This is a genomic window from Palleronia marisminoris, assembly GCF_900172315.1.
In the GTDB taxonomy this organism is placed as follows: Bacteria; Pseudomonadota; Alphaproteobacteria; order Rhodobacterales; family Rhodobacteraceae; genus Palleronia; species Palleronia marisminoris.
In genome coordinates this window covers 111,405-166,794 of sequence record NZ_FWFV01000004.1, presented here as the reverse complement: position 1 = coordinate 166,794, position 55,390 = coordinate 111,405, and the positions used below count along the sequence as shown (strand labels likewise).

General features: G+C 68.3%; 55 protein-coding genes (2 of these 55 only partly in view). 36 read left to right on the top strand and 19 right to left on the bottom strand.

From position 1 onward, the window contains the following. Positions 1-640 carry the end of a DNA helicase RecQ gene (gene recQ, locus PAM7066_RS08760; protein WP_090928851.1) on the top strand. It extends 1,394 nt beyond the left edge of the window, so 640 of the gene's 2,034 nt are visible here — the last part of the coding sequence; the start codon falls outside the window, past its left edge; it ends in the stop codon at positions 638-640. 51 nt (positions 641-691) lie between these two features. Further along, positions 692-1,477 (top strand): peroxide stress protein YaaA, encoded by a 786-nt coding sequence (gene yaaA, locus PAM7066_RS08755; RefSeq protein WP_085853779.1) that lies wholly within the window; start codon positions 692-694, stop codon positions 1,475-1,477. Here the strand turns inward: yaaA and PAM7066_RS08750 are convergent. Together PAM7066_RS08750 and PAM7066_RS08745 are read right to left on the bottom strand one after the other, a co-directional pair. After that, on the bottom strand, positions 1,402-3,516 hold the full coding sequence (locus PAM7066_RS08750; protein ID WP_085853778.1) for a hybrid sensor histidine kinase/response regulator: 2,115 nt from the start codon (positions 3,514-3,516) through the stop codon (positions 1,402-1,404). The two genes, yaaA and PAM7066_RS08750, sit on opposite strands and share 76 nt — an antisense overlap. Positions 3,517-3,582: 66 nt before the next feature. Continuing rightward, complete coding sequence (locus PAM7066_RS08745; RefSeq protein ID WP_085853777.1) at positions 3,583-4,761, bottom strand: acetyl-CoA C-acyltransferase family protein; 1,179 nt, start codon at positions 4,759-4,761, stop codon at positions 3,583-3,585. A gap of 187 nt (positions 4,762-4,948) precedes the next feature. Between PAM7066_RS08745 and PAM7066_RS08740 the strand changes: the two genes are divergently transcribed. Further along, positions 4,949-6,286 carry a lytic murein transglycosylase gene (locus tag PAM7066_RS08740; RefSeq protein WP_085853776.1) on the top strand — a complete coding sequence of 446 codons (1,338 nt, stop codon included), beginning with the start codon at positions 4,949-4,951 and terminating at the stop codon, positions 6,284-6,286. Here PAM7066_RS08740 and PAM7066_RS08735 read toward each other — a convergent pair. From PAM7066_RS08735 to PAM7066_RS08725, 3 genes are read right to left on the bottom strand one after another with little or no spacing between them, the layout of a single operon-like run. Further along, complete coding sequence (locus tag PAM7066_RS08735) at positions 6,283-7,143, bottom strand: nitrilase-related carbon-nitrogen hydrolase (RefSeq protein WP_175484608.1); 861 nt, start codon at positions 7,141-7,143, stop codon at positions 6,283-6,285. The two genes, PAM7066_RS08740 and PAM7066_RS08735, sit on opposite strands and share 4 nt — an antisense overlap. Next, on the bottom strand, positions 7,140-7,724 hold the full coding sequence (locus tag PAM7066_RS08730; RefSeq protein ID WP_085853774.1) for a GNAT family N-acetyltransferase: 585 nt from the start codon (positions 7,722-7,724) through the stop codon (positions 7,140-7,142). Before PAM7066_RS08730 ends, PAM7066_RS08735 begins: the two co-directional genes overlap by 4 nt. Beyond that, a complete protein-coding gene (locus tag PAM7066_RS08725) occupies positions 7,721-8,119 on the bottom strand; it encodes a ketosteroid isomerase-related protein (RefSeq protein ID WP_085853773.1) in 399 nt (132 codons plus the stop codon). The genes PAM7066_RS08730 and PAM7066_RS08725 overlap by 4 nt, the downstream gene beginning before the upstream one ends. A gap of 205 nt (positions 8,120-8,324) precedes the next feature. On the opposite strand from PAM7066_RS08725, the gene PAM7066_RS08720 reads away from it, so the two are divergent. The 14 genes from PAM7066_RS08720 (at position 8,325) to PAM7066_RS18915 (ending at position 24,495) form a co-directional block, all read left to right on the top strand. Next, positions 8,325-8,957 (top strand): response regulator, encoded by a 633-nt coding sequence (locus tag PAM7066_RS08720; RefSeq protein WP_245749636.1) that lies wholly within the window; start codon positions 8,325-8,327, stop codon positions 8,955-8,957. Between the two features lie 270 nt (positions 8,958-9,227). Further along, a complete protein-coding gene (locus PAM7066_RS08715) occupies positions 9,228-10,121 on the top strand; it encodes a TIM barrel protein (RefSeq protein ID WP_085853772.1) in 894 nt (297 codons plus the stop codon). A gap of 229 nt (positions 10,122-10,350) precedes the next feature. Next, complete coding sequence (locus PAM7066_RS19315; RefSeq protein WP_246799786.1) at positions 10,351-10,779, top strand: heme oxygenase-like domain-containing protein; 429 nt, start codon at positions 10,351-10,353, stop codon at positions 10,777-10,779. A 13-nt stretch (positions 10,780-10,792) separates the two neighbouring features. Continuing rightward, positions 10,793-13,330: an HWE histidine kinase domain-containing protein gene (locus PAM7066_RS08710; RefSeq protein WP_246799785.1), complete on the top strand. Its 2,538-nt coding sequence runs from the start codon at positions 10,793-10,795 to the stop codon at positions 13,328-13,330. Positions 13,331-13,430: 100 nt separating this feature from the next. Continuing rightward, a complete protein-coding gene (locus PAM7066_RS08705) occupies positions 13,431-14,414 on the top strand; it encodes a cytochrome c oxidase subunit II (RefSeq protein WP_085853770.1) in 984 nt (327 codons plus the stop codon). A gap of 95 nt (positions 14,415-14,509) precedes the next feature. After that, positions 14,510-17,011, top strand: a complete 2,502-nt coding sequence (locus tag PAM7066_RS08700) for a cbb3-type cytochrome c oxidase subunit I (RefSeq protein ID WP_245749644.1) — start codon at positions 14,510-14,512, stop codon at positions 17,009-17,011. Position 17,012: 1 nt separating this feature from the next. Beyond that, positions 17,013-17,396: a hypothetical protein gene (locus PAM7066_RS08695; RefSeq protein WP_085853768.1), complete on the top strand. Its 384-nt coding sequence runs from the start codon at positions 17,013-17,015 to the stop codon at positions 17,394-17,396. Further along, positions 17,387-17,944: a cytochrome c oxidase assembly protein gene (locus PAM7066_RS08690; RefSeq protein ID WP_085853767.1), complete on the top strand. Its 558-nt coding sequence runs from the start codon at positions 17,387-17,389 to the stop codon at positions 17,942-17,944. Before PAM7066_RS08695 ends, PAM7066_RS08690 begins: the two co-directional genes overlap by 10 nt. Continuing rightward, positions 17,941-19,026 (top strand): c-type cytochrome, encoded by a 1,086-nt coding sequence (locus PAM7066_RS08685; RefSeq protein WP_085853766.1) that lies wholly within the window; start codon positions 17,941-17,943, stop codon positions 19,024-19,026. The genes PAM7066_RS08690 and PAM7066_RS08685 overlap by 4 nt, the downstream gene beginning before the upstream one ends. Positions 19,027-19,128: 102 nt before the next feature. Continuing rightward, entirely contained in the window at positions 19,129-19,323 is a 195-nt protein-coding gene (locus PAM7066_RS08680; protein ID WP_085853765.1) for a twin-arginine translocation signal domain-containing protein, read from the top strand. An 11-nt stretch (positions 19,324-19,334) separates the two neighbouring features. Beyond that, on the top strand, positions 19,335-22,478 hold the full coding sequence (locus PAM7066_RS08675) for a molybdopterin-dependent oxidoreductase (RefSeq protein WP_085853764.1): 3,144 nt from the start codon (positions 19,335-19,337) through the stop codon (positions 22,476-22,478). Positions 22,479-22,488: 10 nt separating this feature from the next. Next, positions 22,489-23,082: a formate dehydrogenase FDH3 subunit beta gene (gene fdh3B, locus PAM7066_RS08670; protein ID WP_085853763.1), complete on the top strand. Its 594-nt coding sequence runs from the start codon at positions 22,489-22,491 to the stop codon at positions 23,080-23,082. A 4-nt stretch (positions 23,083-23,086) separates the two neighbouring features. Beyond that, positions 23,087-24,325, top strand: a complete 1,239-nt coding sequence (locus PAM7066_RS08665; RefSeq protein WP_085853762.1) for a formate dehydrogenase subunit gamma — start codon at positions 23,087-23,089, stop codon at positions 24,323-24,325. Next, positions 24,322-24,495 (top strand): hypothetical protein, encoded by a 174-nt coding sequence (locus PAM7066_RS18915; protein WP_175484607.1) that lies wholly within the window; start codon positions 24,322-24,324, stop codon positions 24,493-24,495. Before PAM7066_RS08665 ends, PAM7066_RS18915 begins: the two co-directional genes overlap by 4 nt. A gap of 416 nt (positions 24,496-24,911) precedes the next feature. On the opposite strand, the gene PAM7066_RS08660 is transcribed toward PAM7066_RS18915, so the two are convergent. Both PAM7066_RS08660 and PAM7066_RS08655 read right to left on the bottom strand, forming a co-directional pair. Then, positions 24,912-25,550 carry an enoyl-CoA hydratase/isomerase family protein gene (locus PAM7066_RS08660; protein WP_246799784.1) on the bottom strand — a complete coding sequence of 213 codons (639 nt, stop codon included), beginning with the start codon at positions 25,548-25,550 and terminating at the stop codon, positions 24,912-24,914. A gap of 15 nt (positions 25,551-25,565) precedes the next feature. Continuing rightward, complete coding sequence (locus PAM7066_RS08655) at positions 25,566-26,327, bottom strand: SDR family oxidoreductase (RefSeq protein ID WP_085853760.1); 762 nt, start codon at positions 26,325-26,327, stop codon at positions 25,566-25,568. A gap of 129 nt (positions 26,328-26,456) precedes the next feature. Between PAM7066_RS08655 and PAM7066_RS08650 the strand changes: the two genes are divergently transcribed. The 6 genes from PAM7066_RS08650 (at position 26,457) to lpxK (ending at position 32,411) form a co-directional block, all read left to right on the top strand. Beyond that, positions 26,457-27,803, top strand: coding sequence for a DUF2125 domain-containing protein (locus PAM7066_RS08650; protein ID WP_085853759.1), 1,347 nt, complete (start codon positions 26,457-26,459; stop codon positions 27,801-27,803). Positions 27,804-27,865: 62 nt separating this feature from the next. Next, on the top strand, positions 27,866-29,212 hold the full coding sequence (locus tag PAM7066_RS08645; RefSeq protein WP_085853758.1) for a TldD/PmbA family protein: 1,347 nt from the start codon (positions 27,866-27,868) through the stop codon (positions 29,210-29,212). Beyond that, positions 29,199-29,963, top strand: a complete 765-nt coding sequence (locus tag PAM7066_RS08640) for a 3'(2'),5'-bisphosphate nucleotidase CysQ (protein WP_085853757.1) — start codon at positions 29,199-29,201, stop codon at positions 29,961-29,963. Before PAM7066_RS08645 ends, PAM7066_RS08640 begins: the two co-directional genes overlap by 14 nt. Before the next feature lie 73 nt (positions 29,964-30,036). Beyond that, positions 30,037-30,282, top strand: coding sequence for a DUF4170 domain-containing protein (locus PAM7066_RS08635; protein WP_085853756.1), 246 nt, complete (start codon positions 30,037-30,039; stop codon positions 30,280-30,282). A gap of 9 nt (positions 30,283-30,291) precedes the next feature. Further along, the gene (locus PAM7066_RS08630) at positions 30,292-31,434 is read left to right on the top strand and encodes a glycosyltransferase N-terminal domain-containing protein (protein WP_085853755.1); all 1,143 of its coding nucleotides are present in this window, start codon (positions 30,292-30,294) and stop codon (positions 31,432-31,434) included. After that, a complete protein-coding gene (lpxK, locus tag PAM7066_RS08625) occupies positions 31,434-32,411 on the top strand; it encodes a tetraacyldisaccharide 4'-kinase (protein ID WP_085853754.1) in 978 nt (325 codons plus the stop codon). Before PAM7066_RS08630 ends, lpxK begins: the two co-directional genes overlap by 1 nt. On the opposite strand, the gene PAM7066_RS08620 is transcribed toward lpxK, so the two are convergent. Continuing rightward, the gene (locus PAM7066_RS08620) at positions 32,408-33,088 is read right to left on the bottom strand and encodes a DsbA family protein (protein WP_085853753.1); all 681 of its coding nucleotides are present in this window, start codon (positions 33,086-33,088) and stop codon (positions 32,408-32,410) included. The genes lpxK and PAM7066_RS08620 overlap by 4 nt on opposite strands. Continuing rightward, the gene (locus tag PAM7066_RS08615; protein ID WP_085853752.1) at positions 33,085-33,597 is read right to left on the bottom strand and encodes a DUF721 domain-containing protein; all 513 of its coding nucleotides are present in this window, start codon (positions 33,595-33,597) and stop codon (positions 33,085-33,087) included. Before PAM7066_RS08615 ends, PAM7066_RS08620 begins: the two co-directional genes overlap by 4 nt. A gap of 63 nt (positions 33,598-33,660) precedes the next feature. Between PAM7066_RS08615 and PAM7066_RS08610 the strand changes: the two genes are divergently transcribed. Together PAM7066_RS08610 and PAM7066_RS08605 are read left to right on the top strand one after the other, a co-directional pair. Further along, complete coding sequence (locus PAM7066_RS08610) at positions 33,661-34,704, top strand: A/G-specific adenine glycosylase (protein WP_085853751.1); 1,044 nt, start codon at positions 33,661-33,663, stop codon at positions 34,702-34,704. A gap of 27 nt (positions 34,705-34,731) precedes the next feature. Further along, positions 34,732-35,844: an alkane 1-monooxygenase gene (locus PAM7066_RS08605; RefSeq protein ID WP_085853750.1), complete on the top strand. Its 1,113-nt coding sequence runs from the start codon at positions 34,732-34,734 to the stop codon at positions 35,842-35,844. On the opposite strand, the gene PAM7066_RS19705 is transcribed toward PAM7066_RS08605, so the two are convergent. Continuing rightward, entirely contained in the window at positions 35,747-36,157 is a 411-nt protein-coding gene (locus tag PAM7066_RS19705) for a DUF6177 family protein (RefSeq protein WP_503121355.1), read from the bottom strand. The genes PAM7066_RS08605 and PAM7066_RS19705 overlap by 98 nt on opposite strands. Here PAM7066_RS19705 and PAM7066_RS08600 point away from each other — a divergent pair. Continuing rightward, complete coding sequence (locus tag PAM7066_RS08600) at positions 36,062-36,322, top strand: spike base protein, RCAP_Rcc01079 family (RefSeq protein WP_085853749.1); 261 nt, start codon at positions 36,062-36,064, stop codon at positions 36,320-36,322. The two genes, PAM7066_RS19705 and PAM7066_RS08600, sit on opposite strands and share 96 nt — an antisense overlap. Positions 36,323-36,396: 74 nt before the next feature. After that, a complete protein-coding gene (locus PAM7066_RS08595) occupies positions 36,397-38,763 on the top strand; it encodes a hypothetical protein (RefSeq protein WP_085853748.1) in 2,367 nt (788 codons plus the stop codon). Here the strand turns inward: PAM7066_RS08595 and PAM7066_RS18585 are convergent, their stop codons facing one another. Together PAM7066_RS18585 and PAM7066_RS08585 are read right to left on the bottom strand one after the other, a co-directional pair. Next, the gene (locus PAM7066_RS18585) at positions 38,764-39,249 is read right to left on the bottom strand and encodes a P-loop NTPase family protein (RefSeq protein ID WP_139214971.1); all 486 of its coding nucleotides are present in this window, start codon (positions 39,247-39,249) and stop codon (positions 38,764-38,766) included. Between the two features lie 266 nt (positions 39,250-39,515). Next, positions 39,516-40,889 (bottom strand): GumC family protein, encoded by a 1,374-nt coding sequence (locus PAM7066_RS08585; protein ID WP_085853746.1) that lies wholly within the window; start codon positions 40,887-40,889, stop codon positions 39,516-39,518. Between the two features lie 150 nt (positions 40,890-41,039). Here PAM7066_RS08585 and PAM7066_RS08580 point away from each other — a divergent pair, with 150 nt between their 5' ends. Then, positions 41,040-41,648 carry a polysaccharide biosynthesis/export family protein gene (locus PAM7066_RS08580; protein WP_085853745.1) on the top strand — a complete coding sequence of 203 codons (609 nt, stop codon included), beginning with the start codon at positions 41,040-41,042 and terminating at the stop codon, positions 41,646-41,648. A 4-nt stretch (positions 41,649-41,652) separates the two neighbouring features. Beyond that, entirely contained in the window at positions 41,653-42,777 is a 1,125-nt protein-coding gene (locus PAM7066_RS08575; protein ID WP_085853744.1) for a hypothetical protein, read from the top strand. Positions 42,778-42,783: 6 nt separating this feature from the next. On the opposite strand, the gene PAM7066_RS08570 is transcribed toward PAM7066_RS08575, so the two are convergent. Beyond that, the gene (locus PAM7066_RS08570; RefSeq protein ID WP_085853934.1) at positions 42,784-43,638 is read right to left on the bottom strand and encodes a glycosyltransferase family 2 protein; all 855 of its coding nucleotides are present in this window, start codon (positions 43,636-43,638) and stop codon (positions 42,784-42,786) included. A 106-nt stretch (positions 43,639-43,744) separates the two neighbouring features. Between PAM7066_RS08570 and PAM7066_RS08565 the strand changes: the two genes are divergently transcribed. Next, a complete protein-coding gene (locus tag PAM7066_RS08565) occupies positions 43,745-45,100 on the top strand; it encodes an oligosaccharide flippase family protein (protein WP_175484606.1) in 1,356 nt (451 codons plus the stop codon). Here PAM7066_RS08565 and PAM7066_RS08560 read toward each other — a convergent pair. From PAM7066_RS08560 to PAM7066_RS08545, 4 genes are read right to left on the bottom strand one after another with little or no spacing between them, the layout of a single operon-like run. Then, positions 45,097-45,666, bottom strand: coding sequence for an acyltransferase (locus PAM7066_RS08560; protein WP_085853742.1), 570 nt, complete (start codon positions 45,664-45,666; stop codon positions 45,097-45,099). The two genes, PAM7066_RS08565 and PAM7066_RS08560, sit on opposite strands and share 4 nt — an antisense overlap. Next, positions 45,663-46,598: a glycosyltransferase family 2 protein gene (locus PAM7066_RS08555; RefSeq protein WP_085853741.1), complete on the bottom strand. Its 936-nt coding sequence runs from the start codon at positions 46,596-46,598 to the stop codon at positions 45,663-45,665. The genes PAM7066_RS08560 and PAM7066_RS08555 overlap by 4 nt, the downstream gene beginning before the upstream one ends. Then, positions 46,585-47,805: an O-antigen ligase family protein gene (locus PAM7066_RS08550; RefSeq protein ID WP_175484605.1), complete on the bottom strand. Its 1,221-nt coding sequence runs from the start codon at positions 47,803-47,805 to the stop codon at positions 46,585-46,587. Before PAM7066_RS08550 ends, PAM7066_RS08555 begins: the two co-directional genes overlap by 14 nt. 29 nt (positions 47,806-47,834) lie before the next feature. Beyond that, on the bottom strand, positions 47,835-49,046 hold the full coding sequence (locus tag PAM7066_RS08545; protein ID WP_085853739.1) for a right-handed parallel beta-helix repeat-containing protein: 1,212 nt from the start codon (positions 49,044-49,046) through the stop codon (positions 47,835-47,837). Between the two features lie 67 nt (positions 49,047-49,113). Here PAM7066_RS08545 and PAM7066_RS19545 point away from each other — a divergent pair, with 67 nt between their 5' ends. Beyond that, positions 49,114-49,617, top strand: a complete 504-nt coding sequence (locus PAM7066_RS19545) for an acyltransferase (RefSeq protein ID WP_085853738.1) — start codon at positions 49,114-49,116, stop codon at positions 49,615-49,617. 203 nt (positions 49,618-49,820) lie between these two features. Further along, positions 49,821-50,834, top strand: coding sequence for an acyltransferase family protein (locus PAM7066_RS08535; protein WP_085853737.1), 1,014 nt, complete (start codon positions 49,821-49,823; stop codon positions 50,832-50,834). Here the strand turns inward: PAM7066_RS08535 and PAM7066_RS08530 are convergent. Beyond that, positions 50,831-51,847: an NAD(P)/FAD-dependent oxidoreductase gene (locus tag PAM7066_RS08530; RefSeq protein ID WP_085853736.1), complete on the bottom strand. Its 1,017-nt coding sequence runs from the start codon at positions 51,845-51,847 to the stop codon at positions 50,831-50,833. The genes PAM7066_RS08535 and PAM7066_RS08530 overlap by 4 nt on opposite strands. A 47-nt stretch (positions 51,848-51,894) precedes the next feature. Here PAM7066_RS08530 and mnmC2 point away from each other — a divergent pair, with 47 nt between their 5' ends. Both mnmC2 and PAM7066_RS08520 read left to right on the top strand, forming a co-directional pair. Continuing rightward, positions 51,895-52,557, top strand: a complete 663-nt coding sequence (gene mnmC2 / locus PAM7066_RS08525; RefSeq protein WP_085853735.1) for a tRNA (5-methylaminomethyl-2-thiouridine)(34)-methyltransferase MnmC2 — start codon at positions 51,895-51,897, stop codon at positions 52,555-52,557. Then, positions 52,554-53,432 (top strand): DMT family transporter, encoded by an 879-nt coding sequence (locus tag PAM7066_RS08520; protein ID WP_085853734.1) that lies wholly within the window; start codon positions 52,554-52,556, stop codon positions 53,430-53,432. Before mnmC2 ends, PAM7066_RS08520 begins: the two co-directional genes overlap by 4 nt. Here PAM7066_RS08520 and PAM7066_RS08515 read toward each other — a convergent pair. Next, complete coding sequence (locus PAM7066_RS08515) at positions 53,429-54,121, bottom strand: glutathione S-transferase family protein (RefSeq protein WP_085853733.1); 693 nt, start codon at positions 54,119-54,121, stop codon at positions 53,429-53,431. The two genes, PAM7066_RS08520 and PAM7066_RS08515, sit on opposite strands and share 4 nt — an antisense overlap. Before the next feature lie 106 nt (positions 54,122-54,227). Here PAM7066_RS08515 and PAM7066_RS18910 point away from each other — a divergent pair, with 106 nt between their 5' ends. Both PAM7066_RS18910 and ligD read left to right on the top strand, forming a co-directional pair. Beyond that, the gene (locus PAM7066_RS18910; protein WP_175484604.1) at positions 54,228-54,401 is read left to right on the top strand and encodes a hypothetical protein; all 174 of its coding nucleotides are present in this window, start codon (positions 54,228-54,230) and stop codon (positions 54,399-54,401) included. Continuing rightward, positions 54,401-55,390: the 5' portion of a DNA ligase D gene (gene ligD / locus PAM7066_RS08510; protein ID WP_085853732.1), read on the top strand. 1,503 nt of this gene lie beyond the right edge of the window; the window shows 990 of its 2,493 coding nt (coding positions 1-990); the start codon lies at positions 54,401-54,403; the stop codon falls past the right edge of the window. Before PAM7066_RS18910 ends, ligD begins: the two co-directional genes overlap by 1 nt.

Below are 55,390 nucleotides of genomic sequence, written 5' to 3'. Positions count from 1 at the left end.
GATGGGTCACGACCTCGTCCGCCCCGATGCGGAACGTCACGGTGCGCTGGTAATGACCGACGCCGCCCGCCCGATCCTGCGCGGCGAGCAGTCCATCGACCTGCGCAAGGACGTGCTGACCGAGAAGGACCGGCCCGCCGCCAAGGCGCTGGTGTCGGACGAGGACGCGCCGCTTCTGTCGGCGCTCAAGGCCAGGCGCCGGGCCTTCGCCGAGGCCCAGGGCGTGCCCGCCTACGTCATCTTCAACGACCGCACCCTGATCGAGATGGCCGAGACGAAGCCTTCGGACATGGACGCCATGGCCCGCATCGGCGGCGTGGGCGCGACGAAGCTCGAGCGGTACGGTCGCGAGTTCCTGCAGGTGATCGCCGGTGCTGTCGAAGAGTTGCACCCGGCCCGCATGAAGCTCGCCGGCCGCGCCTCGGGCGGGATCTTCGACCGCCTGATGGACGTGCAGAACGAGCTGTCGCGGGGCGAGGACGGCACCGGCAAGCCCATGTCCTGCAATGCCAGCACGATTCGCTGGATCGCCGAGCGCCGTCCCGACAGTCTCGAGCAGCTCTCCCGCGCGCCCGGCCTGACCGAACCCAAGTTCGACCGCTTCGCCGACGCCTTCCTCGCCGTCTGTCGCGAGGGTTGAGGCCGGTCGCCCATCGGCATATCCCGAGCAGCGTCGCAAGAAGGAAGCCCCATGCTCGTCGTGATCTCGCCCGCCAAGAAACTCGACTGGACCGACACCGGGACCGAAACCACGCAGCCCCGGATGCAGGATCAGGCGAACCTGCTGGCGCACCGTGCGCGTGAGCTGACGGCCGACGATCTGAAGCGGCTCATGCGCCTGTCCGACAAGCTGGCGGTGCTGAACCGCGAGCGTTTCAAGGCGATGGCCAACGTCTCGACCCTCGAAAACAGCCGCGCCGCCGCCGAGACCTTCGCCGGCGACACCTACCAGGGCCTCGACTGGGCCTCGCTGGACGGCGACGCACAGCGCCATGCGGACGGGCACCTGCGGATCCTTTCCGGCCTCTACGGCGTCCTGCGGCCCCGCGACGCGATCCAACCCTACCGGCTGGAGATGGGTACGCGGCTTGCGACCGACCGGGGCCGGTCGCTCTACGAGTTCTGGGACGACCGCATTGCAACGGCGCTGGCCCAGGATGCGGCGGCCACGGGTTCCGCCACACTTCTGAACTGCGCCAGTCAGGAGTACTTCGGCGCGGTCGATATCGCCGCACTGGGCCTGCGGGTCGTCACGCCGCGCTTCCTCGACGAGAAGAACGGCGAGGCCAAGGTGATCTCGTTCCACGCCAAGCGGGCCCGGGGCGCGATGGCGCGGTTCGTCTGCGAGCATCGGATTACCTCGGCCGTGGGACTGCGCGACTTCGATGCGGGCGGCTACGTCTACACGCCCGACCTGTCCGAGCCCGACGCACCGGCCTTCTTCCGCAGCGAGGCATCGGCTGCCAAGGCGGCCTGAGCCGGGCGGACCAGGGCGGCGGCACATTCCTCGGTCAACAGCGTGCGCTTCAGGGGCTTGGTCAACACCCGGTCGAGCCCGGCGGCGAGGATCTCTTCGATGTCCGCGGCAAGCGCGTGGGCGGTCATCGCCACGATCCGCAGGGGATGGCGGCCTGTCCTGGCTTCCCATGTGCGCAGGCGGCGCGTCATCTCGAGCCCGTCCATGTCCGGCATCGAGATGTCGGTCAGCAGAAGGTCGGGCGGGTCCCGCATCGCCTCGGCCAGGCAATCGGCGCCGCGCTCGACCACCCGCAGGTCCACGTCGAGAGGTTCGAGCAGTTTTTCCAGGACGAAGCGGTTCGTGGCATTGTCCTCGACCGCAAGGACCCGCGCCCGCCGGGTCGCTGGCCGCCGGGCCGGCTGGCCCTCGGCTGCCGGAGCGGGGGCAAGGGTCGCTGCGCGGATCGGCAGGCTGATCCTGAATATCGATCCGCCGTCCGGCCGAGCGCGGTAGTCGATCCGGCCGCCCATCTGCGTGACGAGGCTGCGGCACACGGCAAGGCCCAAGCCGGGTCCGTCATGCTGGCGGTCGTGCCCCTCTTCGATCTGCACGAATCCGTCGAAAATCCGTTCCGCGCGGTCGGGCGGAATGCCCGGGCCGGTATCCTCGACCGCGATCGAAAGCATCTTGTCCCGAACGGCGCTACGCACGGTGATGCCGCCGGAACGGGTGAACTTCACGGCGTTGCAGAGCAGGTTCGTCAGGACCCGCCGCACCTGCCGCGCGTCCGCCAGGATCGCCGGCGGCACGTCCTCGGCGATGTCGAGCGTCAGCGCAAGTCCACGACCATGCGCCTCGGCCAGGAAGCTGGCGACGATCTCGGCCAGCAGGTCCCGGGGTTGGATGGGAGCGAGTTCGAAGGCGAGGCCACCTGCCTCGGCCTGCGAGAAGTCCAGCACGTCGTCGAGCAGCCCGAGCAGCCCCTCGGCCGAGCGGCGGAGCGTCTCGGCCATCTCTCGCTGGCCGTCGTCCAGGCGGGTGGCGAGCAGCAGGTCGGAGATGCCCACCAGCCCGTTCATCGGCGTGCGGATCTCGTGGCTCATGTTTGACAGGAACGCGGATTTCGCGCGCGACGCAGCCTCGGCGGCCCCGGCCAGACGCGCAAGCTCGATCTGCTGGGCCTTGATCTCGGTGATGTCGATCCGAAGGCCGGCACGTCCACCGTCCGGCAAGGCGATATCGACCGCGCGCAACCAGCGGCCGTCGAGCAGCCTGAAATCGTGGCTGCTGCCGTTTTCGCATTGGTGGTGCGTGATCCGGTCCCCGAGCCAGTCGTCCGGCCCCTCGACGAGGAAGCGGCCCTCGTCGACACCGCTGCGCAGGATGTCGGTGAAGGTGACGCCGCGCTTGGCCTCCTGGCGGGAAATGCCGACGAGGTTCAGGTAGGTCTCGTTCGCCGCGACGAGCCTGTCGTCGGCGTCGAAGACGACGAAGCCGTCGGGCAGGGCCTCGATCGCGGCGCGAAGGCGCAGGATCCCGGTCTGATTGATGGCCAGCGTGACGATGCCGCCATCGGGCAGCCTGCGGTCCACCAGCTTGATGAATTGCCCGTCGGAGAGGCGCAGGATCGCTGTCGGGATCTCTTCCTGGCGCCAGCGGCCCTTCATCCACGCGCACCACGTTTCACCGTCGGGCGGGGTGTCCGCGATCCGTTCCGAGACCAGAAGCTCGCACATCCGCTCGTAGGTGATGCCGGGCGCGACCTCGGGCACGCTGTCCAGAACCGACAGGTAGGCGTGATTGGCGACGACCAGGCGGTGGTCCCTGTCGAAGATCGCGAACCCGTCGAGGATCGACTGCAGCCCTGCCCAAACCTGGCCGAGCTCGTTCGTCCGGTCGAGCCGCGTCGCTTCCGATCGCTTGGCCTCGATCTCGTGGGTGAGGCGGTGCGAGGTCTCTTCCAGCCGGGCGATCCGGTCCGTCAATTCGCGCTCGCGGTCCGTCGCGAGGTGCTCGCGCCGTTCCCGTTCGCTGTCCAAGGCTTCTTCGGACCGCATGGCATCCCCGCTGGCCGCATCACGGCAAGCATGGGGCGGCCGGGTTAACGGGGCGCTAAGGGCGGATCAGATTCGCTCGATCGCCAGCGCGATGCCTTGGCCGCCGCCGATGCACATGGTGATCAGCGCCAGCTTTCCGCCTGTGCGCTGCAGCTCGTACATGGCCTTGACCGTCAGGATCGCGCCGGTGGCGCCCACCGGATGGCCAAGCGCGATGGCACCGCCGTTCGGGTTCACGCGGTCGCCGTCGAGGCCCAGCTCGCGGTTCACCGCGATCGCCTGAGCGGCGAAGGCCTCGTTCGACTCGATCACGTCAAATTCGTCTGCAGAAAGGCCTGTACGCTCGCACAGGTTCCGCACCGCGGGGATCGGGCCGAGGCCCATGACCTCGGGGCGGACGCCGGAATGGCCGTAGCCCAGCACGCGGAAGGCGGGCGTCAGCCCTGCTTTCTCGGCCGCGGCACCTCGGGCGAGGACCAGCGCGGCGGCACCATCGTTGATGCCGCTGGCGTTGCCGGCCGTGACCGTGCCATCCTTCTGGAACACGGCGCGCAGGGCGGAGAGCTTCTCGGCCGAGGTGTCCTTGGGATGCTCGTCCTTGTCGAAGACCGCCGCGTCGCGCCCGGCCCGAACCTCGACCGGCGCGATCTGACCGGCGAAGCGATCCTCGGCAATGGCCTGCGCGGCGCGTTGTTGCGAAGTCAGGGCGAAGGCGTCCTGGTCCTCGCGCGTGATGCCGTGCTCGGAGGCGACGTTTTCAGCCGTGACGCCCATGTGGCCGGTGCCGAAGGGACAGTTGAGCGCGCCCAGCATCATGTCGCGGGTCTCGACGTCGCCCATCTTCTGGCCCCAGCGGGCGGCGGGGAGGATGTAGGGCGAGCGGCTCATGCACTCGGCGCCGCCGGTCAGCACGAAGTCGGCGTCGCCCATGGCGAGCGCTTGGACCATGCTGACGATGGCCTGCGCGCCCGAGCCGCAGAGGCGGTTCACGTTCATCGCCGGCACGGTCTCGGGCACGCCGGCCTGCATCGCGGCGACGCGCGACAGGTACATGTCGCGCGGCTCGGTGTTGATGACGTGGCCGAAGGCGACATGGCCGATCTGCCCTCCCTCGACGCCCGCGCGCTCCAGCGCCGCTTTCGAGACGGTCGCGGCAAGGTCGATGGGCGGGGTGCCGGCGAGCGCGCCGCCGAAGGTGCCGATCGCGGTTCGCGCGCCGGACAGGATCACGATATCGTCGAGCATGTGGGCCTCCCTGATGGTCCGCGAAAATGCCTAGCGCCGGCCCCTGCGCCGGGGAAGCGAAACGCTGCGTGAGCGAGGGATCTCACGGCGTCGGCAACGATCCGTGAAGTGGTCGCGGGATCGGTTCTTTTCCGCGACGTTTTGCGCTATACGCTGCGCAGCATCCGACATCCGAGGGAGGTCCCGCATGCCGCGCATCGCCTGTCTTTTCGCCCTGGCGCTAGCCTGGCCGGCCGCCGCGCAAGAGGTCTCGCCCCGTCCCGAGCTGCGCGGGGACGCCGATGCCCCGCTGGCTGAAACGGTGACGTCCTCGAAGACCGAGGCCGCGCCGAGCTTGCTTCCGATCGTTACCCTGGCCCCGCGCGCCCGGCCCGAGAATCTGCCCACAGTTTCGCCCCGCCAGGACGCGTTCGAGACCTGGCTGTCCCGCTTCCGCGGGCGCGCGCTGGTGCAGGGCGTGGACCGGGCCACGGTCGATGCCGCGCTGGACGGGCTGACCTACGACACCGAAGTGATTGCCCGCGACCGCAATCAGAGCGAATTTACGTCGACCCTGTGGGACTACCTCGACGTCGCCGTTTCCGACACGCGGGTGGTCAATGGGCGTAACGTGCTGACCGATTTCGGCCGCGTGCTGGAGGCGGTCGAATCGCAATACGGCGTCGACAAGGAAGTCGTCGCGGCGATCTGGGGACTGGAGAGCAACTTCGGCACCCACCGCGGCGGTACCGATGTCGTCGAGGCGCTGGCCACGCTGGCCTTCGACGGACGCCGGGGCGCCTTCTTCGAGGCGCAGCTCGTCGCTGCGCTGAAGATCCTCGAATCCGGCGATACCGGGGGTGCGCCCCTGACCGGCTCGTGGGCCGGGGCGATGGGACACACGCAGTTCATCCCGACGACCTACCTGGTCCACGCCGTCGACTTCAACGGCGACGGCCGCCGCGACATCTGGGGCCGGAGTCCCGCCGATGCGCTGGCCTCGACCGCCGCCTACCTGGCGCGGCACGGCTGGGTGCTGGATCAGCCCTGGGGCGTCGAGGTCGCGCTGCCCGAGGGGTTCGACTATCGCCTCGCCAAGCGGGACGAGGAGCGTCTGCCCTCGGAATGGGCGGAACTGGGCGTGACGGCGGTGGACGGAACTGCCGTTCCCGACCATGCCGAGGCGTCGATCATGGTGCCCGCGGGGGCCGGTGGTCCTGCCTTCATGACCTTCCCCAACTTCGACGTGATCGAGCGCTACAACGCCGCCGATGCCTATGTCGTCGCCGTGGGGCACCTGAGCGACCGCATCGCCGGGGACGGCCCCCTCGTCGCCGAGTGGCCGCGCGAGGACCGTGCGCTCAACTCGGGCGAGCGCGAGGAACTGCAGCGCCGCCTGACCTCGGCCGGGTTCGATACCGAGGGCATCGACGGGCGCATCGGGCCGCTGACCGTCGCCGCCGTGCGCGCCTATCAGCGGGCGAGCGGGATGGTGCCCGACGGGTTCGCCTCGCTGCGGGTGCTGCAGGCGCTGCGGGACGGCTAGTCGAGACGTACGCGAGGGGCCTGCTCGGCCCGTTCCGAGCGCGGCCAGTCCAGCGGGATCGCCACCTCTCCGCGCCCGTCCTTGAGGGCGGCGAGGGCGTCCATGTCGACTTCGGCGCGGGCCCAGCCGGACGTCTTGGGCGGCACCTGGGCGAGGATGCCGTCGTCGGGAAAGCCCCTGTCTGGCGGGGCGAAGATTCCGGCGCCGGAGCGGTTGGTGTCGAGAAAGCAGCAACCCTCCACATCTCCGATGGTCTGGCTGAGCGCGGTCACGCAGGCCCCTTCCAGCGCCCGCGCCCGCGCCGCCGCCCGCACCCGTGCCGCGCCATGCGGTGCGTCGGTGCAAGCGGGGATCAGCAGGACGTCGCAGGGCTGAGCGCGGGCCAGCAGGGGAAACTCCGCGTCGTGGCAGACCAGCACCCCGATCCGGCCGAGCCCCGTGTCGAAGACCCGCAGCGGGTCGCCGGGGACGAGCGTGGTGTGCGCACGCTCGTAGGGGGTGGGGATCTGCTTGTCCTGCCAGAGGACGGTGCCCGAGGGCGCGATCAGGTGGGCCCGGTTCACGAGGCCCGCTTCGCTCGCCACGGGCAGGCTGCCCATCAGGATGTGCCGCTCGCATCGCTGCGCCAGGTCCACGTTCAGGGCCAGCACGTCGTCGGCCGTGCGCGCGGCGTGATCGACCCAATCCTGCGGCGTGTCGCGGGCGGGGGGCGTGGTCAGGCACGGCTCCATCCCCGCATATTCGGGGAAGACCAGCAGGTCGGCCTCGGCCGAGGTCACCCATGCCTCGAGCTTTGCCGCATAGGTCTGCCAGTCGGCGTGCCGCTCCAGCGGCCAGGTGGCCGATGCGACCCTCACAGCGGCTTGGTCCAGACGCGCAGGCGCTTTTCGGTGGGGGCGTCCTCGTTCACGTCGCGCCATGTCATCGTGACATGCGCGTCCCGCGCGGTGTAGCCGCGCTTTTCCCAGAACGGGCCGAGGGGGCGGGCGTCCTTGGGCTTCAGGGGGTGGTCGTCCGGCCGCTCGACCGCGCAGAACATCGAGACGTCGAAGCCGAGGTCGCGGGCGTGAGTCTCGCGCCGGTCGAAGAAGGCGTGCCCGGCCCCCTGGCCGCGCCAGGCGGGCAGAAGGACCGACTCGGCGCAGTAGAAGACCTGGCCCATCGTCAGCCCCAACTCGTCCAGCGGCACGTCGCTGGCATCCTCGTGCCGGGCAAGCGGCATTCCGGTGGCGCAGCCGACGATCCTTTCGCCATCCTTGGCTGCCACGAGGATCGCGCCCTCGGCCTTCTCGTAGCTGCGCAGGTAGTGGGTCTCGTTCGCTGGGTCGCCATCGTAGAGATAGGGCCAGGCGCGGAACACTTCGGTCCTGAGCCGGGCGAGGTCGTCCAGGGCGTGGCCGATCTGCGCGTCTCTCAGCGTCTCGAAGGTCAGGCTCATCCGCCTACCTGCTGCAGCCAGTCGGCGAGGTTGTAGTGGGTCGACACGCGGATGATGCGGTCCTCGGCGATTTCGAAGAACGAGCCGACGGGCAGCACATACACCTGTCCCGTTGCCTCGGGCAGGCCGGACTGACTTTCCAGGTACGTGCCGTGGATGACGAATTCCGCCGCGGCGCGGCCGGTGGGACCGGTGAAGATCGCCAGGTCGCGCGCCTCTTCGCGGTAGGCTCGGTCCATCTCGGACAGGAAGGCGCGGAAGGCCTCCTTGCCGGTGCGGACCTCGCCTTGGTTGGGGTGGTGGCGCACGTCGTCGGACACGAGGGCGGCCATCGCGTCGGCGTCGCCGGCGTTGAAGGCGTCGAAATAGGTCTGGATCAGCTGGGTATCGGTCATGGAGTGGATAATCTCCGTCTGGGTGCGGTATGCGAGTCGGCGGCGAAGGGCGGCCTCCGTATTCCGTCCCACCTAGCGATCGAGGTGGCCCCGACTACCCCGCCAAACCTCACGAAAGGATGCGGTGCGGATCTTTTGCGCATGTCCTACCAGTCGTATCTGCGGGACGGCCGCCGAATCGCCGGGATCTTGGAAAGACGACTTTATGACCGTAGCTCCAGCGCGTCTGCGCATTCTCGTTGCGGACGACCATGACCTTCTTCGGGAGATGCTGCGCGACTATCTGCGGGCCGAGCCCGATCTCGACGTCGAAACGACCAGCGACCTGCCCTCGGCCGCCGAACTGGTGCGCGGTGGCCCACCGTTCTCGGTGATCCTGCTGGACTACAACATGCCGGGAATGCAGGGGCTTGCGGGGCTTCAGGCCCTGCGGGAGATCGCGCCGGAGACGCGGATCGCCATCATCTCGGGCACGGCCACGCCGGAGGTGGCCCGGCAGGCCCGAGCGGCGGGGGCGTCGGGGTTCTTCCCGAAGACCGTGACCCCGCAGGCGCTGGTCGGGGCCATCCGCGCCATCGCGCAGGGTGCCGAGTACGAGGCTGGCGCATTCTTGCCCGACGATCGCATGGCCACCCATCCGCTGGCCGCACAGCTCTCGCCGCGCGAACTCGAGGTGCTCGAGCGCATCTGCAGAGGCCTGCCGAACAAGGAGATCGCCCGCGATCTCGACATACGCGAGCCTACGGTGAAGCTCCACGTCAAGACGCTCTACCGCAAGATCGGGGCGGCGAACCGCACCCAGGCCGCGATGATCGCCAAGCAGCAGGGCCTGTTCTGACCCGCTCCGGTTGACCGGGCGGGTCCGTTGCCCCACATAGAGACCGATATCATGTGGTAGAGATTGCCGCATCGCCGCATCCAACGGGACGCGGTCGGCGACAGTTTCGCCACCCGCGCCGGACAGCGCGGTCACATCCGGCCCCTGCCGGCGCACCGGAACTGCTCCGGCCCGCCCATTTCGGCCGTCTGCACGCGCGTCGCCGGCACCGCGCCCGTTCACTCCGGGCCGTTCGGCGATTTTCCGCGCCGCCAAACAAAAGGAGACCCCATGCTACGCATCGCGACCACCCCTGCCATCTGGACGAACGAAGACGACACGCAACTCGACGCGGGCGTCAAGCCCGAGGCCCTGATCTCGGAAATCGCCGATCTCGGATACGAGGGCGTCGAGGACGGCCGCGGCTTGCCGCAGGATCCGGCCGCGCTCAAGGATGCTCTGGCCAACGGCAAGCTCGACCTGGTCGCGTCGTATCACGGCACGAACCTCCTGAACCTCTCGGTCGAGGAAGAGCGCGAGGCGATGGAAGCCGTCGTCGCCCGCATGAAGACCGTGGGCTGCCAGACGCTGATCCTGCGCGAGGTCTCGAACGCGATCTTCGCCAAGGACGTGCCGATGTCGAAGCAGCCGAGCCTGACCGCCGAGGAGTGGGACAGCTTCGGGCTGAAGCTCGAGCAGCTGGCGACCTGGCTTGCCGATCAAGGCATCACGGCCGTCTACCAGCCCTACACAGGCACCGTCGTCCAGACCCCCGAAGAGGTCGACAAGCTGATGATGGAGACCGGGCCCAACCTGTTTCTCCTGTTCGACACGGCGCAGGTCTATGTGGGCGGCGGCGAGCCGACGCAGGTGCTGACGCGCCACCTGCCGCGCGTGCGCCACGTCCACCTCGGCGACGTGCGGGTCCGTCCGCTGACCAAGGCCCGCATGAGCGACCAGTCCTGGAAGGAGGCCGTGCGCAACGGCATCTTCACGCTGCCCGGCGACAAGGACGGGTCGGTCGACTTCCGCACCGTGATGAACCTGCTGACGGCGTCCAATTACGAAGGCTGGCTGACCGTCTCTGCCGGCCTCGACCCCGAGCGCACCAATATCAGCGAAGTGCAGCGGCTGGCCTATCGCACCGTGGCCGGCCTTGCGGGACGGTCGCAGCAAGCGGCCTGACCTCTTCGCGGCCCAGTTGACGATATCCGAACGGAAATGCAGCGTCGAAGGGGAACTTTCGGCGCTGCATCGTGTTTGAAACTCCGGTTTCAGGGACGGCCGTATGACGAGTGACACAGTTTCCACGCTCCGGTCCCGCCTGCGGGCGGACACGGCAGAGCGCCACGCACGCCTGGATCGGGACATCTCCACGATCGACATCGCGACCCGACCGGGTTTCGTGCGGTTCATGCAGACCCACCACCGTGCCTTCCGCGCCCTCGACGCAGTCGCGCCGCTGCCGGCCCTGTGCGATCTGGCCGACCGTGCTGGCCGCGACCTGGATCATCTGGGCGCGCCCGAAGCGCCGGTGCCGGATAGGGGCGGCCCGCTGGATCCGCTGGCGGTGGATTACATCCTGCAAGGCTCGCGCCTGGGTACCAAGGTGCTGAAGCGCCGGTGGCATGCTACTGACGACCCGCAGGTCCGTGCGGCCGGGGCCTATTTCGACGCCCCCATCGACGCGGAAGGGTGGCGCGCGACCTGCGACGCGCTTGCCGCGCGACCTGCCGCAGGACCCGCCGCCGACCGGGTCGTCTCGGACGCGCTGCGTATCTTCGACATCTTCGGGACCGCTCTGGCCTGCGCGCCGGGCGAGAAAGGTCGACGCGTTGCCTGACCTCGAGCCGCCCGTGCCGAACACCGACGCCGTCGATCTGCCCAATTGCGACCGCGAGCCGATCCATATCCCCGGCCGTGTCCAGGATTATGGCTGCCTCATCGCCGTCTCGCTGGAGTGGATGGTGTGCCACGCCTCGGCCAACCTGTCCGCGCATCTGGGCCTCGACCCGGTCACGATGATCGGCACGCGGATTTCCGAGCACCTCGCACCCGATTTCCTGCACCGGCTGCGCAACCGTATCCAGCTTCTGGCGACCGAGGACAGCACGGTGCGGCTCTACCGTGTCGACCCCATTGGCGACGGCCGCGCCTTCGACGTCTCGGTCCACCTGTCGGGCCGGACCTACGTGATCGAGATGGAGCCAGCCAGCGAAGAGCCCGACCGCGACGATGCCACCGCGGTGCAGATGATGATCGCCCGGCTGCGGCAGCGCGACACGCTCGCCGGCGCCACCGACGAGGCCGCACAGGCGGTGCGCTCGCTGACCGGGTTCGACCGGGTGATGGTGTATCGCTTCGACGATGATCAGTCGGGCGAGGTGATCGCCGAGGCGCGCGGCGACGACGCGCATTCCTACGACGGGCTGCGCTTTCCCGCTTCGGACATCCCCAAGCAGGCGCGCGCGCTCTACACGCGCAACCTGATCCGCATGATCGCCGACGTGGACGCGCCAACGCACGAGATCCAGCCGGCGGTGTCGCCCGATGGCGTGCCGCTCGACCTGTCGCTGTCGGCCACGCGCGCGGTGTCGCCGATCCACCTGGAGTACCTACGCAACATGGGGGTGCGGGCCTCGCTGTCGATCTCGATCCTGCGCAAGGGAAAACTGTGGGGCCTGATCGCCTGCCACCATCATTCGCCCCGCTATATCGATTTCGAACGACGCTCGGCGCTCGAGCTGTTCGCGCAGCTGTTCTCGTACGAGTTGGTCCAGAAAGAGACCGAAAGGGAGATGGAGGATGTCGAGCGGGCGCGCCGCCTGCACGACGTGCTGATGAACCAGGTCTCAAGCGGCGAGGGGCTGGAAGCCGAGTTCGACACCCTGGCCGACCGCATCGCCGAGGCGATCCCGCATGACGGCATCGTGCTCTACGCGGGCGGCGAATACACCGCGCGTGGCAGGGTGCCGACGCAGGACGAGTTTTACGGCCTCGCACGGTTCCTCAACGCGGCGAGCGCGACCGAGACCTTCGTCACCGACAATATCGAGGCGCACTACCCCGGCGCCGACAGCTTTGCCGACCGAGCGGCGGGGCTGATGGCGCTGCCCGTCTCGCGCACGCCGCGCGATTACATCGTCCTGTTCCGGCGCGAACTTTCGCAAAGCGTGGAATGGGCAGGCAATCCCGACAAGCCGGCCGAGACGGGCCCGAACGGCGTCCGCCTGACTCCGCGCAAGAGCTTCGAGACCTGGCGCGAGGTGGTCCGGGGCCGCTCTGCCCGATGGACGGAACCCGAGCGCCGCGCCGCGGACAGCCTGCGCATCACGCTGATCGAGGTGATCCTCAAGCTCACCGACGAGGCCGATGCGGCGCGCAAACAGGCCTCGGAGCGGCAGGAGCTGCTGATCGCCGAGCTGAACCACCGGGTCCGCAACATCCTGAACCTCATCCGCGGGCTCGTCAGCCAAAGCCGCGGCGGGGCCCTGTCGGTCGATGAATATACCCGCGTGCTCGATACGCGGATCACCGCGCTCAGCCGGGCGCACGACCAGCTGACGCAGCGCGAATGGGGCTGGTCGCCCCTGCGCGAGCTGATCGCGATCGAGACGCGCGCCTTCCTTGCGGGTCGAGGCGAACGGCTGCGGCAGACCGGAGACGAGGTCGAGCTGTCGCCGAACGCCTTCACCACGCTGGCGCTGGTGCTGCACGAATTGATGACGAACTCGGCCAAGTACGGCGCGCTGTCCTCGGCGACGGGCTCGGTCGACGTCGCGACCCGGCTGGAGCGCGACGGCACCCTCGTCATCGACTGGATCGAAAGCGGCGGTCCGCCGGTGAAGGCGCCGACCCGCGAAGGGTTCGGGACGACCATCATCCAGCGCTCGATCCCCTATGACCTGCGCGGCACGGCCGATGTGAGCTACAAGGTGACGGGCCTGACCGCGCGGTTCACCTTGCCCGGCCACCTCGTCCGGCCCTGCGCGGGAAGCGTTTCGCAGGTGGACCAGTCCGACGCGCCCGCGCCCGAGGTCTCGATTTCCGGGGCGGCGCTGGTGCTCGAGGACAACATGATCATCGCGATGGACGTGGCCGACATGCTGAAGGATCTGGGGGCGTCGGGTGTCCATATCGCGGCAGGCGTGTCGGACGCGCAGCGCCAGATCGAAGAGCACGACATCTCGATCGCCGTGCTCGACGTGAACCTCGGGACCGAGACGAGCGTCGTCGTGGCCGAGGTGCTGGCCGCGAAGGGCGTGCCGTTCATCCTGGCCACGGGCTACGGCGCGGTGGGTGAAATTCGCAACACCTTCCCCGAGGCGCCCATCGTCAAGAAGCCTTACACCGAGGCCGATTTCTCCGCGGCGTTGCGCAAGCTGGCAGGGTGATGCTGGATCGGCGGCGATCTGCCGCTATCCTCAGGGAACGAAGACAGGGCGAGGGGCCGCGTGTGACATTCCCGAGGGGACAGATCGTCGGGGACGACGCGTGAGGCCGCTCGTCCTCCCTGCCGCAGCGATCCTTGCGATCGCGCTGGCCGGGTGCCGCGGCCCGCAATCCGCGCTCGATCCCGCGGGGGCCGATGCGTCGAGCCTCGCCAGCCTGTTCTGGGTCATGCTTGCCGGGGCCGTGGTGCTGTGGCTGCTGATGAACGGGCTGATCTTCTACGCCTGGCGCGCCAAGCCCCGGCCGATCTCGTCCAAGGCCGCGCGGATCCTGATATTCGGCGGTGGTGTGGTCTTTCCCACCTTCGTGCTGTTCTTCCTGCTGGCCTACGGGCTGTCAATGATGCCCGACCAGCGCGCGCCGGGCGAAGGGCTGCGCGTCGAAGTGACGGGCGAGCAATGGTGGTTCCGCGTCGCTTATTGGCCCGAGGGTGCCTCCGAGCCGATCCACTCGGCCAACGAGATCGTGCTGCCCGTGGGCGTGCGATCCGAGATCACGTTGAAGGCCGACCAGGTGATCCATTCGTTCTGGCTGCCCTCGATCGCGGGCAAGACCGACATGTTCCCCGGGCGCGTGACCCGAATGAGCCTGTTGCCCACCGAACCGGGTGAATTCCGCGGCCAATGCGCCGAGTTCTGCGGCGAGAGCCATGCCTGGATGGCCTTCACCGCCCGGACCATGACGCCCGACGACTTCGCTGCCTGGGTCGAGGCCGAGGCCGCGCCCGCGGCAGTACCCGAGACGGACCTCCAGGCGCGGGGCCTCGACGTGTTCCTGTCCGAGGGCTGCGGCGGGTGCCATGCCATTCGCGGCACGCCAGCGCGCGGCCGGGTGGGGCCGGACCTGACCCACCTCGCCAGCCGGGGCAACCTTGCCGCCGGCGCACTGAAGGTGACGGTGCCGGATCTGATCGCCTGGATCAGCCACCCCGAGGCGATCAAGCCCGGCGCCAAGATGCCCGCCTTCGACCACCTTCCACGCGAGGACATCGCCGCGATGGCCGCCTACCTGGAGAGCCTCGAATGACCGACGCCCCCCGCATCGGCGACACCAGCGCGCGCCGCGACCTCGAAAAGCACGAGGTTCGCGTGGCCGAGGGCACCTATCCCCCGACCGAAGAGATGCTGAGCGCACCGATCGACCCCGAGGAGTCGCGCGCGACGGCCGATCGTCTCTTGAAGGCGTGGTACGCCCCGCAGGGCTGGCGCTATTGGTCGGCGGTCAACAACTCCGAGGTCGGGCTGTGGTACGCCCTGACCTCCTTCGTCTTCATGCTGATGGCTGGCGGGCTGGCGCTGGTGATGCGCCTTCAGCTTGCCGTGCCTGACAACGACCTGATCTCGGCCGACCGCTTCAACCAGTTCTTCACGATGCACGGCTCGGCGATGATGTTCCTCTTCGCCGTTCCGATGTTCGAGGCGATCTCGATCCTGCTTCTGCCCGCCTTCCTCGGCGCGCGCGACATGCCGTTTCCGCGGCTGTCGGCCTATGGCTTCTGGGCGTTCCTGATCGGCGGCGTCTTCATCATGGGGTCGCTGCTGTTCGGGGCAGCGCCGGCCGCGGGCTGGTTCATGTACCCGCCGCTTTCGACCATCGACGAGGGTGTCGGCCCCGACATCTGGCTTCTGGGCCTGTCGTTCATCGAGGTTGCCTCCATCGCGGCAGCGGTGGAGCTGATCGTGGGCACCATCAAGTGCCGCCCGCCGGGGATGCGCATCAACCTGATGCCGCTCTACGCGTGGTACGTTCTGGTCGTCGGGGTGATGATCCTCTTCGCCTTCCCGCCGCTGATCGCCGGCGATTTCCTGTTCGAGCTTCAGCGCAGCTTCGACTGGCCCTTCTTCGACCCCGCGCGCGGCGGAGACCCGCTTCTGTGGCAGCACCTCTTCTGGATCTTCGGCCACCCGGAGGTCTACATCGTCTTCCTGCCCTCGATCGCAGTCGCCGCCATGATCGTGCCCGCCGCGGCACAGCGGCCCATGGTGGGCTACAACTGGATCGTCCTGTCGGCGGTGGGAACGGGGTTCCTGTCCTTCGGGCTGTGGGTCCACCACATGTTCACGACGGGGCTGCCGACGATCTCGCTCGGGTTCTTCTCGGCCGCGTCCGAGGCGGTGGTGATCCCCACCGGCATCCAGCTTTTCGCCTTCGTGGCCACGCTGCTGGCGGGGCGGGTGAAGATGATCCTGCCGATGCTCTGGATCGCGGGGGCGCTGGCGATCTTCACCGCGGGCGGGCTGACCGGCGTGATGGTGGCGCTGGCGCCATTCGACTGGCAGGTCCACGACAGCTACTTCATCGTCGCGCACCTGCACTACACGCTGTTCGGCGGCATGGTGTTTCCGCTGATCGGGGGCATCTACTTCTTCTACCCGTTCATCCGCAAGCAGCGCATGTCCGAAAGGCTGGGCCGGATCAGCTTCTGGCTGACCTTCGTCGGCTTCAACCTGACCTTCCTGCCGATGCACCTGACGGGCCTTCTGGGGATGCCGCGCCGGGTCTATACTTATCCCGCGGGCGTGGGGTGGGACGACCTCAACATGCTGTCGACCATCGGTGCATTCGTCATCGCATCCGGCATCCTGGTCTTCGCCTGGGACCTGGTGCGCCCCAAGGGCGACGAGATGAAAGAGCGCAATCCCTGGGGCGCCGGCGACCTGATGTGGGCGCACGACATCCCGGACAAGTTCTGGGGTGTCCGGTCGATCCCTTACGTGACCTCGCGCAACCCGCTGTGGGATCAGCCCGGCATCGTCGAGCGCATGGACGCGGGCGGCTACTACCTTCCCGACGCGCAGGAAGGGCTGCGCGAGACCATCGTGACCTCGGCCATCGACGCGCAGCCACAATTCGTCGCGCGCATCACCGGCCCCGCATGGTGCACGATGTGGGCAGCGGCTTTCACCGGCGGCGCGTTCATCCTGCCGGTCTTTCACATGTATATCCCCGCCATGATCTGCGCGGTGCTCGCGACCGCCTGCGTGATCTACTGGCTCTGGACCTCGACCGCGCTGATCCCCGAGCACCCGATGAAGGACGTCGGCATGGGCCTGCAGTTGCCCACCTATGTCTCTGGGCCGTCCGCACCGGGCTGGTGGGGCGTATTCATCACCATGCTGGGGGACATGACGGCCTTCGCCTCGCTGATCTTCGGGGTGTTCTTCTACTGGACCGCCTCGGAGCAGTTTCCGCCGCCGCTGGCCGAGCACGCCGACGGCGCGCTGGTGCTGGCATCGGCGGTGCTCTACGGCGCGGCCTGGGGGGCGACGCGCGTGGCGCGGCCGCTGAACCGGGACGGGCAGGTGGCGCTGGCGCAGGTCCTTTTGGCGGGCGGCGCACTGGCCGCGGCACTGGGTGCGGGGGCGCTGGTCTGGTCGATCCTGCATCTGGATCCGACCTCGCATGTGTATCCGGCGATCCTCTATGCCATCGCGGTCTGGACGGCGGTGCACACGATCCCGGGCATCATCATGCAGTTCTACTGCCTCGCCGGGACGATATTCGGGAAGATCCGGCCGACCTACGACGCCCCGATCTGGAACACGGTGCTGTTCTGGCACTTCCTTCTGGTGACGGCGCTGGTCGCAGCCTTCACGATCGGCGCGCTACCGGGGATGCTCTGAGATGGCTGCACACGAAAAGCCGGACCTGCCCGCGCACCGGAACCTCTTCCGGATGATCCTGGCGCCCACGATCTGGGCGATCCATTTCCTGCTGGCCTATTGTACCGCCGCAATCTGGTGCGCCAAGGACCTTGGCGATCCCGATACGCTGACCCTCGTCGTCACCGGCTACACGGTGGCGGCAGAGGTCGCCATCGTGTTCCTGGGGCTGAAGATGTGGACCCAGTGGGACTACCTCGACGATTACGATTACGTCCACTCGGAAAGCACCGACGAGCACCGGCGCGAGTTCCTTGGCCATGCCGGTTTCATGCTCGCCTGCCTGTCCTTCGTTGCGGTGATCTTCAACACGATGCCGGTCTGGTTCGCGGGGACATGCCTGTGAAGGCGGGCGCCTTGATCCTCGCGGCCGTGGGGCTGGTGGCGCTATACGTCCTGCCACTGGGCCCGTCGGTCGGGCCGTTCCCGGCGCATATGCTGCGCCACATGGCGCTGGTGGCGGTGATCCCGCCGCTTCTGGTGCTGGGCCTGCCACCGATCCCCGCGCCGTCGGTGCTGCTTGCGGCGTTGATCGAGTTCGCCGCGATCTGGGGCTGGCACGCTCCGGCCCTGCACGAGGCCGCCTATTTCCGCCCCTCGATCTTCGTGCTCGAACAGGCGAGCTTCCTGGCTGTCGGCCTGATCACCTGGGCCTCGGCCCTCCGCGCGCCCGAGTCCCTGGCCGGGGCAGGCGGGATGCTGCTGACCTCGATGCACATGACGCTTCTGGGCGCACTTCTCATCCTGTCGCCCACGGCGCTCTACGCCTATTGCGGCCCCGAGCAGCAACAGATCGGCGGCATGATCATGCTGGCCATCGGCACGCCCGCCTACCTTCTGGGCGGCCTCTGGCTTACCGCCCGCGCGCTTTCCCCCGACGAGGCCCGCCCATGAAGATCGACCTCCGCTCCGTCTTCCTGACGCTCGCCGCGCTGGCCGTCCTGGGCGTCATCGGCGCGAGCGCGGTCGTGGGCTTCGGGCTCTACAACGTCTCGGCGCGGGCGGGGCACCTGCCGGGGGTCAAGTGGATCCTGCACACCACTTACCAGCAGGCCGTGACTTTCCGTGCACCGCCCGAAAGCGCGGCTCCCGAGTTGACAGACGCGATGGCGAGCCTCGGGGCGAAGCATTTCGACGCCGCCTGCCGGGTCTGCCACTCGGCCCCGGGCTACGCGCGGACGGCGACCATGCTGTCGATGAAGCCGGAGCCGCCGCACATCACGGCTGCCGTGGGCGATTGGAGCCCGAGCGAGCTGCACTGGATCGTCTACGAGGGCGTAAAGATGTCGGGCATGCCGCACTGGCCCGCCGATCGCCCCGATGAAGTCTGGTCCACGGTCGCCTTCCTCACCCGCGTTCAGGAGGGGTTGAACCGGCAGCAATACGACGCCCTGACCGCCGCGCCCAAGGCCGACCCGCGCGGCTTCGCGTATTGCGCGACCTGCCACGAAGAGACGGGCGTGTCGGGCAACCCCGACATCCCGCGGCTCGACATCCTGAGCGAGGAATACATGACCCGCGCGCTTCTCGCCTTCCGCACGGGCGCGCGCGACAGCGGCATCATGCAGCACGCGGCGACCGAGGTGCCCGTGGAAGATCTGCCGCGCTTCGCCGCGATCTTCGCTGCCGAGTCGCCCACGGGCGAGGCCGAGCCGGAAACCTCGCTGACGCTGCGTGGAAGGCGCATCGCGCTCGAGGGCGCGCCGGGTTCGGACGTGCCGGCCTGCGCCTCCTGCCACGGCCCCTGGCCGGAAACCATCAACCCTGCCTACCCGTCGCTCAGCGGTCAGTACCGGCCGTATCTCGAGACGCAGCTGAGGCTCTGGCGCGCCGGGGAGCGGGGCGGTTCCGAGGTCGCTGAAATCATGCACCAGGCGGCGGCGCGCCTTTCGGATGCGGAAATCGAGGCGGTCTCGGCGTGGTATTCGTCCCGAAATCCCGACGAATTAAATCGGATAAATGACGGAGAAAACTGAGAAATGTGAATGAGATTCGACAGTTCCTCGCTTTCATTGGAGTGAAATCGCGTCATACTCGTAGGGTAACGAATGACGAAGTGGTTCAAAGGGAGGAATGCGATGAGTGACACGCCGAAGCTCTCGCGCCGGAACGTGCTGCTGGGCACTGCGCTCGCCGGCGCCGCCACCGCGATCGGACAAGACGCAGATGCTGCCCCGCTCGCACCCGAGCCAGCGCCCGACGATCATCGCCGCGTCGTCCTGAAGGATACGCCCCACACCCGCGCCTACTACGCGCTGGCCCGCAGCAGCTAACGGAGGTCCCGATGCTGAAGCGTACATCTACCCGAACCACCCGGTCGCGCGGCCCCGTTCCCATCGCGCCTGCCGCGGACACCGGCCTGTCGCGCCGCGGGTTCCTCCAGGCCTCCGGCGTCGCCGGCCTGGGCCTCGCCGCGTTCGCGGGCGCGCGCCGCACGGCGCAAGCGCAGGTCACCGCCGTCGAGGCGTCCGATCTTCCCGATTTCAAGAAGACCATCTGCCAGTTCTGCTCGGTCGGCTGCTCGATGTGGGCCGAGGTCGAGAACGGCGTCTGGGTCGGCCAGGAGCCCGCCTTCGAGTCGCCGATCAACCAGGGCACCCACTGCGCCAAGGGCGCGGCGATGCGGGAGATCTCCATCGGCGAGCGTCGGCTGAAATACCCGATGAAGCGGGTCGGCGGCGAATGGACCCGCATCTCGTGGGATCAGGCGATTTCCGAGATCAGCGAGAAGCTGATGGACATCCGCGACGAGTACGGTCCCGATTCCGCCTACTGGCTGGGCTCGGCCAAGTTCTCGAACGAACAGGCCTACCTGTTCCGCAAGTTGGCGGCCTACTGGGGCACGAACAACGTCGATCACCAGGCGCGGATCTGTCACTCAACCACCGTTGCGGGCGTGGCCAACACGTTCGGCTACGGCGCGATGACGAACACGTTCAACGACATCCGCAACGCCAAGTCGATCATCATCATCGGCGGCAACCCGGCCGAGGCGCACCCCGTCTCGATGCTGCACGTCCTGAACGGGCGCGAGAACGGCGCAAAGATGATCGTCGTCGATCCCCGCTTCACGCGCACCGCCGCCCATGCCGACGAATATGTCCGCATCCGCCCCGGCACCGATATCGGCTTCATCTGGGGACTTGTCCGCGAGATCTTCGAGAATGGCTGGCAGGATCAGGAATATCTCGACCAGCGGGTCTGGAACATCGAGGCCGTCCGCGAAGAGTGCGACAAGTGGACCCTCGAAGAGGTGGAGCATGTCTGCGGCATCCCGCCCGAGCAGACCCGCGCCGTCGCCCGGACGCTGGCCGAGTATCGGCCCGGCACGCTGGTGTGGTGCATGGGCCTGACCCAGCACACGATCGGGTCGTCCAACACCCGCGCCGCGTCGATCCTGCAGCTCGTGCTGGGGAATATCGGCAAGGAAGGCGGCGGTGCCAACATCTTCCGCGGCCACGACAACGTGCAGGGCGCCACCGACCTCGGCGTAGCCGTGGACAGTCTGCCGGCCTATTACGGTCTCGAGGAAGGCGCCTGGAAGCATTGGTGCCGCGTCTGGGACACCGACTACGCGTACATCCGCGACAAGTTCGTCTCGAAAGAGCTGATGGAGACGGCGGGGATGCCCCTGTCGCGCTACATGGACGCGATCAACGAGGATGCCGAATCCATCGACCAGCCGAACCCCGTGCGGGCCATGATGTTCTGGGGCCACGCCGCGAACTCGATTGCGCGCGGCCCGGACCAGATGAAGGCGCTGGACACGGTGGACCTGCTCTGCGTGATCGACCCGCACCCCACGCAGGTTGCCATCATGACGAGCAAGCAGGACAACGTGTACCTGCTGCCCGCCGCGACCACGGCGGAATGCGACGGATCGGTCACGAACTCGAACCGGTCGGTGCAGTGGCGCGACAAGGTGTTCGAGCCCCTGTTCGAATCCAAGACGGATTACGAGATCACCTACCTGCTCGCCGAGGCGCTTGGCTTCGCGGACGAGATGTTCAAGCACATCGAGGTGATCGACAAGAACCCGCAGGCCGAAAGCCTGCTGGCCGAGATCAACCGCGGGACCTGGACCATCGGCTATACCGGCCAGAGCGCCGAAAAGCTGAAGCGCCACATGCGCTACCAGGAGATGTTCGACGGCAACACGCTGCTGGGCAAGCCCGGCACCCCGGTCGAGGGCGAGTACTACTGCTATCCCTGGCCGGCCTGGGGCACGCCCGAGTTCAACCATCCCGGCTCGCCCATCCTCTACCGGATCGACAAGACTGTGGCGGAAGGCGGCATGCCGTTCCGCGCCCGCTGGGGCGTGGAGTGGGAGGGCAACAACCTTCTGGCAGAAGACAGCTACAACGTCGGCTCCGCGATCGAGGACGGCTATCCCGAGATGACGCTCGGGGTGCTGCACGCGCTCGGCTATTCCGGCGAACTGACGGCGAAAGAGCGCCTGATGATCGCGATGGTCGGTGCCGATGCGTTCGAATGGGACCTCTTCAACATCTCGGAAGAGGACGCGCAGGCGCGCATCAACAACCTGACCCTGCCGGAACTGAGCCGCATGGGTGCCGGCGAAGCGACCGATATCGACGGCTCGTGGCAGGGCGGTCAGGGCGGCCGGGCGAAGGAACCCACGCAGGAGATCACGCAGCAGTACTCGGCCTATCCGCGTGACGCGATCATCGCGATCCAGGCCTACATCGCGAACAACGAAGATGTGCCCGAGGGGCAGTCCAAGAGCATCCAGGCCAAGATCGAGGCCGTCAACTGGAAGACCGACCTGTCGGGCGGCATCCAGCGGGTCGCGATCCTTCACGGGCTGGCGCCCTACGGCAACGGCAAGGCGCGCGGCTATGTCTGGAACTTCCCGGACCCGGTGCCGCTCCATCGCGAGCCGCTTTATACCAACCGGCGCGACCTGCTGCCGAAATACGCGACCTATGACGACCGCCGCCTGTGGCGCCTGCCGGTCATGTTCAAGTCGATCCAGGACGTCAACTTCGCGGACGAGTATCCGATGGTGCTGACCTCGGGGCGCCTCGTGGAATACGAAGGCGGCGGCGACGAAACCCGGTCGAACAAGTGGCTGGCCGAGTTCCAGCAGGAGATGTTCGCCGAGGTCAATCCGGTCGACGCGGCAACCGCAGGTATCTCCACCGGGGACCAGATCTGGGTCGAGACGCCCGAAGGTCGGGTGAACGTCGCAGCGCTGGTGACGCCTCGCGTGGGGCCGGGCACGGTGTTCATGCCGTTCCACTTCGCCGGCTTCTTCATGGGCGAGGATCTGACCGACCGCTATCCCGAAGGCACCGCCCCCGTCGTCGCGGGCGAAGCCGCGAACACTGCATGGACCTACGGCTACGACGTCGTGACCCAGATGCAGGAAACCAAGGCCACCCTGTGCCGCATCCAGCAGGCGTAAGGAGCACATAATGGCACGCGTGAAATTTCTTTGCGACACGGACCGCTGCATCGAGTGCAACGCCTGTGCGACCTCGTGCAAGAACGAGCACGAGGTTCCCTGGGGCATGGTCCGCCGCCGCGTCGTCACGATCAACGACGGCTCGCCCGGCGAAAAATCCATCGCGATCAGCTGCATGCACTGTACCGATGCACCCTGCGTGGCGGTCTGCCCGACCGACACGCTCTACCAGACCGACATCGGCGTGGTTCTTCATAACAAGGACAACTGCATCGGCTGCGGCTACTGCTTCTACGCCTGCCCCTTCGGTGCGCCGCAATTCCCGCGTGCGACCCTGTTCGGCACGCGCGGCATCATGGACAAGTGCACCTACTGCGCCGGCGGTCCCGAAGAGAACGGCTCCGAGGCCGAGTTCCGCAAATACGGCCGGAACCGCATCGCCGAGGGCAAGCTGCCGATCTGCGCCGAGGTCTGCTCGACACGTGCGCTTCTGGCCGGCGACGGAGAGGTGATCGGCGAGATCTATCGCGAGAGAGTGCTGGCGCGGGGCTTCGGCTCGGGCGCATGGGGCTGGGAGACCGCGTACTACCCGGAGGAGGCTTGATATCATGACGATGACGCACGCCGCTGGCGCCGGAGCTCCGCCAAGTACGGGTGGTGCCGGCTATCGGATCGGGGGGGCCATCGTGGCGCTCGTCCTTCTGGTTCTTCTTGCCGTGCAGGTCTTCGAGATCTTCGATGACGACGCGCGGACGATCCCCGAGTACCGTTGGGGCACGCCGCCCATTTCGAACGTGCAGTCCGGCCTTTCCGGCGTCGGGACCGACGAACTGCTCCGCGAACGCGCAACCCTGCAGGGACCGCGAGAGGTCTTCGGCCCAAGCCCGGAAAACCAGCGCACCTACCAGGTCGGCTCCGAGACCCAGATGATAAGCGAAGAGATCGAGACGCCATCGGCGCTGCAGACCCTCGCCTGGTCCGATCCGTCCCGAGAGACCCTGCCGATGGTCCGCGGCACTGACCGGGTGGAGGGCATTTCGTCGCTGCCCTATGTCGGCGCGGAAGTATACGAGCGACCCTTCGCCCGCGATTGGCGCCTCGGCATGGCCGATTTCGCCACGCATCTCGGCGCGCTCGCCATCCTCGGCTTCGCGTTCCTGTTGGCCGCTTTCCTTGCGATCCGGGGCCGCGTCCCAATTTCGAGCGGCAAGTCCGGGCGAAAGGTCGAGCGGTTCGGCTTCATCGAACGAGCGACACACTGGATGACGAGCGGCAGCTTCGTGATGCTGGCATTGACGGGCATCGTCATCGCCTACGGCGATACGCTGATCCTTCCCTTCGGCGATTACGTCCTGGGCCAGACCGGATGGCTGGCCACCTGGGGCCACATGATGTTCTTCCCTCCCTTCGCGCTCGGCATATTGACGATGTTCATCCTGTGGATACGCGATGCGCTGCCATCCAAGCTGGACCTTCAGTGGTTGAAGCAGGGCGGCGGCCTGTTCCGGGACGATGTCCATCCCTCGGCGCGCAGGTTCAACGCGGGCCAGAAGCTGATCTTCTGGTCGGTGATCCTGGGCGGCGGAATCCTGGTTCTTTCGGGGATCACCCTGATGTTCCCGTTCTTCTGGCTGGACATCAACGGCATGGGGTGGGTGATGCTTACCCATGCGATCGTGGCGGTGCTGATGATCGCGGTGATCCTCGGGCACATCTATATCGGTTCGGTCGGGATGCAGGGCGCGTTCTGGGCGATGTGGACCGGCGACGTGGATCGCAACATGGCCGCCGAACACCATGATCTCTGGCTCGAGGAGATCGACAGGAAGAGGGGACCTGCGGAATGATATCGTTTCTTTCGGGCGTCACCGTCGCCGTGGTTCTGGCCGTGGTCATGCTCGTGGGGATGGAGACGCTCTATATCCCCACCGAGCTGAAATACGACGGCCCCAACCTGCACCTGAACGACCACCTGATCGATGAAACGGTCGGTGGAGAGGTGGCGGGCGCCGAGTAGTCGGCCCAAGGCCAGGCGGGGCGTTGTCCGGTGGGCGGCGCCCTTTCCGCGCTTATCTTCGGCAGTAGCGGGTTTGGGTACTTCTACGTTGGCGCAAGATCGAATGCGGGCGCTCGGTGCCGTTCTGACGACCGATGGTCTCGCCTGTCGCATCGCTTGCGCCCCCGAGGGCGCGGTCGGCAGTCGCGAGACGCGCCCCCACCAGGAGACCGTCTTCGCAAAGCGGGCCATCAGCGCCAACTTCGGGCGCTGATCACCGGGTGCCTTCGAATTGCCGGGTGGGTGGGACTTACACACGGTCTGCAACTCGTCGGCGCCTGCCAAGACGCGCATCGGGTCGGTCGATTACGACCATTGTCCACTGCGCGCCGTGACATTTCGCCGCCCTGAATAGCCCCGCCAGTCCTAACGTGCCGTTAACGCGGAAACAGCGCCTTGAGGGTGGCGCCGTGCCCCTCCGGCCCGGCCAGCACATCGGCTGCAAGAGCGGTCGCCGCGGCCCGGGCATCCTCGACCACGCGGTCGACAAGGCCCCAAGCGCAAGCCTCTTCGGTGCTGACCTTTGCCCCGCACATCAGCATCATCTTCGCCCGCCCCGCGTTGATCAGGGCCGAGAGGCGGACGGGATCCGACGGCGGGGGAAGAAAGCCATGTTTCATCACCGGGTAGAAGAACGTCGCCCCCGGAACCGCCACCCTGCAATCGCAGGCGAGCACCATGCCGAGCGCACCGCCCGCGCAGGACCCGTTGAGCGCGGCCACTGTCAGGCCGGGAAAGTTCGCGACCGCGGACGAGACTTCCTCCCACAGCGGTGAGGCCGCTAGCCCCGCGCGCGCGGCCGGAAGGTCCGCTCCGCCCGAGAACACGCGCCCCGTTCCGGTGATCGCGAGTGCGGGTGTCGTCGCCGCGCGGACGTTGTCGCGCACGCTCTCCAGCATCTCCGCCGTCAGCGAATTCGCCTTCCGGGGACGATCCAGCACGATCCAGGTCAGTCCACTCTCACGCTCGACCCGTACCGCCGCCATCCGCGCCCCTTTCGTTATCGTCTCGCACATGGCGCGTCGCCGGTATCAGTCGACAAGCCCGACCGCTCGCCGCACGTCTTCGTCCCGAAGCGAGACCTCTTGCCCGCACAGGTCGTCTCCGGCCGGGCCGGCCATCCAGACCAGGGCGCGTGCCGGCCACTCTGGCGGAATGTGGTCGTCCCATTCGAGCTGGCGCACCCTGTTGTCCACATCAGAGCTCTTGATGACCTTCTGCATGTCCGTCGCGACCGTGCCGGGCGACAGTCCCATCACCCGCAGCCCTTGGCCGCGCAGTTCCAGATCGGCCGCTTCGGTCAGCATCTTCGCGCCGGCCTTCGAGGCGCAATAAGCCGACCACCCTTCGATCGGCCGGGATGCAGCCCCCGAGGAGATCGTGATGATCGTACCCGCGCCCTGCCGCTTCATCACGGGGGCGGCGGCCCGGATGCCGTGGAACGCGCCCTTCAGGTTGATGTCGATCAGCTGGCCCCACGCCTCGGGATCGGTTTCGTCCAGGGGCGAGATCGGCTCGATGACGCCCGCGTTGTTCACCAGCACGTCGAGACGTCCGAACGACTGGATCATGGCATCGACCGCGGCGCTGACCTCCCAGAACCGGGTGATGTCGCAGGTGATGGCCAGCGCCCGATCCGCTCCCAGCTCGCCCGCGAGCGTCGCGATCTCGTCCTTCGACCGGGCGATCAGGCCGACAATGGCGCCGGCATCGGCGAATGCCCGCGCCGCCGCCGCGCCGATCCCGCGGCTCGCGCCCGTGACCAGCACCACCTTGCCTGTAAGATCGCTCATCCCGTTCCCTCCTGAAAGCCGCCGCCAGCTTAGATCCGCATGCCCGACTGTCCACCGATGGACTTGACAGGTCGCCGTGACAGGCCATCGTTTGGCCGTCTTTGCAAGTGCTTCCCGAAAGGACGCCCCATGCGCCGCGACCTTCGCCTCGCTGCCCCTATCGCGCTGTTCGCCCTGCCTTTGCAGGCCGAGGTCGCGCCCAACGCGCTTTGGGCGCATTGGCAGTCGGGCGAGGGGACGCTGACCGCCACGGGCGATGCCGTGCCCGCAGATGGCGATGCGCTGCGGATCACGGGTGCCACGGTCGAGATCGGCACGCTGTCGGCCGAGATCGGCGAGATGACGCTTACGTCCGAGGGTGAAGGCACAAGGGTCACGCTACCCGAGGAGTGGACCGTGGAAAGCGGAGAGCTGACCGCCGCCGTCGACGCCCCCGGTGCGACGATCCTCGCCACGGGTGCGGCCGAGGCCCCGACCTACCGGATCGACGCGCCAAGGCTGAGCGTCCCGCTCGAAGGGACGGGGCAGCTCCTGTCCGTCGTGGCCGTCGAGCTGTCGGGCGCCCTCGCGAGCGACGGGTTCGACCTGTCCGCCGACAGCCTGTCGGTCGCGGGCGAGGCGACCGAGGACCTGTCGGCCTTCTCGGCCGCCCGCCGCGACCTGTCCGTCCAGTTCGACGGGCCGCTCGACGCGCTGGCCGATCTGATCCAGGGGGCGCCGACGCCGGACCTGGCGCTGACCGTCGAGGCTGCATCGAGCACGCAAAGCCTTACGCCGCGGGACGATGTCGCCCCCACGTTCACGATCACCTCTGGTGCCACGCGGGATGCGATCACCGTGACCGAGGGCGTGGCGACGCTGGAGCAGAGCCTCGCCGAGGTGCAGGTTGCCGCCGCGGGGGAAGAGGTGCCGCTGCCCGACGCGAGCGCCACCGCCGAAGAGGTGGCTCTCAGTCTCGTCACCTCCGTCGCGATCTCGGACGAGCCGGCGCCGGTGTCGCTCGAGCTCGACGTGACCGATCTGACGGTGTCCGAGCAGGCGTGGCAGCTTTTCGATCCGGCGGGGGAACTGCCGCGCGAGCCTGCCGACCTTCGCCTCGCGCTCAGCGGACAGATCCTGCGACGGAGCCCGACCGAACTGTCGCCCGAGCGGCTCGGGCTGGACGAATTCGCCCTGTCGGCGCTCGGCACCACGCTGACCGGCAGCGGGTCGGTCCTGTTCCAGGAGGCTGGCGGGGAACGGCCATATGGCCGGCCGGTAGGCTCGTTCTCGTTCAACCTGGCAGGTGCGATGAGCCTCCTGGACCAGCTCGACGCGCTCGGGACGATCTCGACGGGGAACCTCGTCGGCATGCGGATGGGACTGGGCTTCTTCACCACCGAGGGCGACGGGCCGGACGAGCTTCAGAGCAATGTCGACATCGGGCCGCAGGGCGGGGTCAGCCTCAATGGTCGCAGGGTGCTCACGTTGCCCTGACGGCTTGGCAGCGCCGCGCGGGGGCACTACCTGTGGCAAGCCCCGGACTTCAAGGACATCTCATGACCGACAGCCTCGCCGAGCTCTCTGCCGCCCTTCTCGATGCCGCGAGACGGGCCGGGGCCGAGGCCGCCGACGCGATCGCGGTCCGCGATGCGTCGCTGTCGATCGATGTGCGGGGCGGAACGCTGGAACAGGCCGAGCGGTCCGAAGGCGTCGAGATCGGGTTGCGCGTCCTGCTGGGGCGCCGGCAGTCCTGCGTTTCGGCCTCGGACCTGACGCCGCGCACGATGGCCGAGATGGCCGAGCGCGCCGTGGCCATGGCCCGCGAAGCGCCCGAGGACCCCGGCGCCGGCCTTGCCGATCCGGCGCAGCTTGCCGCGGACACGTCGGCCGCCAGCCTCGATCTGGCGGACGATGCCGCGGAGCCGACGCCGGCTCAGCTCGAAGACATGGCCCGCGCCGCCGAGGCCGCGGCGCTTGGCGTGCAGGGGGTGGCCAGCACGCAGGGTGCGACCGCATCGTGGGGTATGCGCGACATCCACCTGGCCGCGACGAACGGCTTTTCCGCCGGCTATCGGCGCACCGGGTCGTCGATGTCCTGCGTCGCCATTTCCGGCGAGGGTCTGAAGATGGAGCGCGAGTTCCACGGCGACAGCCGCACCCACGCCGCCGACCTGCCGGACCCGGCCGAGATCGGCCGCATTGCGGGCGAGCGCGCGGCCGCCATGGCAGGGCCCCGGCGCGCCAAGACGGGCAGCTATCCCATCCTTTTCGACGAACGGATCTCGTCGTCGCTGATCGGCCACCTGCTGACCGCCATCAACGGCACCGCCATCGCCCGGGGCGCGTCCTGGGCGCGGGGGCTGATGGATGCGCAGGTCCTGCCCGAGGCCCTGTCCCTGACCGAGGATCCGCACCGCCCCCGCGTCGCCGGATCGCGGCCCTTCGATGCAGAGGGTCTTGCGACGCACCCCAGCACCATCGTCGAGAACGGTATCCTGCGCAGCTGGACCCTCGACCTCGCCACCGGGCGCAAGCTGGGGCTCGAGAGCACGGCCAATGCCGCGCGCGGGACGTCCGCGCCGCCGTCACCCAGCCTGACCAACGTGACCCTGACGCAGGGCGACCGCACACGGGACGATCTGCTGCGCGACATGGGAACGGGGCTGTTGGTGACCTCTTTCATCGGCGCGACGATCAATCCCAATACGGGCGACTACTCGCGCGGGGCATCGGGCTTCTGGGTCGAGGGCGGCGAGATCGCCTACCCGGTCAACGAGATCACCATCGCCGGCCACCTCCCCGACATGCTGCGCCGTCTGGTTCCCGCCAACGATGCGCGCGAGCACCTGTCGCGCCGTGTCCCTTCGCTGCTGGTCGAAGGGATGACCCTTGCCGGCGACTGATCTGCCCCTGCTGATCGACGCCGCCCGTGCCGCCGGCGAGATCGCCCGCACCCACTGGCAGGGGGCGCCGCAGACGTGGATCAAGGAGGACGCCTCCCCCGTCTCGGTCGCCGATATCGAGGTGGACGATGCCCTGCGCGACGCGCTTCTGGTGGCGAGGCCGAACTATGGCTGGATGTCCGAGGAAAGCCCCGAGGATCTGGACCGGCTCGAGCGCGAGCAATGCTTCATCCTCGACCCCATCGACGGCACCCGTGCCTTTCTGCGGGGGGAAGAGACCTGGGCGGTCTCGCTTGCCGTCGTCTCGGGCGGCCGCCCGACCGCAGCTGTGGTGCATCTGCCGGCGCGGGGCCTGACATTTACCGCGACGCGAGAGGGGGCGTGGCTGAACGGCGACCCGGTGCGCGTCTCGGCCCGCCCCGACCCGGACGGAGCGCGCGTGCTGGCCAACAAGGCCGCCTTCGCGGCCGAGCATTGGCGGCATCTTCCCAGCTTCCAGCGCAGTTTCCGCCCCTCGATCGCCTATCGGCTGGCCTATCTGGCGCAGGGGCGCACCGATCTCATGCTGTCGCTGCGGCCGGCTTGGGAATGGGACATCGCTGCCGGAGCGCTGATCGCCGAATCCGCCGGAGCGCGCGTGACCGACCGCCACGGCGGGCCGCTCACCTTCAACTCTCCGGGTCGGGCGAGCGACGGGATCGTCGCCGCCAACCCGACGCTGCATGGCAGGGTGCGGGATGCGCTGGTCTAGGCGGACGACCGTCCCAAGGGCGGATTGAGGAAACGGGCCCGGCGCGATACATGATGGACGAAAGGAGATGTCCATGACCCAGCGCCTGCACCTCGTTTTCGGCGGAGAACTCGTCGATCCAGCTCGCAACGTCTTCAAGGACGTGTCCGAGATCCACATGGTCGGGATGTTCCCCGACTACAAATCCGCCTTCGACGCCTGGAAGACATGGGCGCAGAAGACGGTCGATAACGCCCATATGCGCTACTACATCGCCCACATCCATCGCCTCCGGGACGAGGAAGCGGCGGCCTCGGCAACCGAGGAGCTTGGCGAGTAGGCCACCGCCATGGCGGGCTTTTCCCTGACCCTCTTGCGCCATCGCCTGGCCGCCGCGCGCGATCAGGCGCGCCGACCCCGTCCGGCCATGGCGCCGCAGGGGCGGCCCGAGGGGCGGTTGATCTGGGCGCATTTCGGCGCGGGTGTCCGTGCGGCGGGGGTGCGCATCGTGCTCGAACGGCTCCGCCGCGAGCATCCCGACCTGCGCTTCGTGACGACGGGGCAGGGTACCCACCCCGACCTGACCGCACCGCCGCCCACGGACGCGCAGGCCGCCGCGCGCGCCTTCCTCGACCACTGGTCGCCGGATCTCGCGATCTTCTCGGGCACCGACACGTTTCCCACGCTCTGGGCCGAGGCGCTGTCGCGGGGGATCCCGCTTTTCGCCGCCGATGTCGAGCCGGCCCGTCAGGCACTTCCGCTGGTCCAGGAGATGGCGCGGTTCGACGCGGTGCTGGCGCGCGCGCCCGACCCCAGGTTAGGTCCCGCGCTCGAGGTCGTCGGACCACTTTCGACGACGCCCATGTCGCCCTCTGCCAATGCCGCGGCGCTGGAGGCCATGGCCGACGCGCTGGCCACCCGCCCGATCTGGTACGCGCTCGACGCGGGACGGGAAGAGACCGAGCTTATCCTCGGCGCACATCGCCGCGCCTCGCGGATGGCTCATCGCCTCGTACTGGTGCTGTCCACGTCGGATCCCGAGGTCGAGGCGAAGCTCGACGCAGGCGGGTGGCAGTGGTGCTGGTGCGAAGACTCCGGGCAAGTTCAGTCGGATACGCAGGTCATCGTCAGCCGGCCCGGCCGCAGGACGGGGCTGTGGCTGCGCCTGTCGCCGATTACCTATATGGGCGGAACGATCCTGGGGAAGGGAAGTCCCGTGTCCCCGCAGGTTCCGGCCGCGCTCGGCTCGGTAGTGATCCATGGGCCGAGGCTCGGCGCGGTCGCGAACGACCTCGAACCGCTGCGCGAGAGGGGGGCCTCGCGCATGGTGCGTGACGGCGATGGTCTGGGTGAAGCGGTCGAGCAATTGCTCAACCCCGAAGAGGCCGCCAAGCGTGCAGCCCGTGGGTGGGAGGCGACGAGCGCCGGGGCCGAGGCCGCAGCCTACCTGTTCGAGCTTGTGGACGACACGCTGGCCGGGATTCCCGTCTGATGCGGCCGCCGCGCTTCTGGTCCGCGCCGCCCGGCCTCGCGGCACGCGCGCTTGGGCCGCTGGGGGCTGTCTATGCCGCAGGGACGGCGCGGCGCGTGGCGCGGGACGGGGAAAAGCTGGACGTGCCGGTGATCTGCGTCGGCAACATCAATGTCGGCGGGACGGGCAAGACGCCCGCCGTGATGGACCTTCTGATGCGCCTCATGGCGCGGGGTCGCCGTCCGCACGTGATCAGCCGCGGCTATGGCGCGCGGGTCCGGGGGGTGCTGCGGGTCGATCCGTCGGGACATCGGGCGGACGAGGTGGGGGACGAGCCGCTTCTGCTGGCGCAATTCGCGCCCGTCCATGTCTCGCCCGATCGCGCGGCCGCCGCCCGTGCCGCGGTGGCCGACGGGGCCGATGTGATCGTCATGGACGACGGATTCCAGAACCCGGCTGTGGTGAAGGACATGTCGCTCGTCGTCGTGGATGCAGCGGTGGGGTTCGGGAACGGCCGGGTCCTTCCGGCCGGCCCTCTGCGCGAGCCTGTCTCGGCCGGCCTTGCACGGGCGGACCTGTTGCTGGCCATCGGTGAGCCGGCCGCGCAGCAAGGATTTCGGGCGGCGTGGGGCGACCTTGCCCTGCCCGTGATGACTGGGCGACTCGCCCCATTGCCGACCGGCATGCCTTGGACGGGTTTGCGCGTCCTTGCCTTCGCGGGGATCGGGCGGCCGGCCAAGTTCTTCGAGACGCTGGACCACCTGGGCGCCAACGTGGTCGGGCGCGTGCCGCTTGACGATCATCAGGTCTTTGCGCCGGCGCTGCTCGAGCGGTTGTCGCGGGACGCGGCGGCGGCGCATGCGCAGCTTGTCACGACGGAGAAGGACGCGGTGCGCTTACCCGCGTCCTTCAGGCGCTCGGTCCTGACGCTTCCGGTGCGCCTTGAGATTGATGATGCCGCGCAACTGGAGGCGCGGCTGGCCGATCTGGGCCTTTAGCCTTCTTCGCCGAGCTTCTCGTCCAGGATCGACGAGAATTCGTCGTAGCCCATGTTCGAATACTTCTCGCCGTCGATGATGAAGGTTGGCGTCGAGGTGACGTCGTCCGCCTCGGCGTTCTGCTGGAACGTCGCGTAGAGGGCTTCGGCCTTGGCGCCGTCCGCCAGGCAGGTCTCGAGCTGCTCGTCCGAGAGGCCGGCCGTCTTGCCCAGACGCTTGAGGTTCTCGGCAATCTCGGCCGGTTCGCCCTGCGCCCAGTCGCGCTGCCGCTCGTAGATCAGGTCCGAGAGGCCGAAATACTTGTCGGAATCGCAGCGCGCCACCATTCCGGCCCACAAGCCGTAACGGTCGAAATAGACCTCGCGATGAACGAACTCGATCTTCCCGGTGTCGATGTAGTTCTCTTTCAGCTCGGGATAGACGGTTTCGGCGAAGTTGGCGCAATGGGGGCAGGTGAAGGAGGCGTATTCGATCACCTGGATCTCGGCGTCGGGATTGCCGAGCGTCATCTCCTGCACCTCGACCGCTTCGCCTTCGGCTTCGGTCGCGCTCGATTCCTGTGCCTGGGCAGGGGCGAAGGGCGTCATCGCGGGGGTCCCGCTGCCCGAATCTTGCAGGTACCAGGCGCCGCCCGCAACGAGGGCGGTCGCGGCGGCGATGGAGGCGATCTTGTTCATGGATGGTCCTTTCTGGGGCGGTCGGCGCGCACGTTGGTGCCCAGCCGTTCGAGGGCGGCGCGCAAGTCTGGGTCCGAGACCGAAGCGGCTTCGGACCGGGCGTCGGGATCGATGGGGCGCGACGGCGCTTCGGCGCGCATCGGAGCTTCGGGACCGAAGCCTGACGGCGCTGTCTGCGTGATGTGGATGCGCCGGATGGCGTCGTAGCCGTAGCAGGCGTTCACCTTACGGCGCAGCGTCTCGGTCTGCATCTGCAGCATCGGGGCCTGCGCGCCGGTCGTGAGGATTGTCAGCGTCGCGCCGATCCCCCCGCGCGAGAAGGAGACGTCCACCGGCCGGCAGATCGCCGCTATCTCGGGGCCCGCGACCTCGTGCCAGTGGGTCAGAAGCCGCGAAACGGCGAAGCCACGGCTTTCGCCGACGCGTCGGATGTCGCGCTCGACCAGCGTCGCGGCCCGTACGGGCCCCTTGCGGAACTTGCGGCGATATGGCGTCTGGCTCTGGCTCATCGCGGCCAATCTATGCGCTGGGGCGGGCGGGGAAAGCCCCGATGCGAAGGGAGGCCATAAAAGATGCGTGACGCGCCTGACCCCGGAGTGCTGCTTGCATGGTACGACATGCATGCGCGCGAGATGCCGTGGCGGATCGGTCCGGCGGCGCGGGCGGCGGGCGTCTGGCCCGATCCATACCGCGTCTGGCTGTCCGAGGTTATGCTGCAGCAGACGACCGTGGCGGCGGTGCGTGACTACTTCCGCCGGTTTACCGCGCTCTGGCCGACGGTGAGCGATCTTGCCGCCGCCGAGGACGCCGCGGTGATGGGCGAATGGGCGGGCCTTGGCTACTACGCCCGGGCACGAAACCTGCTGAAATGCGCGCGCGTGGTGGCCGGAGAGCTCGGGGGGCGCTTTCCAGACACGCGCGAGGGGCTGCTCGCCCTGCCGGGGGTCGGGCCCTATACGGCGGCGGCTGTCTCGGCGATTGCCTTCGACCGCCCCGAAACGGTGGTGGACGGCAATGTCGAACGGGTGATGGCGCGGGTCTTCGCCGTCGAGGCGCCCTTGCCCGGATCGAAGAAGGAACTGGCGCGGCTGGCTGCGACCCTGACGCCGGCGGAGCGTCCGGGCGACTATGCGCAGGCGGTGATGGATTTGGGCGCCACGATCTGCACGCCCCGAAGTCTCGCCTGCGGCATCTGCCCGTGGATGGCCGATTGCGCCGCGCGGGCGCAGGGGGTGGCGACCGACTTGCCGCGGAAGGCGCCGAAATCGGTCAAGCCCGTGCGTCGGGGCGTCGCCTATCTCGCGAGGCGGCCGGACGGCGCGTGGCTGGTCGAGACGCGGCCGGAGACGGGGCTGTTGGGCGGGATGCTCGGGTGGCCGGGCTCGGATTGGGCGACTTCCGTGCCGGACCATGTACCTCCGGTCGCGGCGGAGTGGCGCGAGGTTGGCGAGGTGCGGCACACCTTCACTCATTTTCAATTGATCCTGACGATCATGAAGGCCGAGACGGATGCGGTGCCCGAGCGGGGTGACTGGATGACGTCAGACAGGTTCCGACCGTCGGACCTGCCGAGGGTGATGCGCAAGGCCTTCGACCTTGCGGACCCGGCGCCCTAGCGGGGCGGAACGAGGGGGTTTGACGCGATGACGCGCTTCACAAGTGCCTTGCCCTTCTGGCTGTCGCTCGTCTGCCTGCCGGCATCGCTTTTCGCCGTCGCAAAGGGCGGCATCTGGGTGCTGTTGGTGCCCGCGGTGACGTGGTGGCTCTTTGCCATCATCGACGCCGTCGTCGGGCTGAACACCGCGAACGAGGATCCTTCGACACCCGATGCGCACCTGTTCTGGTACCGTGCCATCACGCTGGCATGGTTCCCGCTGCAGTTCCTGTGGACCTTCGGCCTGATCTGGTACGTTCCGCGCGCCGATTACGGGTTCTGGGAGACCGTCGGCATCTTCTTCGGCGTCGGCGTGCTGACGGGGACCATCGGGATCAACTATTCCCATGAGTTGATGCACCAGCGAAACCGGGTCGAGCGGTGGTTGGGCGATCTGCTGCTCGCAATGGTGCTATACTCGCATTTCCGGTCCGAGCATCTGCTCGTCCACCATCGCCATGTCGGAACGCCCCTCGACCCGGTGACGGCGCGCTACAACGAAGGGTTCCATCGCTTCTACCCGCGTGTATTGGGACAGAGCCTGACCTCTTCCTTCAAGGCCGAGGCCGCGATGCTGGCGCGGAGGGGCCGGCCGTGGTGGGACCGGGGAAACCCGTTCTGGCGCTACTGGGGCTTGCAGTCGGGGTTCCTGCTGCTGGCGTTGCTTCTGGGCGGATGGGAAGGTGTGGCACTGCTGGTGTTCCAGGCAGGGGTGGCGATCTGGCAGCTCGAGCTCGTCAACTATGTCGAGCATTACGGCCTGACGCGGAAACACCTGGGCGAGGGGCGATACGAGCGCGTGCGGCCGCGGCATTCGTGGAACGCGAACCAAAAGGCGTCGAACTGGCTGTTGATCAACTTGCAGCGTCATTCTGACCATCACTCCCGGCCCGACCGCAGGTTTCCGCTGTTGCAGACCCATGCCGAGGACGCGGCCCCGCAGCTTCCCGCCGGCTACCCGGTGATGACCGTCGCGGCGATGATCCCCCCGCTTTGGAAGCGTATCATGAACCCCCGCGTGAAGGCATGGCGCCGGCAGTTCTATTCCGAGATCGAGGATTGGCACCCCTACGACAAGGGCCTGAACCCCGGCCCGCGCTGAGGTCTGTCAACGTTTGGTGGTACGCGGTGCGCGCGCCGCAGTGTGTCGTTGCGTCGGCTCCGGGAAGTCCGGGCGCGGCTTTCACCGGCCAATCCTCGATTTCCTCCTGCGATAGCGTGGCTCCAAGCGGGACCACCGTACGGTTGTGCCACGCCGCATTAACGGTCGAGTCAGCATATCCCGGGGCGACCGAAACCAGCCGCCAACGAGGTTCACCATGGCCGACACATTCTCCAGCCACATGCCGGGTCTGTCTTCTCCCGCCGAGTCCATCACCTTGATCGTGCCCGACGACCGCGTCGACCTGGCCTATGCGACCCGGGCGATCAACGTGTCGAACACCGGCAACGTTCGAATCACGACCGTATCGGGCACGACCGAGACGATCTGCATCGCAGCCGGCGTCGCTTTTCCGATCCGGGCCAGGCGCGTGTGGGCCACCGGCACCGATGCCACGGGGATCCGCGGCCTCTTCTGACGGCCTGGGCGCGGGCGGTGTGTGCCGTGCCGCGCGACCCTTTCGCGCACCCGCATTCAATCAAGGAAATCGCCATGGACCTGAGCCTCGGCATCGCAATCTCTGCCCCGTCATTCCGGCCCGGGGCCCGGCAGGCCGGCCGAGTCATCCGGACGGTCATGGCCGAACCCTTCGGGGAAAGCCCGGCGATTTTCGACTCGGGTGCGGCTCGCGGGGTGAACTCGGCCGACATCCCGCTGTCAGGAACGAGCGATGCGCTGGACGGAGCCCAGGTCGAGGCGCGGATCGTCCGATCTGCTGACGGGGTAGAGGTGCATCCCTGGGCGACGATCGCCACCGTGACCGGAGGGGCGTGGTCGGGTGCATTTCCGTTCGCAATGCGGAACGCACATCGACTGAGGGCCGAACTGCGCGTCGCCGGCGAATCGGTCATCACCCGGATGGGGGACGAGTTCCTCGTGGGTCACGTCGTCTGCCTGATCGGGCAGTCCGAAGACTCGCGGATGTTCCATCCGGTCTTCGACGATCGCCGCTACCAGACTGTCCCGAGCTTTGCCGAGAACAGCCTGTTCGTCCTGACGTGGGCAGACCACGGCGCAGGCGGCAGCTATGGCGCGAACGGAATCGTCCCAGTCTCGCAAGCTGCGCCGCTGACAGCCTCGCTGGCGCATTTTGCGGCGGTCTTCGCCGCGAATGCTCCGGGAGAGCCGCTGCTTCTGATCGATGCGACCGAGCAGGGCACCAGTCGCACGGCTCTTGTCGACGACAGCAATCCGGATCGGGATTGGCAGGCGACGCTTGCTGACGCCGTCGAGATCGTGCGCGGCTATGGCGGCGATGTCGGCGTGGTGATGGATACGTGGACCGCCTCGGACAGCGCGCCCGGCGACAATTTCCGCGTGCGGTTCCACCCCGTCTATTCTGGGGCGCGCATCGACGGCAGCGTGTTCCCCCTCGGCGGCGTGATGAGCGACGGAGGGACCTCCTACCGGATCGACCACTTCCTGTGGGATCTGACCGGCCACGCGCGCGACGCGGCGTTGTTCGATGCCGGCGTGACGAAACTCGCCTTCCACGGCCCGCACCGCTTCGAAGATTTCACGATGGACGCGCAGGGCAACTATATCCCCGGCCTTCGGGCGCAGAAGCAGGACACCCGGATGTCGATCCGGGCGATGGCGGCCGATCCGCAGCTTGCGCCGATCATGCGCCCCAGGGGTCCCGAAATCCTGCTGTATCAGAACGGAACGCCGACGACGGCCACGGAGTGGGACGGTATCCGCTTCGCAGAAAGCTTCGACCCCGAACCAAATGCCTGGGTCAACTGGGCCGACGCGGCGCACCCTTCGGCTTACACTGACGACGGCTTGCCGGCCCGGGCCCGTCATACTGCGGTCGCGGCGCTCTATGCGCTCGGGCGGGTTTCCACGGACGTGCCGGTGCTCAACCGCGCCGCTTGGACTGCGAACCATGTCGACCTGTGGTGGGAGGACGCCCGGGGGCGGACGCCGCGGCTTTCGACGACCCGGCTCGAGCGCGGCGAGCCTTCGCCGGTCGAGCCGCCCCACATGCGCGAACTCGCGGGCTTCTTCATCAACGGGAAACCCGCGGATACCACCAAGATCGTCGACGGTCGCATCCGCGTCTATCCCAACACCGGGACGTTCGACGGAACGACGCGGCTCGATTACGGGCTGGGAGGGGCGTCCGGCGTCGTTGCCGCGCCGGATGACGAATTCGCGGCGATCTGGAAGGATCTGCCGCTGGCCGTGGTCGGAATCTCGGGGATCGAGGGTGTGGCCGTTGCGCCGATGCCGGATCAGGAGGCGATCAGGTCGACTCTGCCCGCTGCCGCTCAGTTCCTGTCGTCCGGCGACGTCATCTTGCGGGACATCGCGCGCATTCCCTCGAACACGACTGCAATCACCTGGCATTGGCGCGTTCGACCGACGCTTGGCACGGTTTCGCAGGATCTCGGTGGTGTCGAGGGGGCGCGGGTCACGCTACAGCGCCTGCCGGATGGAAAGCTACGGCTTCTCATGATGGACGCGGGCGGCTTGATCTCGGTGCCCTCGATGCAGACGACGCTGGCACTCGGCGTGCTTGTGGACCTGGTCGTGAGCATCGATCTTGCCGCCGGGCGGGTGCAACTGTGGAAGGATGGGCTGCGGGCCGAAGATCTGGTGATCAAGCCGAATGTCGCAACGTTCGAAACCAATCGGAACGTGCAGTTCCTGACGGGCGGCAGCAACGGGTTCACAGGCGGTGTGGACCGCATGTCAGTCTGGTATGCCGGGTGTGGCGACGGGGGCATCGCAGCGCTCGGTCAGCCGTTCTACTCGGTCAGCGGCCAAACGGTCGCGCCCTACATTCACGAAGCCGGGACCGGTTTCGATGGCGTCAGGACGTGGCTGGTGGCGGGAACGCCGAAACTCGGGTGATCAGGCGAAGCGGCAGCCATTCAGGACGATGCCGATCAGGTTCGTTTGTTCCGAGGCCAGCCGCTCCGCCAGGTCGAGCTCTTCCCGGGTGACGCGGTCGGCGCGGGCTACGATCAGGGCGCAGTCCGCAGTCTCGAGCAGCGACATCGCGGCGTCCCCCTCTAAAAGAGGTGGGGCGTCGATGACTGTCACGAGCGGCGAATATCGGGCCTCGAGCCGGTCGAGAGCCACGCGAAGTCCGGAGCCTTGCAGGATGTCGGATTCGTCATCGCGCGGATGGGTCGCGAAGGCCATGGCAAGTGCCGGTCCCGCACGCACGCCGACCGTCGCGAAATCCTCGCGGCCCTCGAACATCCGAATCACGGAGGCCTCGCGGGGCGGCTGAGCGAGGATGCGCAGGTGGCTGGGGGCGGCGAGGTTCGCCTCGATCGAGACGATCCGATCTTCCGTTTTCCGGGCGAACGAGAAGGCGAGGTTCAGTGCCACTGTCGATGCTCCACCTCCGGGTGTGGGCGAGCAAATCGCCAGGCGACGCCATCCTGCAGCACGCATCCGCTGGCGCGTTCGCGTCCGAAGCGCGTCGAACGGGCGCGATTCGGGAAGGCTGCGACGCGTGAGGATGCCGTTCGCGCACAAGGCTTCGCTGTCGAGGGCGATCGGGGGCAGCTGGCTCCACGCGGATCCTCCGTCGCGGGACGGGAGGGGGTCTTCGAACGGCGGGGAGGCGTCGTGCCAGATCGGTTCCGTCTGCATCAGTTCAGCCCTCCGAGTTTCGTGTTGAACGACCCGAGCCGCCGCGATGTGGGCATCGAAAGAACGGGGATCACTGCGAACGGATCGATGTCCAGCGCTGTGCGAAGGTCGCGCGGGCGTCGGATCGTGGTGTCGAACATCTCGCGGGCGACCAGCAGGAACAGGCCGGCGAAGAACCCGAACGCGCCGCCGAGCGCGGCCAGCGTTGCGCGTCCGGCCCCGTCGGGGTGCTCTGGCAAGACGGCCGGGTGCAGGACGGCGATCCGACCTTCCGCCTGCAGACGGTCCACCTGCGCGCCTGCTTCGGCGCCTGCCTTCCTGTCGAGTGCGATCTCGTAGTTGCGCTCGGCCGCGTGGAGGTCGCGCTGCAGCGTCGCCAGGTCACTCGCGATACCCGGTGTCTCTTCGATGGAACGCGAGAGTGCGTCGATCTCGGCTGCGAGGCCTTCGCGCTGAACTGTCAACGCGGACAGGCGGGCTTCCAGTTCGGCGCGAGGCTCAGCGCTTGGGGTCGTTACCGCACCCTGATCCGCTTCAATCGCCCGGATCCGCGCGTCGAGTGTCGCCAGTCGGGGATTGGTCGGCGACAACACTGCGGCGAGCGCAGCTCGGTCCTCGCGCAATCTGCCGAGTTGTTCGGACGCGTTCGTCGGGGGCTGATCGGCGATGCCGGCCAACTCGGCCTCGAGGTCGGACCTGTCTCGGTCGATCTGCATGATCTGAGCCCGCAGATCCGCGCGTTGCGTGCGGCGGAAGGCGAGCGATTCGGGCAGTGACGCCTGGTTCCGCAGCTCGAATTCGCGCAGCCGACCTTCGGCGGCGGCGAGCGTTGCGCCGAGGCGGGCAGCCTCACCCGAAAAATGTGCCAGCGTTCCGTCCGCGCGGCCGGCGCGCCGGGCGGCATGCTCGGACAACACGAAAGCGACGATCTCGCTCGTCGCGCGCTTTGACAGTTCGGCTTTGGGCGCGGTGAAGCTGATATCGACCGTGATCGGCGCACCGGGCGCGCCTCGTGCGGGGCCGCCGGTGGTTGTGATCCGGATGCGCTTGTTCAGATCCGCGGGCCCTTCGTCCAACTCGCCCAAGGCGGCCGCGAGTTCCGTGAGGAAGGTGTCGGACAACGCATACTGCTCGACCAGGCGCAGTGTCTCGATCTCTTCGTTGAGGAACGCTTCGGCACCGTCGCCAGCGATGCGCGGCGGCTCGACCAGCAGCGTTGCCTCCGAAATGTAGCGGTCACCGAGGTAGAGGGGCGCGAGCAGCCCCAGCGCCACGAAAACCGCGACCGGCACCCCGACCCACCGCCAGCGGAATCGCAGCGTGGCGAGGATGTAGCCGATGTCTGCCGGGGCAGGTTGCCGGGATGCGTGCATGTCGATCGGGACCGTGGATGGAGGCGTCGAGCGCAACCTCGGCCAGGCGAGGTGAAGATCGGGTTAAGAACGGACCGGGGGCGGGCGCAACGAAGTCTTAACCATGAGCGAGGCATTCGACGGGAAACCCTTCGGCAAGGAGACCCTGCCATGCTGCTCGCGACGCGAATCGGACTGTTGATTCTTGCGCTGGCTTTCGCCGCGCCGGTCAGGGCGGGCGATTACCTCGTGCGGCCGGGCGACGTTCTGCGCGTCGAGGTGTTGGAGGACCCGGCGATGAACCGCGACACGCTGGTCACCCCGGATGGGCGCATCCACCTGCCGTTCGTCGGCAGTGTCGCCGCCGGAGGGCGGTCGGTCGACCAGATACGGGCCGGGCTGGCAACCGCGCTGGCGGACGACTTTGCAATAGGGCCGACGGTCTTCGTTGGCGTGTCGTCGGTTGCCCCGAGCGCTCCGGTACAGGTCGTTCCCGCACCGGCCGAGACCCTGAGCGTGTATGTCATGGGCGAAGTCGCGAAGCCGGGCCATGTCGAGGTCGCGCCGGGGACGACCGTGCTCCAGGTCCTGGCGACGGTCGGCGGGTTCAGCGACTTCGCGGCAACGAAGCGCATCCAGTTGCGCCGGTCGCACGGCGCCGATGAGGCGGTCTATGCACTGAACTACGACGCTGTCGAGCGGGGACAGAGCGCCGATGGTCAGGTGCCCGTCGCCGACGGGGATACACTGATCGTCCCCGCCCGCCGCCTGTTCGAATAGGCCGATGCGCCACCTTGCCCTGATCGCACTCCTCTCTGCCGCGACCGCCGCGCAGGGGGCGACCGAGCTGACATTCGGCCTTGCCCAAGGCGCGTCGGCGGTGCAGACGCCTCATCGGACCGCGCTGGGCGTCGCCGCCGCGTTCGACCTTCAGGCGCGGCGCCAATCGGCCGATCGCGTTCTGACACTGGGTCTGGCCGGCGAACTCGACGCCGAGGGCGACGCCGCCGGAACTGCAGCCTTGTCCTTCGCGGACCATAAAGACGGGCGGATCGCCGCGTTCGACCTGTCCCATCAGCGCCTCGACGAGGGGGGCTTCGATCCGGCAGCGATCCTGACGTCACCCCGCTCGACCACGCGCAGCCGGTTCGAATTCGGCCGCGCGGCGGGTGCACCCCTCGACTGGGCGTTCTCGGGAGCGATCTTCCAGGAGCAGTCGGACGAAGGCGAGGCCTCGGGCCATCAGCTGGGGGCCGAGATCGGTCTCTCGCCCCGCCCGGCGCGACGGGTCGCGCTGCGCTTGGGGCACGAGCAGCGCGGCATGGCAGCGGCGGATGCGACCTACGAGGATCTGGCCCTTTCGCTGCAGGCGCACCGGCCGCGCGGTCGCGACGAAGCGCGCCTCGGCGCCCGAACGACGCCCGATGGCACGCGGCTCTCGGCAGGCGTCGCGACCCACCGCGAGATGCCGCGGGGCGGTGCGCTGGGCGCGGAGCTGGGGTTGGCGAAGACGGCCGAGGGCGCAATCCTTCCCATCGGCGATATCGATCTGCGTCTTGGCTTGTCGCGGCAGAGCCGGCTTTCTATCGAGGCTGGCCACCATGTGATCGACGATCCCCTGCGGGGCGAGATCGGCGACCTGCGCTTCGATCTGCGCGCAACTCACCGCCCGACCCGCCTCACGTCGGTCGAGTTCGGCCTCGGCGCCTTCCACCGGGATCCGCTGGATGGATCCGAGGCAGATCGGGGGGTCCGGGCCGCGGCCGGGGTCAGTCGTGCTCTGACGCGGGACTGGTCGCTCGTCGCGGAACTGGGGCACCGTCGCATGGACACCGAGCGGGCGTCGGGGACGCACCGGTCGGAACTGTCGATCATGCTGGAGCGGCGCTTCGAGACCGCGGGCTTCTGACGTGCCTCAGATCGGCATGCCGGCGACCTGCTTGAGCATCCACCACGCCCGCAACCACCTGAGCCGAAACAGGACGGTAATCCCCGCGACGCGATCCGCGCCCGACAAACCTTGCTTTCGCAGAACGCGCGGTGCGTGAACGAAGGCGCTCGCGCCGGTGGCGACGGCGCGCGCGGCCCAGGCGATACGCCGTCCCGTCTGGGACGAGAGCGCGTGACCCTCTTCCGTCAGGCGACGCCACTTGAGAACGAGGGCGTCCCAGTCGGCGCGGGTCGGATGCGCGACCGTAAGCGCGTCGGCATAGGCGATCCGGTAGCCCATGCGGGTCGCGCGCTGGCACCAATCCTTGTCTTCCGAGACGCCGCTACGGAATTGACCCACAGCCTCGAAGACTTCGCGGGTCGTGAGCAGGTTCGCCGTGACCGAGAACCCCTCGCTTTCGACGTAGCGGCGGTTGTCGAAGGCGAAGACCGACTCGAACGCCTGGGCCCCGGTTCGCAGCCGTGGGGTCTCGTCGAACAGCGCGATGCGGCCGCCGACGATATCGGCATGGGTCCCAAGGGCGAGGGCGGTTTCGATCCAGCCGGGGTCGGGTACGCAATCGCAATCCAGGAAGAACAGCCGCTCGGCCTGCGTTTCGGCAACCCCCCTGTTTCGGGCATGGGCGGCGCCGGGCTGGGGCTCGGACAGGAAACGCACCTGCGAAAACGCCGTTTCGATCCCCTCGGGCAACGTGCTCGGTCCGTTGTCCACGACGACGATGTCGATATCGGCAGGCGCGTCGGCGACCAGCGCGCCGAGGCAGCGCGTCAGCCGAACGGGGTCGTTGTGATGCGGTATGATAACGGCGGCGCGGTGCATGGTCGGCTCCTCCCTCGCAGGGTCCGACACAGGCTATTCATGCGGGGCAAACGAACTCTTAACGTCTTCAAGTGTAGGAAAAAATCGCACCAGACGGAGGATCGCCATGCTGACGAACGCCGCAATTCTGCTGTTGGGCCACGCCGGAACCGCGGCATGCCTTCTGGCGCGCAACCTCGCCGTGGCCGCGCTGATCCCGGCCGAGGATTATGGTGTGGCGGTCAGCTTCGCGATGGCCATGGCCCTGGTCGAGATGGGCACGCAGATTGGCGTGCCGAGCCAGATCGTGCGCTGTTCGCGCGGCGAGGATCCGCGCTGGATCGCCGCCGTCCACGGGTTCGAAATCTGCCGCGGCATCCTCGCGGCGCTTGCGCTGTTCCTCGCGGCGGGGCCGATCGCCGCCTTTCTTGGGGCGGCCGATGCCGCGTGGGCCTTCCGCGCCTTGGCCATTGCGCCACTTCTCCGTGGCTTCCAGCACGTCGACATCCACCGCCAGACGCGGGAGTCGCGGCACGGGCCGGTCATTCTCGTGGGTCTCTGGCCCGCCGGGCTTGCCCTGGCGGCCGTGTTTCCCCTTGCGATGTGGCTGGGCGACTGGCGGATCATGGTGATTTCCCTCGTCCTGCAAGAGGTCGTGGCGCTGGCGACGTCCCACCTCCTGTCGCGGCGGCCCTATCGGATCGGGTTCGACACCGCGGCGTGGAGCGGGTTGATGCGCTTCGGCTGGCCCATCCTGCTGCAGGGCATAGTGCTGTTCGCGGCGTTCCACGGCGACAAGATCCTCGTGGCGCGCAGCTTGGGGCTCGAGACGCTGGGGGTGTTCGCCATGGGCATGACGCTGACCCTCACGCCCGCGCTGATCCTCGCCCGCTCGGTGCAGAGCGGCTTTCTGCCGCTTCTGACCCGCGCTCCGGATCGGGCGGTCGCCGCGGCGACGGTCGAGGCCGGTATCGTCGGGGCCGCGGGGCTGGCGGCGGTGGCGGCCTTCGCGCTTGGCCCCGTCGTCCTGCCGATCCTGGGGGCCGGGTTCGCACCCCTCGCCGAGTTGCTGGCGCTGCTCGGGGTCCAGCAGGCGCTGCGCGTGTTCCGCAGCGGGGCCACGACGGTCGCGCTTGGCGCCGGGCGCGCGAAGGTGTCGCTCTGTGCCGATGCGGTGCGCGCGATCGGCCTTGCGCCGATCGCCATCATCCTGTGGCAGGGCGGCGGATTGTACGAGATCGTCCTGGTCGGCACCGCGTTCGAGGCGTTCGCCTGCCTGGTGGCCTTCGTCGGGATCAGGGATCGGGTGCCGCCGAGCGCGTGCCTGCCGGCCGGGCTTGCAGGCGCGGCGACCTGCGTCGGCATCTGGACCGGTGCGGGGCCGGTCGTCGTCTCGGTTTGCGTCGTGGCAACCGTCTGCCTTGCCCGGAACCTGCGCCGGATCGCCCGCGCGCCGGGAACCGCGCGGAGCGTGCCGACCTAGTCCGCGGTTCCGATGCGGCGGGTGCTCACGACGCGGGCGGGAACGCCAGCGACGATGCTGAAGGGAGGGAACCGACCCCGCACCACGGCATTCGCCCCGACGATCGAACCCTCGCCCAGCGAAGATCCCGCGAGGATCGTCGCGCCCCGCCCGATCCAGCAATCGGGGCCGATCTCGATCGGGGCCTCGTCCATGGCCTGATCGTTGATCGGAGCTCCGTCCTCGTAGCGATAGCCCGTCGCCGTCACCATCACGTCCGGCCCGAAGATCGTGTCGTCGCCGACGGTGATACGTGCCTCGTTCGGTCCGGCCCACAGGTAGCACCCGGCGCCAATCGTGGTCCGTGCGCCGATCACGAGGTTCCGTCCATTGGCAAAGGTGGCCAAGGGCGAGATGTTCGCCGTCGGATCGACCATTGCCGCGCGCAGTTCGGCCACATGGCTGTAATTGTAGTAGTTCACCACTTTCAGCAGATGCCCCCAGGCCCGCGGGTCGAGCGCGCCGGTGATCAGCCGCACCAGCCGGCGCCGGCGCGACAGGCGGCGCTTGTGGACCGGAGCGCTCATACGTAGCCACCCAGCCATTCGCGGCGCCGTGCCCACATCTCGGACCAGAGCACCGCTTGCCCATGGCGGCGCGCGTCGACCCGCGCCAGAGCCGCGAAGGACGCCGCGCGCCCTCCTGCCCACAGCCAGAGGAGCGTCCGGCCAAGTGGCACCTGCCATGCCGGCCAGTGATCGCGCATCAGGGTCACGCGGGCGCGGGTACTTTGGACATACTTTGCGATTCGCGCATTCGCTGCGGCCCCCACCATGTGCATGATCTGCGCGTCGGGCGTGATCCGTGGACGGAAGCCGAGCGCACGGGCGCGCAGGCACAGGTCCGCCTCTTCGCCATACATGAAGTAGCGGGGGTCGAACCCGCCGAGCCGATCCCACAGTCCGCGGCGGATCATCAGGAAGCAGCCGACGACGATATCGACCTCGCGCTCGCTGTCGCGCTGCCAGCCGCCCATGGCCTCGGGGTTCAGGCGCTCCGAACGGGGGAAGGCGGCGGCGAGGCCGATTGCGCGGCAGAAGGTGGACCACAGGGTGCTGCGTTGCCAGCAGGAGGCGATGTTCAGCGATCCATCGGGAAAGACCGTGCGCCCCCCGGTGATCCCCGCCTCGGGATGCGCGCGAGAGAAAGCGAGCAGGTGATCCACCGCGCCCCCGTGACACTCGGTATCGGGGTTGAGCAACAGCAGCCAGTCCCCCTGCGCGCGCGTTGCGGCAAGGTTGTTCGCCGCGGCGAAGCCGATGTTTTCGGACAACGCGATCATCTCGACCCCGGCGAACGCAGCCGAGATGGCGTCGGCCGAGCCATCCTGCGAGGCGTTGTCCACGACGATGGTGTGGAACGGGGTCTGCGTGGTGGCGTGCAGCGTGCGCAGGCAGGCCAGGGTCAGCGCGCAGGTGTTGTAGCTGACGACGATGACCGTGAGATCAGGCTGGGGCATGGGCGGGCCTTTCTGGCGGGTTGACGGCGCGGGTGAAGCGCCAGGCGGCGCGCCGGACGGGCGCGGGCTCCGGCGCCATCCACAGTCCGGCACCGAAGAGCAGCATGAAGATCACCTGGATTTCGCCCCAGATCGCCACCGTTGAGGCGCTGAACACGAATCCGGCAATGAAGAGCGTCCAGCCCAGGCGCATCCCCTCGGACGCGCTGCCGCGATTGACGAGCCACAGCGCCGATGCGAGCGCGGCGACGAGCAGGGCCGTGGCGGGAAGACCGTGTTGCATGGCCTGTTGCAGCCAGTGGTTGTCCACGCTGTCGGCCATCCAGGGCGGGCGCGCCCAGTAGCGGTAACCGTTGCCGAGGATCGGCGTGCGCGCGACCTGCTCGGAACCGAATTGCCAGATGAGCGTGCGGAACGCCGCCGTGTGGCTGTCGATGGCCAGGCGCGTGCTGAGCGCGGTGAAGGCGCTGCGGGTGGAGACGAGCTCCAGCGCGAGATAGCCCAGACCGATCGTCGCGAGCACGATTCGCCACGGCGGCCCCACCAGGCCGGCAACTCGGTGGCAGAGCGCGAGGATGATCTGAAGTGCGACGGACAGGACGGCGCCGCTCGACACCGAAAGGAAGCAACCGGCAGATAGGGCAACCGCGGTCGCGCCCCTGACGGGGAGGGCCCAGCCGAGGCCGAAGACCACGGGCGACATCAGGAACGCGCAGAACAGCCCGTAATGGATCGGATGGCTGAACACCCATTGCGCCCGATAGAGGCCGAGCCGCGCGGCATAGTCGTTCTCGGCGAAGGTGGCGAACGGACTCTTCGCCACCATGCGCAGGATCAGCGGGATGTCTGCGAGCGCTTCATACAGCGCGAAGGGCAGGCTTGCGACGGCGCAGATGACCAGCAGCTTCAGCAGCGCCGCGAAGTCTTCGGCCGACCGCACGAGGAGCCGGCCCGCGGTATAGGCGCCAAGGGTGAACAGCGTCTGCTGACCGGCGAATTCAAGCACCTGGTCGGGATGCAGCCGCGCGATCGTCAGCCCTTGCCACAGCACCAGCGCGACGATCGCGAGGTCTGGCGCGCGCAACGCCGGACCTGCGGCCATCCACCGAAGCAGCAGGAACGGGAGGACCATCGCGGCGAGGATCAGGTAGGGCGTCAGCCGTACCCCTCCGATCGTGAGGTGCACCGGCGTCAGGACCGCGATCACCAGCAGGCAGAGCGTTGCACGGCCCAAGGTCATCTGGCGGGGTCCAGCATTGGGGCGCCGACTCCTTCGCCTGCGAGCGGGCCGTCGGCGCGGTAGGCGTAGGTGGCCATATCAAGCGGATCGCCCGCCCGCGCGTCGACGAGGACCTCGTCATAAGACGCGAACGGCATCACGACGTTGTCCACGATCCGCCAGTCGCGGCCCTCGGGGCGGGGGATGCCGGCCGCGAGGTTGCTCTCGATCACGACCTCGCGCGAGGCGGGCGCCACCCGGATCAGCGGGGTCGCGAGCGCGTCGGTGAAATCCTGGCCGGCGGAGCGGTCGTTGCGGATCAGCGAATTGCGGCGGATCACGAGGCCTCGCGTTTCGCCCACGAGGATGCCGTTGAGATGCGCGTTGGCGATGACGTTGCCCACGATCTCGATGTCGCGATAGAACATCTCGGGCCCGGCCTGTCCCTGATCGACGCGCTCGTTGCGCAGGTGGATCGACTGGGTCCAGAGACCGTGACCCGATAGAAGCAGGTTGTCGGCGATGCGGATGTCCTCGGACGGGCGCTCGGTCCCGGTCGTGAACATCTGGATCATGTCTGGGTGGTCGGCGGATTCGGGCGCGCGATCGAAATTGCCGATGCGGTTGCCCTCGATCCGGACCTGACGGACAGCGGCCATGGTGATCCCGTCATGGCGCAAGCCGTGCAGGTGCGACCCCAGGATCGCGATGCCGTCGCTGTGGGACAGGACGATGCCACGCTCGAACCGCCGGATCTCGCTGTCCTCGACCGTGATGCCGGCGCTGTCGCGTATCGTCAGCGCGGTGCCGGTCGGGCGGCCCAGATCCTCGGGGGCGCCTCCGCTGGCGAGGTCTCCGTCGAACAGCACGCGGCGAAAGGTGATGCCCCTCGCGTTCCGTATGTCCACCGCGGGCAGCCAGAGGGGCGACTCCGGGGTCGCCCGGTACGCGATCGCGATATCCTCGAACGTGATGTCGGTGCTGTCGGTGATCGCGAGTCCCGAGAGGACGGGCGGGTTCGCAGGGTCGGTCGCAATCAGGTGCAGGGGGCCGTGGATGCCGTCGATCCTGACGGTGCCGTAATCCCCGGCGCCCAGGTGCAGCGCGGTGCCCGGTTCGGCCGTGCGCAGAGCGTCGGCCAGTTCGTCGGGGTCATCGACGCCCGCCGCACCGCAGGCGGTCGCAAGCAGTGCGACAAACCCCGCGAGAATGAACCGGAGCGCGACCATCGGCGAATGTTGACCCCCTTTGCAGTAGCTGCGATGTCCTTACGAACCCACGATTTACGGATGGTTAATGGCCGCGAACGAGAGCACCATCGGCAAGGCGCGGCGGCGCGGGCTGAACCGGATCGCCGCTATCCGCAACGCAGTCGTGGCGCTGCGGCGGGCGTGGTTCGTGCGGGTCTGGCGGATGGACCTGCACCCCACGGTCCAGATGTCGCTGTCGGCGAAGCTGGACCTGACCTTCCCGATCGGCGTGCATGTGGGCGCGCAGAGCTACCTGGCGTTCGAGTCGCGCGTGCTGACCCATGACCGCACGCGCGGGCTCTACCTGCACACCCGGATCGGGCAAAACTGCTTCATCGGCGGCCGCGCGATGATCCTTCCGGGTGTCGAGATCGGCGACGGCTGCATCGTCGGTGCCGGCGCGGTGGTCACGAAATCCGTCCCGCCGGGCTGCATCGTCGCCGGCAATCCCGCCCGCATCCTGCGCGAGGGGATCGAGGTCGGCGCCTATGGTCGCCTGCCCGATGCCGACGCCCGCGAAAGTGCGCTCGCGCTGGCCGGGCTGACCTGATCGCCCCAGCGCTCTTGCCGGCCCCCGCATCGACCCTGACGGATCCTTAACCTTTGCGCCTCAAAGAGGAGCGCGAAGCCCGGCCGGCACCGACTCGCGCCGGGCAACGCGCGCGGACGAGGGACGATGCCGATGAAGTTCGAGAACGTGGCGCTGCCGGAAGCGCCCGCCCTGGCGTCCCGGTCGCGGCCGGTTGTGCTGCCATGACGCCGGCCGAGGGTCTGGCGCGGGGCCGCGACGCCTTTACCGCGGTGCGTATCGCTGCGGCGCTCGGGGTGCTGGTTTCCCATGCCTGGCCGCTGGCGCTGGGGCGCGAGGCCGTGGCGCCCCTCAAGGAACTGACCGGGCAGTCACTTGGGCATGTCTGCGTCGTGATCTTCATTTCGATCTCGGGCTTCTTCGTGACCCGCAGCTTCGACCGCAACCGGTCGTGGCAGCGCTTCGTCCGGGGCCGCGGATTGCGACTGTTCCCGGGTCTTGCGGTAATGCTGCTGGCGACGCTGAGCGTGGGCCTCGCCTTCACGCCCGAGCCGGCGCTCTTCCTGGCAGATGCGCCGGGCTACTTCATCCGCAACCTGACGCTGGTCGAGCTTGACTACGACCTGCCGGGCCTCTTCGAGGCGACGCCCTACGGCCCTGTCGTGAACGGCTCTCTCTGGAGCCTGTTCTTCGAGGCGGTGCTCTACCTCGTCGTCCTGCTGGCGGGGCTCGGCGGGCTTTTCGCGCGGCCCCGGGCGCGGGACGTGGGGCTGGTCCTCTTCGCGGTCGCCTGCGTGGTGCTGCCGCTTTTCGTCGCGCAGCTTCGGATCGTTCGGTTGTGCGAGCTGGGACTGCCCTTCGCCATCGGTGCGGCGCTCTATTTCTGGCGCGATCGGGTGCAGCTGTCCTGGGCGGTGGGCGCGGGCCTTCTGGTGCTGGCCCCGCTGAGCGGTCCGATCCTGTCGCTGGCGCTCGCCTATGGCGCGATCCTCGTGGGGTTCCGCGCGCCGGCTGTGCGGCTGCCGGACTATTCCTACGGCATCTACATCTACGCCTTCCCCCTGCAACAAGCTGCGACCGCCATGGGCGCCGAGACGCCGCTGTCCAACATCGCGCTGTCCCTGCCGCCGACGATCCTCTGCGCCGCTGTGTCCTGGCACCTTGTCGAGCGCCCCGCGCTGCGCCTGAAGAAGGGCCGCTCCGTGGCGCCGGCGGTGGAAGTGGGCGGGTCGCCCTAGCCCGGGCGGAGAGGCGCGGGAACCGTGTCGTGCCCTTCGAGCACCAGGTCGGCGACCAGCTGCGCCACCGCGATATGCGTGCCGAAGCCGATCTTGAACGCGCCATTCGCCACGAAATGACCCGGTCGCCCTGGCCACGCGCCGACCAGGGGCTGTCGCGAGCGGGCGCGGGGACGCATCCCGGCCCACCTGGCCACGACGGGCGCGTCGGCGATGGCAGGCACCATCGTGCGGGCGCGGGCGATCACGTCGTCCAGCAGGCTGTCCGGGGCGTCGTGGTCGAAATCGCGCTCGCTGGTCGATCCGATGCCGACCGTTCCGTCCGCGTGTGGCACGACGTGCAACCCGTCGGCGAAAATCTGCGGCAGGTCCGCGGCGTCGAAGGCCAGCCGCGCAGCCTGCCCCTTGATCGGCCGTCCCACCTCGCGGCCTGCCGTCCGGGACAGCGCGGCGAGGCCCGCCGCTCCGGTCGCGTGGATCACCGGCCCCCGTTCCGGCGCGTCCGCCACCACCGCTCCGCCCTCTGCGCGGATCGCCCGCACCAGGGCCTCCACGGCACGCGGAGGGTCGACGCGCGCGGTCAGCGTGTCGCGGATGACCAGCCCCGTGGCCGACACCGGCGCCCAGCCCGAGGGCGCATCGACCACCTCCCATGCGAAGCCGGGCCAGTGGGTTCCGGACAACCCGGCCCGCTCTCGTGCGCGATCGAGCGCCGCCGCGTCGGCGATTGGCTGCAGTCGGCCCGTCCGCGCGTAGCCGGGGTCGCCGCCTCCGGCCTGCGAGACCTCGGCCCAGAACGCGGGCGCAGCCGAGAGGCTTTCGAATTGCAGGGCCTTGATCTCGGACCACGCCTCGGGCGCGTGGGGGGCCATGGCGCCGACGAGGTTGCCGCTCGCCCCCGCGCCCGGGCCGGCGGGATCGATCACGGTGACGCGGGCGCCGCGGCGGAGCATCTCCCACGCCACGGTCAGCCCGTAGATCCCCGCGCCGCGGATCGTGACGTCGCTTGTCATCGGGTGGCCTTTCGTGGTTCTGCCGCTCGGCAAGGGGGGTAGCCTCGATGACGGCCCATGAAAACCGCGAGACGCTCGACTGGCGCGACGGCGTGCCGGTCTCGCGCGCGTTTGACGACCCGTATTTCTCGCTGCAGGACGGGCTGGCCGAGACGCAGCACGTCTTTCTGTCCGGCAACGACCTTCCGGCCCGCTTCCGTGCCGGCTTCCACGTGGCCGAACTGGGCTTCGGCACCGGCCTGAACTGTGCCGCGACCCTTCTGGCCTGGCGCGCGGCCGGCGTACCCGGACCGCTGACCTACACCTCGTTCGAAGCGTTCCCCCTGACGCCCGACGCCATGGCCCGCGCGTTGGCCGCGTTTCCCGCGCTGGGGTCGGCCGCTGCCGAGATCGTGGAGGCCGCGGCCGCGAGCGGCCCCTCGGACCTGCGCTTGACGGTGGTCGAAGGCGACGCGCGCGACGCCCTGCCATCGTGGGACGGGCAGGCCGACGCGTGGTTCCTCGACGGGTTCGCGCCGGCACGAAACCCCGGGCTCTGGACCCCTGAGCTTCTGTGCGAGGTCGCGCGCCACACCGTGCGGGGCGGAACCTTCGCCACCTACACGGCGGCGGGGCAGGTGCGCCGGGATCTTGCGGCGGCCGGCTTCGCGGTCGAGCGCGTGCCGGGCTTCGGACGCAAGCGACACATGACCCGAGGGCGCTTGCCGTGACCCTTCAGAACACGGCGGCCGGCATTCGGCTGATGATCCTGACGACGCTCATCTTCTCGGTGCAGGATGCGGTCTCGCGGCATCTCGCAGCCGAGTTCAACGTCGTCATGGTCATCATGATCCGCTACTGGTTCTTCGCCGCCTTCGTGATCGCGGTGGCCGCGCGGTCGGCCGGAGGCGTGCGGGCGGCTGCGGCAACCCGGCAGCCCGGCCTGCAGATCTTCCGCGGCGTGCTGCTGGCGGCCCAGATCTGCATCATGGTGCTGGGCTTCGTCCTGCTGGGACTGGTCGAGGCGCATGCGGTCTTTGCCTGCTACCCGCTCTTGATCGCGGCGCTTGCGGGCCCGGTACTGGGCGAGAAGCTCGGCTGGCGGCGCTGGGCAGCGATCGGCGTGGGCTTCGTCGGCATCCTCGTGATCCTGCGCCCGGGATTTACCGTCTTCGCGCCCGAGGCCCTCGTCCCCCTGGCCGGGGCGTTCTGCTTCGCGCTGTACGGGCTTCTGACCCGCTATGTCGCGCGGCAGGATAGTGCGGAAACGTCGTTCTTCTGGACAGGCGTCGCGGGTATGGTGGTCCTGACCCCGCCCGGCCTGTGGCTGTGGGAACCGATGGACGCTGCGGGGTGGGGATGGATGGCGTTCCTGTGCGTGTCCGCCTCATTGGGGCATTTCTGCCTGATCAAGGCCTACGAGATCGCCGAGGCCAGTGCCATCCAGCCCTTCGCCTACTTCCAGCTCGTGTTCGCCAGCCTCCTCGGCGTCGTCCTCTTTGGCGAAACGCTCGAGCCCATGACGGTCCTGGGCACGACCATCGTCGTGTCGGCGGGCCTCTTCACGCTGTTCCGCACGCGCCAGCGGGCCGAGCGCGGGGCCTAGCCGTCGGGGTCGGGGATGCGGCTGCCCTTCCGTGCGGCGGGGCGGTCGTAGAAACGCTCAACATACGCGGCAGCGTTCGGGAAATCCCGCCAACCGACGTCGTCCTTGACCTCGTAGAACTCCAGCGCGTTCAGCCACGGCGCGATGGCGATGTCGGCGATCGAGAAGTCGCCCGCCACCCAATCGCGCCCCTGCAGCTGCCCGTCGATCACGCCCAGAAGGCGCCGCGCCTCGGCGATGTAGCGTTCCTGCGCGTAGGGCACCTGTTCGTCTGCAAGCTTCACGAAGTGGCCAAGCTGACCGAACATCGGCCCCAGCCCAGCGACCTGCCAGGCCAGCCACTTCTGCACCTCCCACCGGGCGGCGCCCTCGCCACCGAGGCGGCCGGTCTTCTCGGCGAGGTAGGTCAGGATCGTGTGACTCTCCCACAGCTCGATCGGCTGACCGCCTGGACCGTCGGGGTCGATCATCGCGGGGATCTTGCCGTTCGGGTTCAGCGACACGAACTCGGGCGACTTCACGAACTCGTCGCCGAGCTTCACCAGGTGCGGTTCGTAAGGCAGGCCCAGCTCTTCCAGCGCGATCGCGGCCTTCACCCCGTTCGGCGTCGGGAAGGAATAGAGCTGGATCACGCCAGCATCCTGCGGGGGCCATTTGCGGGTGATCGGGAAATCGTCGAGCGTTGCCATCGGAGTCTCCTTTTCCCTGAAACTATGCTCGGTGCGCGCGTCGTCACCCCTGCGTGGCGGCAGGCGGTCTGTGCACTACGTGGATGGCCAAAGAAGGAGGGATGCCATGGCTCCGCGTGCCGTCTGGTCCGGTCAGTTGCGCCTGTCGCTCGCGTCGATCGCGGTGGAGCCTTCTGCTGCCTCCGCCCCAAGTCCGCACGTGTCGTTCCGGCAAATCCACAAGGCCACCGGCAAACGTGTTCATTCCGAGAAGTTCGGCGACCGGAAGAAGGCGTCGTGATGGTCGACAAGCTGAACGAGTACAACGCCAGGCGCGATTTCCGGAAGACGCGCGAGCCAAAGGGCGAGGCGTCCCCGCGGCGGGGCGAGGATCTGTGGTTCTCGATTCAGAAGCACGATGCCTCGGCGCTGCACTACGACCTGCGCCTCGAATGGGACGGCGTGCTGCTGTCCTGGGCCGTCCCCAAGGGACCGTCGCCCAAGCTGGGAGACAAGCGCCTGGCGCAGCGGACCGAGGATCACCCGCTCGACTACGGCGACTTCGAGGGCACGATCCCCGAAGGCGAATATGGCGGCGGCACCGTGATGCTGTGGGACAAGGGCACCTGGACCCCGCGCGGCGACGTGGACGAGATGCTCGCGGCCGGCAACCTCAAGATGGACATCGCAGGCGAGCGGATCCGGGGCGGCTATGCGCTGGTGCGGTTCAAGAAGGGTGGCGACCGGGCCTGGCTGCTGATCAAGGAGAAGGACCAGTATGTCGAGGGCGACTCGGACGCCCTGACCGGCGAATATCTGACCAGCGTCCAGACGGGGCGCGACATGGACGCGATCGCCCAAGATGCCGATGCCGAAGAGCTTGCGACGGACGGTCCCGACCGCGACCTTAAGGCGCCGAAGTTCCAGAAGCCGCAACTCGCCACGCTGGTCGGCGACGCGCCCGAGGGCGGCGACTGGGTGCACGAGACGAAGTTCGACGGCTACCGTGCCCTGGCGTCGGTGGGGAAGGGGGGCGTGACGCTCTGGACCCGCAACGGCAAGGACTGGACCGAGAAATTCGGGGCGCTGGCGGGCGCGTTCGACCCGCTCCCCTGCGATGCCTGCCTTCTGGACGGAGAGGTCATGGCGGCGAAGATCAGCGGCTCGCCCTTCTCGTCGCTGCAGCGGGCGCTGAAGGAGGGGGGCGACCTGGTGTTCTTCTGTTTCGACCTGCTATCGCTCGACGGCGAGGACCTGACCGGCGAAAGCCAGAAGGACCGCCGCGACGCG

Excerpts from the sequence above, each read along its gene's own strand:
- yaaA (WP_085853779.1), top strand. The coding sequence starts at position 692 with ATGCTCGTCGTGATCTCGCCCGCCAAGAAACTCGACTGGACCGACACC.
- PAM7066_RS08750 (WP_085853778.1), bottom strand. The coding sequence starts at position 3,516 with ATGCGGTCCGAAGAAGCCTTGGACAGCGAACGGGAACGGCGCGAGCAC.
- PAM7066_RS08745 (WP_085853777.1), bottom strand. The coding sequence starts at position 4,761 with ATGCTCGACGATATCGTGATCCTGTCCGGCGCGCGAACCGCGATCGGC.
- PAM7066_RS08740 (WP_085853776.1), top strand. The coding sequence starts at position 4,949 with ATGCCGCGCATCGCCTGTCTTTTCGCCCTGGCGCTAGCCTGGCCGGCC.
- PAM7066_RS08730 (WP_085853774.1), bottom strand. The coding sequence starts at position 7,724 with ATGAGCCTGACCTTCGAGACGCTGAGAGACGCGCAGATCGGCCACGCC.
- PAM7066_RS08725 (WP_085853773.1), bottom strand. The coding sequence starts at position 8,119 with ATGACCGATACCCAGCTGATCCAGACCTATTTCGACGCCTTCAACGCC.
- PAM7066_RS08720 (WP_245749636.1), top strand. The coding sequence starts at position 8,325 with ATGACCGTAGCTCCAGCGCGTCTGCGCATTCTCGTTGCGGACGACCAT.
- PAM7066_RS08715 (WP_085853772.1), top strand. The coding sequence starts at position 9,228 with ATGCTACGCATCGCGACCACCCCTGCCATCTGGACGAACGAAGACGAC.
- PAM7066_RS19315 (WP_246799786.1), top strand. The coding sequence starts at position 10,351 with ATGCAGACCCACCACCGTGCCTTCCGCGCCCTCGACGCAGTCGCGCCG.
- PAM7066_RS08700 (WP_245749644.1), top strand. The coding sequence starts at position 14,510 with ATGCTGAGCGCACCGATCGACCCCGAGGAGTCGCGCGCGACGGCCGAT.
- PAM7066_RS08695 (WP_085853768.1), top strand. The coding sequence starts at position 17,013 with ATGGCTGCACACGAAAAGCCGGACCTGCCCGCGCACCGGAACCTCTTC.
- PAM7066_RS08690 (WP_085853767.1), top strand. The coding sequence starts at position 17,387 with ATGCCTGTGAAGGCGGGCGCCTTGATCCTCGCGGCCGTGGGGCTGGTG.
- PAM7066_RS08685 (WP_085853766.1), top strand. The coding sequence starts at position 17,941 with ATGAAGATCGACCTCCGCTCCGTCTTCCTGACGCTCGCCGCGCTGGCC.
- PAM7066_RS08680 (WP_085853765.1), top strand. The coding sequence starts at position 19,129 with ATGAGTGACACGCCGAAGCTCTCGCGCCGGAACGTGCTGCTGGGCACT.
- PAM7066_RS08675 (WP_085853764.1), top strand. The coding sequence starts at position 19,335 with ATGCTGAAGCGTACATCTACCCGAACCACCCGGTCGCGCGGCCCCGTT.
- fdh3B (WP_085853763.1), top strand. The coding sequence starts at position 22,489 with ATGGCACGCGTGAAATTTCTTTGCGACACGGACCGCTGCATCGAGTGC.
- PAM7066_RS08665 (WP_085853762.1), top strand. The coding sequence starts at position 23,087 with ATGACGATGACGCACGCCGCTGGCGCCGGAGCTCCGCCAAGTACGGGT.
- PAM7066_RS18915 (WP_175484607.1), top strand. The coding sequence starts at position 24,322 with ATGATATCGTTTCTTTCGGGCGTCACCGTCGCCGTGGTTCTGGCCGTG.
- PAM7066_RS08660 (WP_246799784.1), bottom strand. The coding sequence starts at position 25,550 with ATGTGCGAGACGATAACGAAAGGGGCGCGGATGGCGGCGGTACGGGTC.
- PAM7066_RS08655 (WP_085853760.1), bottom strand. The coding sequence starts at position 26,327 with ATGAGCGATCTTACAGGCAAGGTGGTGCTGGTCACGGGCGCGAGCCGC.
- PAM7066_RS08650 (WP_085853759.1), top strand. The coding sequence starts at position 26,457 with ATGCGCCGCGACCTTCGCCTCGCTGCCCCTATCGCGCTGTTCGCCCTG.
- PAM7066_RS08645 (WP_085853758.1), top strand. The coding sequence starts at position 27,866 with ATGACCGACAGCCTCGCCGAGCTCTCTGCCGCCCTTCTCGATGCCGCG.
- PAM7066_RS08635 (WP_085853756.1), top strand. The coding sequence starts at position 30,037 with ATGACCCAGCGCCTGCACCTCGTTTTCGGCGGAGAACTCGTCGATCCA.
- PAM7066_RS08630 (WP_085853755.1), top strand. The coding sequence starts at position 30,292 with ATGGCGGGCTTTTCCCTGACCCTCTTGCGCCATCGCCTGGCCGCCGCG.
- lpxK (WP_085853754.1), top strand. The coding sequence starts at position 31,434 with ATGCGGCCGCCGCGCTTCTGGTCCGCGCCGCCCGGCCTCGCGGCACGC.
- PAM7066_RS08620 (WP_085853753.1), bottom strand. The coding sequence starts at position 33,088 with ATGAACAAGATCGCCTCCATCGCCGCCGCGACCGCCCTCGTTGCGGGC.
- PAM7066_RS08615 (WP_085853752.1), bottom strand. The coding sequence starts at position 33,597 with ATGAGCCAGAGCCAGACGCCATATCGCCGCAAGTTCCGCAAGGGGCCC.
- PAM7066_RS08610 (WP_085853751.1), top strand. The coding sequence starts at position 33,661 with ATGCGTGACGCGCCTGACCCCGGAGTGCTGCTTGCATGGTACGACATG.
- PAM7066_RS08605 (WP_085853750.1), top strand. The coding sequence starts at position 34,732 with ATGACGCGCTTCACAAGTGCCTTGCCCTTCTGGCTGTCGCTCGTCTGC.
- PAM7066_RS08600 (WP_085853749.1), top strand. The coding sequence starts at position 36,062 with ATGGCCGACACATTCTCCAGCCACATGCCGGGTCTGTCTTCTCCCGCC.
- PAM7066_RS08595 (WP_085853748.1), top strand. The coding sequence starts at position 36,397 with ATGGACCTGAGCCTCGGCATCGCAATCTCTGCCCCGTCATTCCGGCCC.
- PAM7066_RS08585 (WP_085853746.1), bottom strand. The coding sequence starts at position 40,889 with ATGCACGCATCCCGGCAACCTGCCCCGGCAGACATCGGCTACATCCTC.
- PAM7066_RS08580 (WP_085853745.1), top strand. The coding sequence starts at position 41,040 with ATGCTGCTCGCGACGCGAATCGGACTGTTGATTCTTGCGCTGGCTTTC.
- PAM7066_RS08575 (WP_085853744.1), top strand. The coding sequence starts at position 41,653 with ATGCGCCACCTTGCCCTGATCGCACTCCTCTCTGCCGCGACCGCCGCG.
- PAM7066_RS08570 (WP_085853934.1), bottom strand. The coding sequence starts at position 43,638 with ATGCACCGCGCCGCCGTTATCATACCGCATCACAACGACCCCGTTCGG.
- PAM7066_RS08565 (WP_175484606.1), top strand. The coding sequence starts at position 43,745 with ATGCTGACGAACGCCGCAATTCTGCTGTTGGGCCACGCCGGAACCGCG.
- PAM7066_RS08560 (WP_085853742.1), bottom strand. The coding sequence starts at position 45,666 with ATGAGCGCTCCGGTCCACAAGCGCCGCCTGTCGCGCCGGCGCCGGCTG.
- PAM7066_RS08555 (WP_085853741.1), bottom strand. The coding sequence starts at position 46,598 with ATGCCCCAGCCTGATCTCACGGTCATCGTCGTCAGCTACAACACCTGC.
- PAM7066_RS08545 (WP_085853739.1), bottom strand. The coding sequence starts at position 49,046 with ATGGTCGCGCTCCGGTTCATTCTCGCGGGGTTTGTCGCACTGCTTGCG.
- PAM7066_RS19545 (WP_085853738.1), top strand. The coding sequence starts at position 49,114 with ATGGCCGCGAACGAGAGCACCATCGGCAAGGCGCGGCGGCGCGGGCTG.
- PAM7066_RS08535 (WP_085853737.1), top strand. The coding sequence starts at position 49,821 with ATGACGCCGGCCGAGGGTCTGGCGCGGGGCCGCGACGCCTTTACCGCG.
- PAM7066_RS08530 (WP_085853736.1), bottom strand. The coding sequence starts at position 51,847 with ATGACAAGCGACGTCACGATCCGCGGCGCGGGGATCTACGGGCTGACC.
- mnmC2 (WP_085853735.1), top strand. The coding sequence starts at position 51,895 with ATGACGGCCCATGAAAACCGCGAGACGCTCGACTGGCGCGACGGCGTG.
- PAM7066_RS08515 (WP_085853733.1), bottom strand. The coding sequence starts at position 54,121 with ATGGCAACGCTCGACGATTTCCCGATCACCCGCAAATGGCCCCCGCAG.
- PAM7066_RS18910 (WP_175484604.1), top strand. The coding sequence starts at position 54,228 with ATGGCTCCGCGTGCCGTCTGGTCCGGTCAGTTGCGCCTGTCGCTCGCG.